Consider the following 54,650-nt stretch of genomic DNA (forward strand, 5'->3'; position numbering starts at 1 on the left):
CTGGCCGGTGACCGTGAAGACGCGACTCTCTGTCATCTCTTGGGTGGTCTCGCTGGAGCCGGCGTACAGATCTTCGGTGGTGCTCATCAGTTGTAGCTCCTCCGCTGGTCGGGCGGGGGAACCGTCCCGCCCTTGTACTCGACGGGGATGCCGCCCAGCGGGTAGTCCTTCCGCTGGGGGTGGCCCGGCCAGTCGTCGGGCATGAGGATGCGCGTCAGCGCGGGGTGGCCGTCGAAGACGATGCCGAACATGTCGAAGGTCTCGCGCTCGTGCCAGTCGTTGGTCGGGTAGACCGCGACGATCGACGGGATGTGCGGGTCGGCGTCGGGCGCGCTGACCTCGAGCCGGATGCGCCGGTTGTAGGTCATCGACAGCAGGTGGTAGACCGCGTGCAGCTCGGCGCCCCGGTCGTCGGGGTAGTGCACGCCGCTGACTCCGGAGCAGAGCTCGAAGCGCAGCCGCTCGTCGTCGCGCAGCACCTTCGCCACCGTCGGGAGGTCCTCCCGGCGCACGTGGAACGTGATCTCGCCGCGGTGGATGACGACGCGCGGGACCGCGGTCTCGAGGCCGGCCTGGCGCGTGGCGTGCTCGAGCGCGTCGGCGACCTCGTCGTACCAGCCGCCGTAGGGCCGCTGCGCCTCGCCGGGCAGGACGACCGGCTGGACGAGCCCGCCGTACCCGCTGGTGTCACCGGTGCCGCGGACGCCGAACATGCCGTGGCGTACGCCGACCTCGTGCACCTCGCCCGTGGGGGCGGGCACGTTCTCCGGCGACTGCTCGACGGCGGGCTGCTCGGGTCCCTTGTTCTCGGTCACCGGAGCATGCCCTTCATCTCGGAGGTCGGGAGGGCCTGCAGCGCCTGGGTCTCGAGCTCCACGACCTCCCGCTCGCGGTTGACGCCGAGCTTGGTGTGCTGGACCTGGTCGTGGAGCTTGAGGATGGCGTCGATGAGCATCTCGGGCCGCGGCGGGCAGCCGGGGAGGTACATGTCGACCGGCACGACGTGGTCGACGCCCTGGACGACGGCGTAGTTGTTGAACATGCCGCCGCTGCTGGCGCACACGCCCATCGCCAGCACCCACTTGGGGTTGGGCATCTGGTCGTAGATCTGGCGCAGGACCGGCGCCATCTTCTGGCTGACCCGCCCGGCGACGATCATCAGGTCGGCCTGGCGCGGGCTGGCCCGGAAGACCTCCATGCCGAAGCGCGCGAGGTCGTACTTCGGGCCACCGGACGTCATCATCTCGATGGCGCAGCAGGCAAGTCCGAAGGTCGCCGGCCAGAAGGACGCCTTGCGCATGTAGCCGGCGACGCCCTCGACGGTCGTCAGCAGGACGCCGCTGGGGAGCTTTTCCTCGATACCGGTCATCTCTCAGACCATCCAATCAGTTGAGCGTCGCGAGGCGCGTGCAGTGCCAAGGCGGAGGAGGGAAGGCGGCCTTCTGCGGAGCGCAGCGGAGCGGCCGTCGACCGACGACAACGAAGGCAATGTGCGTGCATCGCGGCGCTCAATCCCAGTCAAGGCCGCCGCGGCGCCATACATAGGCATAGGCGACGAAGACGGTGGCGATGAAGATGACCATCTCGACGAGCCCGAAGAGCAGCAGCTCGTCGAAGTGCACGGCCCACGGGTACAAGAAGATGATCTCGATGTCGAAGACGATGAAGAGCATCGCGGTGATGAAGTACTTCACCGGGAACCGGCCGCCGCCGAGAGGCTGCGGCGTGGGCTCGATGCCGCACTCGTAGGAGTCCAGCCGCGCCCGGTTGTACCGCTTGGGCCCGACCAGCGCGCTCATGATCACGGAGAAGACCGCGAACCCCGCCGCCAGGATGGCCAACGCGAGGACCGGCGTGTAGAGCTCCATGCTTCGCCTCTCTTCCGAGCCGTTTCCAGAGCCGCCTTTGTGACTTTGTGAACTGAATCACTAAGTGGTCTGAGCACATCTAACCACTCCTGAAACACCCCTGCACCCCGGGGTGGCCTCGCGCCGCGGATTGATGTCGAAGGTCCCGAGATTCCCGCTGACCTGCGCATTTACGAAACAACGAACTGCCCTAATTCGGGTATTCGCGTGAACCGCGAACCGTTTCGTGCGGCCGCCGCAACAGAGGGGTCATGTGGTCGGACCTGCCGACCCACCCATCTCCGAAAGGCCTCATCATGCGTCTGCGCAGTCGTCTCACCGTCGTCGCCACCGGCACCGCCCTCGTCGCCACCGCCGGGGTCGCCTTCGCGGCCTGGACCGTCGACGGCACCGGCACCGGCGCCGCCACGACGGGCACGGCCAAGGACCTCACGGTCGTCGCGTCCTCGATCGACGCCGACCTCTACCCCGGCGGCCCGGCCGGGGCCGTCGGCTTCGAGGTCACGAACCCGAACCCCTTCGACGTCCGGCTGACCTCGGTGTCGTACGGCGCCCTCGGCACCGGCGGCTCGGCCTGCGCCGCGGCGAACGTCACCATGGCCCCGGGCGCCCCGACCGCGGTGAGCATCGTCGTGCCCGCCGGCCAGACGGTCGCCGACTCGATCCCCGGCGTGCTCCGGCTCGCCGCGGCCGCCGACGACTCCTGCCAGGGCGTGCCGCTGACCGTCGGCCTGTCGTTCTCCGGCGCCCAGCAGTGAGCCGCGCGGTGCGGCCGGGCTGGCTCGTCACGGTCGTCGCGATCCCGGCGCTCCTGGCGTCGGGCGCGACCGCCACGCCCACTGCCGACGAGCGGCGCCCGGCTCGCCTCGTGGTGGACGGCGCGACCGTCGCGGGTCTCCACCCGGGTGAGCGCGACCGGCTCACCGTCACCGTGCGCAACCGCGCCGGCCGCACCGTCGAGGTCACCTCCGTCACCGCCGGCGTCCGCACCACCCCGCGCGGCTGCGCGGCATCACTGCTGCGGATCGGGTCCGCCACGCCGGGCACGAGGCTGCGCTCCGGCAGGACCCTCCGGGTGCGGCTGCCGATCCGGCTCGCCAAGTCCGCTCCGGACGCCTGCCAGGGCGTCAGGTTCCAGCTCACCCTGCGCGCCCGCGCCCGCCGCTGACCGATCTCCCGCCGACCGAACTCCCGTCGACCGAACTCCTGGAGCACCGATGCACCGCACGCTCGTCGTCGTCCTGACCCTCCTGCTCATCGGCGTCGCCACCGTCACGTGGGCGAGCTGGTCCGCGGCCGCCACCGGCACCGCGGGCGCCCACGCTGCGGTGGTGGCGACACCGGACCGGCCCGACGCGACGATCGCCAACGGGAGTGTGACGGTGGCGTGGTCGACGGTCACGGCGACCGGCTACGTCGTCCAGCGGACCCACCAGGCGACCGGCACCACCCAGCCTGCGTGCGGCGGCGCGGTCGTCACGACGACGCAGTGCGTCGACAGTGACGCCGACCCGGGCACCTGGACCTACCGCGTCCGCGCCCGGCTCGGCTCCTGGACCGGGCCGTGGTCGACCGCGAGCACCCCGGTCGAGGTGGAGGGCGCCAGCACCGCGACCCTGGACGTGTCGCCGCGGTCGGCGACGCCCGGCGACGCGATCGCCGTCACCGGCGCCGGGTGGCCTGCGAGCAGCGAGGTCACCGTCCTGGTCGGCGGATCGGTCATGTGCACGGTGCCCAGCGCTGCCGACGGGACCGTCGCGAGCGACGCCTCCTGCCCGATGCCCGAGCGCGCGCAGGGCACGTACGCCGTACGCGCCAGCTCGGGCACCACGGTCGTCGATGCCGGGAACGTCGCCGTCGTGCCGGGCCTGCGGTCGGTGAGCCCGACCACCAGCCCGGGCGGGCAGCTCTCGGTGCGGGGACGGGGCTTCGCGGCGAGCAGCCAGGTCGACGTCCGGCTGGGCGAGCGCCTGCTGACCCGGGTGACGACGACCCAGTCCGGCGAGACCAACACCGTGCAGCTGACCGTCCCTGCCGATGTCGCCCCCGGGTCGTACGCACTGCGCCTCGTCGACGCGGCCGGCAACGAGGCGCAGGCGCCGGTGGCGGTCGCCGCCGCCGGGCTCCAGGTGACCCCGGCGTCGGCGACACCCGGCGACACCGTCCGCGTCAGCGGCTCCGGCTGGCCGGCCGGCGCGGCCGTCGGCCTGAGGATCCGCTCGACGCCGATGTGCTCGCTCACCCCCGATGTGTCCGGTGCGATCTCCGGCGAGTGCACGCTGCCGGACACGGCGGGAGGCGACACCGAGATCGTCGCGAACAACGGCACCTCCACGGTCGCCACCGCGCTCCGCGTGCTCGCGTCGGTGGCGCCGACCTCGGCAGTGTCGACGAGCCCCGGCGGCTCCCTCCAGCTGAAGGTGCGCGGGCTCGGTGGCCACACCGCGATCGGGGTCCAGTTCGACGACGGACCCGTCACCCCGACCGGCCAGAGCACGCCGGAGTCCGGGACGCTCACGTTCAGCGTGACGGTGCCGCAGCTCGGCAGCGGCAGTCACGTCGTGCGGGTGAGCGACGCGTCCGGCAACGCCGCCACGACGACGATCACCGTGGTGGCGCCGGAGCTCACCCTGTCCCACAGCTCCGGCCCGACCCAGATGGCGATCCAGGTCAGCGGACGGAACTGGCCGGCGAACGTCGGCGTGGGGATCAGGTTCGACGGCAACACCTACAACTGCACGCCCGTCACCCGGGCCGACGGCACGTTCGGGCCGACGAGCTGCCTGGTCCCCCAGCTGCCGGGCGGCCCCCACGCCGTCACCGCGAGCAGCAACACCGCCGTCCTCGGCTCGTCGATCACGTTCACGATCACCCCGAAGGTCACGTCCACCTACTCCATGGCATCTCCGGGCCAGTCGCTGATCCTGTCCGCCACCGGACTCCCCGCGAGCAGCAGCGCCACCTTCCTGATCGGCGGACAGCAGGTCGCGACGGCCACCACGAGCTCGTCGGGACAGGCCAACCCGTCCGTGCCCGTGCCCGACCTACCGGCCGGACCCGCCGCCGTCCAGGTCGTCGGCGCGCTCGGCGCCAGCCCGGAGGCGACGCTCACGATCTACCGGCCGACCCTCCAGCTGAGCACCTCGACGATCGTGCCCAACCAGGCGGTCCGCGTCACCGGCACCGGCTGGCCGGCCGGCCAGTTCGTCGGCATCCGGGTCGGCAGCTCGCTCGTCTGCACCCTCACCGCGACCGGCGGCAACCTCGACGCCAGCTGCATCCCGCAGGCGGTCCCGGGAGGGTCCGGGCAGGTGGTGACCGGCACGACCAACAACGTGCCGACGGTGACCGCGACGGCGCCCGGCACGGTGACCGTCGTGGCCGCCGCGGCGCTCGACCTGGTCAGCGCCGCCCCCGGCCAGACCGTCCGGGCCACCGCCCGCGGCCTGCTCGCCGGCCGCACCGTGGAGCTGTACGTCGGGGGCGTGCTCGTCGAGTCCCGGTCCGCCGCCGGCGACGGCATCTGGACGCGCGCCTACGCGATCCCGGCCGGCACGCCTCCGGGCCCGCTGGAGTTCGAGTTCCGCCAGCAGGACGTCCCGCCGGCGCGGGTCACGCTGACCGTGACCGGGTGAGGCCGGTCAGCGGGTGGCGCGGTGGAGGGCGACGACGCCGCCGGACAGGTTGCGCCACTCCGGCGCCTGCCAGCCGGCGCCGGCGATGAGCGCGCCGAGGCCGGCCTGGTCGGGCCAGGCCCGGATCGACTCGGCGAGGTAGACGTAGGCGTCGGGCGACGACGACAGCGCGCGGGCGATCGGCGGCAGCGCGCGCATGAGGTACTCGACGTACACGGTGCGGAACGGCGCCCAGGTCGGGTGGCTGAACTCGCAGACGACGAGGCGGCCGCCCGGCTTCGTGACCCGCCGCATCTCGCGGAGGCCGGCCTCGGGGTCGACGATGTTGCGGAGCCCGAAGGAGATCGTCACCGCGTCGAAGCTCTCGTCGGCGAACGGCAGCTGCGTGCCGTCGCCGGCCGTGAACGGCAGGTGCGGCCGCCCCTGCTTGCCCACGCGGAGCATCCCGAGCGAGAAGTCGCACGGGACGACGGTCGCCCCCGCGTCGGCGAAGGGCTGGCTCGACGTACCGGTGCCGGCGGCCAGGTCGAGGACGCGCTCACCGGGCTGCGGGTCCACGGCGGCGATCACGGCCCGCCGCCAGCGGCGGTCCTGGCCCATCGACAGGACGTCGTTGGTGACGTCGTAGCGCCGGGCCACCGCGTCGAACATGCGACGGACGTCGGACGGCTGCTTGTCGAGCTCTGCGCGGACCACGGGCAGAGACTACGGGCAGCGACAGCAGGTCGGGCCCAGTGGCCTCGGCGCCGGTCACGAGTTGGTCACGACCCGCACGACGCGCCGCCCGAGATGCAACCGGACCCCGCCCGGACGCGTCACCCTTGCGTCCGTCTCCCCTTCTTCCCCAGGAGAGTCCATGTTCTTCCTGCGTCGCCTGCTGCTCGGCCTCTCGGTCGCGGCGCTGCTGTGCACGGCCGCCTTCATCGCGGGCGATGCTCTCAACGACGAGCCTGCCGGCCACCCGTCCGCCGCCGGCACCGGTGGCCCGGAGCCGGCACCGACGACGGCACCGACGACGGCACCGACCCCGACGATCGCGCCGGTGGCGACGTACCGGCCCACCCGCGCCCGGGAGCCGCGCCGCGAGGCCGGCCGCACGCTGCTCGGGCCCGGCGACACCGGACGCGCGGTCCGCGACCTCCAGGCCCGGCTGCAGCAGATCGACTGGTTCCAGTCCGACGTCACCGGCACCTACGGAAGCCTGACGACGGCGGCCGTGCGCGGCTTCCAGGCCAAGCGCGGCATCCCGGTCACCGGCCGGGTCGACCGGCGCACGTTCGACCGGCTGCACGCGATGACCGCGAAGCCGACGTACGCCGAGCTGCACAACCGCGGCAACGTCGCCGGCGCGCTCGACCCCCGCTGCCGGATCGGGCGGGTGCTGTGCGTGGACAAGACGAGCTCCACGGTGCGCTGGGTCGTGGGCGGCAAGGTCCTCCAGACCCTCGACGCACGCTTCGGCGCGAGCAGCACTCCGACCCGCGAGGGCGTCTTCCACGTCTACGTGAAGAGCGCCGACCACGTGTCCCGCCTGTACGGCTCGGAGATGCCGTTCGCGATGTTCTTCTCCGGCGGGCAGGCGGTCCACTACTCGTCGGACTTCGCCGCGGTGGGGTACGCCGGGGCGTCCCACGGCTGCGTCAACATCCGCGACTACGACGGGATCGCCCAGCTCTACGACCGGGTCCGGATCGGCGACACGGTGGTCGTCTACTGGTCCTGAGTAACGGTCTGCTCGTGTCAAGGGGCTGGGTGGGCAGGGGTGGCTGACCGCTCGTCGTCGGGCGGTTCGGTCGTGGTCGCTGTTGATCGGGGCTGGTGGCGTTCCGGCGGTGCTCACTGATGACTCAAGCTCGCGGGGCGGCTGATGCAACGGCGTGCGCGCTCGCGTGATGGGAGGGGCCCGGCGTCCTACTCAGCGCGCGGTCCCGAACTGGGTTCGGGCTGCAGAGTCAGGGCGACGTTGATCCGGGCCCCCGCCACCAGGCGGGTCAGCTGGCGACCGGGGTGTTGCGGCGGGCAGCCGTTGGGGTCACCGTTGGTGGTGGCGGGCAGGTCACGTCGTTTGCGCAAGATGCCGCTCGACGGCCGTTGACGGGCCTGTCCGCCGCTCTTCTCCTCTCGCCCTGAGTGCTGATCGCGATCGCGAACCGGTCGGGGTCGTAGGTCTGCTGGTTGCGGATCAGGGCGAAGGCCAGCCGGTGGGCGCGATGCCCGACGGCGACGTTGGCGACTTTGGGCCGCTTCCCGCGCCCGATCAGGGTGCGCTTGAAGGCCGCGAAGTGCGGGTCGTGCTGGGCCAGGCCGCGGCCCATCTCGATGATCGCGTGCCGGAGCGCCGCTGATCCCTCGCGGCCGATGCCACCCGGCGGTTGGTGCCGGCGGAGTCGTATTGGGACGGGACCAGTCCGCTGGCACGGTAGGCGTGCTCGGCGCTGGGGAACCGGGTGTGGTCACCCAGGGCAGCGGCATAGTCGGCAGCCCGGATGCTGCCGACGCCCGGCAGGCTGGTCAGCACCCGGGCCGGGGTCTGCGTGAGCAGGTCAGCGACGATCTGGTCGGTGTCGTCGAGCTCACGCAACAGGTCCTCGAGCATGGCAGCGTCGCGGCGGACGATCTCCAGCCGGGCTTGGCGTTCTGGCTCCGGCAGGCGCAGGGACTGGTGGGCAGCGGCGATGATCCTGATCGCCTTGGGCGTCTCGACACGCACGGCGTGCTCGCTGCCCAGCGCCCGAAGCATTCCGGGATCCAGAGCAGCGACTTGGTCGATGTCGGCGCCAAGTGCCTGCAGCACCAGCCAGAAGCTCTTGCGGGCCAGTGGGTCGCTGAAGCAGCCCTGCAGGCTCGGGAACGCCAGGTCGATGCTGGCCAGCAGCTGGTTGCCCAGGGCTACTCGGGCTGCCTGCTTGCGGTGGCGTGTGCGACCCAGGCCTGCAGCCGAGCCATCGCGCCGTCATCGGTGCCGCCGCGTCGACCGGCACCGCGCAGGAGTAGCTCGATCATGGCCGCGGCATCGCGCTGGTCGGACTTCAACCGGCGATAGCCCATCTGCGCGCGGGCGGCATGGACCTGCGCCGGCGAGAGGTCGACGGTGTCCCAGCCGACCGTGCGCAGTCGGTGGACCAGCAACCGGTGGTAGTGACCGCACGCTTCCACCCCGAACCGAACCAGCGTCGCCGATCGCACCGAGCAGGCCCGCGCGACAGCGGCCTCGAGTGCTTCGACCCCTGGTTCATCCAGTGCGAACCTCACCGGCTCCCCGATGAGCTCGCCACGACCATCAGCGATCAGCGCGAGCGCCTCGACCTTGCCGACATCGACACCAACGAGCACTGTCCGGACCGAGCCGGCCAGATCCATCAGACGCAGGAACTCGGCCTGCTCCTCACCACCAACGAACCCCATCCGGGCACCTCCTCGACGAGACGACGAAGCACCACAATCGGTGCTGCCGCCCCTCCCGAGGAGGTATCAGTCAGTCCTGCTGGAGGTCGTCGAGCAGCTGGTCGGCGACGTCGACGAGCTCCTCGGCGGAGATCGCGCCGGAGCCGACCTGCGCGGTCAGCTCGCCGCGGGTGACCTGGCACTGGCTGAAGGCGGGCGCGGGCGCCGCGCCGGTCGTGCCCTGGCCGTAGTTGATGATGCAGGCGCCGTCGCCGACGCTGGTCATCTCGGTGGGCGCCTGGCCGCCGGACGCCTCGGGGTCCGGGAGGCTGTTCGGGGCGAACGCGCCGCCCTCGGACTGGAACACCTGGACGAAGACCGCCTGGGTGCCCTCGGCGACGTAGGTGCGGGTGACGGCCGACCGGCCGAGCACCTCGGGCAGGACCTGATTGCCGTGCTCGGCGGCGGCCCGCTCCTGCTCGACGATCGCGTCGGCCTGCTCCGCGAGCTGGCCACCTTCGAAGGCCCGCGGGTCGTCGGAGGCGATGTAGCCGCCCGGCAGGGTCGCCGGGAGCTCCAGCTCGATCGCTTCTGCCTCGCCGGACTCCTCACCGTGCGCCTTCGGCAGCGCGATGGCGAACGCGGCGATCAGGCCGAGGAAGACGACGCCGAGGAGGATGCCGATCCAGGTCGACGTACGGCTCGCGGAGGTGGGGGTGCTCACGTCCTGCGACGCTACCCGCCCGCCCGAGGCGGGGATCTGCCGGGTCCGTCGGTAGTCTCAGCGCGTGACGTTCACCGTCCGCACGGTTCGCCTCGACCTCGCCGAGGCCACGCGGCTCCTCGACCTGGTCCCGGCTGACCGGCCCGTGACCTGGCTGCGCCGTGGCGACGGCCTCGTCGGCTGGGGCGTCGCCGCCGAGGTCCGCACCAGCGGCGCGACCCGATTCGCCGACGCGGACAAGTGGTGGCGCGAGACGACGGCCCGCGCCGTGGTGCACGACGACGTGGTCGAGCCAGGCACCGGGCCGGTCGCGTTCGGCACGTTCGCGTTCGCCGACGAGCCGGGCGAGTCCGTGCTCGTCGTGCCCCGCGTCATCGTCGGGCGCCGCGGCGACGTGGCGTGGCTGACGACCGTCGGCACGGACCCCGCCCCCGACCTGGCCCCGGCCGACCCGCCCGCGGGGCCGACCGGCGTGAGCTTCGCCGACGGCGCGCTCAACGGCGAGCAGTGGATGTCCGCGGTCGCCGACGCGGTCGCGCGGATCAGCCGCGGCGACCTCGAGAAGGTCGTGCTCGCGCGCGACCTGGTCGCCACCGCCGACGAGGCGATCGACGTGCGCTGGCCGCTGCGGCGGCTCACCGAGATCTACCCGATGTGCTGGACCTTCCACGTCGACGGCATGTTCGGCGCCACCCCCGAGATGCTGGTGCGCCGCGAGCGCGGCCTCGTCACGTCGCGGGTGCTGGCCGGCACCATCCGCCGCACCGGCGACGACGAGCGCGACCTCGCCCTCGCCGCTACCCTCGCCCGGTCGTCGAAGGACCTCGAGGAGCACGAGTACGCCGTACGCTCGGTCGCCGACGCCCTCGACCCGCACTGCTCGTCGATGAACGTGCCCGAGGCGCCGTTCGTGCTGCACCTGCCCAACGTCATGCACCTCGCGACGGACGTCGCGGGCGTCGTGCACGACGCGGCCACGGTGTCGTCGCTCCAGCTCGCCGAGGCGCTGCACCCGTCCGCCGCCGTCGGCGGCACGCCGACCCCCGTGGCCACCGACCTGATCGCGGAGATCGAGGGCATGGACCGCGGCCGCTACGCCGGCCCGGTGGGCTGGATGGACGCCAGCGGCGACGGTGAGTGGGGCATCGCGCTGCGCTCCGCACGGATCTCCGGCTCGACCGTCCAGCTGTTCGCCGGGTGCGGCATCGTCGCCGAGTCCGACCCCGAGGCGGAGCTGGCCGAGGCCCAGGCCAAGTTCGTGCCGGTGCGGGACGCGCTCATCGCCGGCTGACGCGCACCGCCGCACCCGCTATGTTCGAGCCCTCGGGTCTCTCGCGGGAGGACATTCGCATGACCGGTCGGATCGTCGTCGGCATCGACGGCTCGGAGCAGAGCCGCAACGCGCTCGAGTGGGCGGTCGCCCGGGCCCGGCTCGGGGGTGAGGAGCTCGCGCTCGTGAGCGCCTACACGCTCACGCCCGTCTTCGACTTCTACGGCTACCACGGCCTCGCGGACACCCAGCCGATCGACTGGTACGCCGAGTACTCCCAGAAGCTGGTCGACACCGCCGCGGCTCGCGTCCGCGACCTCGCTCCCGACCTGGCCTGCACCGCCACCGTGGAGCGGGGCCACCCCGGCACCGTGCTCGCGGCGGCCTCGGAGTCGGCGTCTGCACTCGTCGTCGGTCGCCGCGGTCTCGGCGGCGCCGCGAGCGCCGTGCTGGGCTCGGTCAGCAACCGGCTGACCGTGGAGGCGAAGTGCCCGGTCGTCGTCGTCGGAGCCGACGAGCTCCCGACGACGGGGCCGGTCGTCGTCGGCCTCGACGGGTCGGACTTCGCCGTCCACGCACTCCGCTACGCCATCGCCGAGGCGGCGGCACGCCGTACCTCCGTGCGGGCGATCGCCGCCTTCGACTACGTGCACCCGGCCTTCTCGCTGGACGACGAGCTGGCCGCGCGCATGAAGGCGGGGGCCGAGGACGAGGCCGCGTCCGTCGTCCCGCGGGCGCTCGCGCAGCTGGGCGCGGACGCCGCGTCGGTGGACATCGAGCACGTGGCCGTGGCCGGTCCCGCAGCCGAGGCGATCCTGGACAACTCCGACGACGCGCAGCTGATCGTGGTCGGGTCGCACGGCAAGGGGCTGGTCCGGCGGGTGCTGCTCGGCTCGGTGAGCCGCCAGGTCCTCAACGACGCCGAGCGGCCGGTCGCCGTCGTCGACCTCCCCGAGCACTGACGTCCTAGCTGACCTCCTAGAGGTCCGCGCCGTCCGCGCGCCGAACGTACTCCAGGCCCTCGGCGGGCAGGAACCGGTTCATGTGGCCGTCGACGATGCCGAGTCCCGCCTCGCTGTAGACCCGGTCGTGGATGGCGAGGTTCTTCGGCGCCTTGACCACGCGGGCGAACTCGATCGCCTCCGAAGCCTTCATCCACGGCGCCGAGACCGGGACGCACAGCACGTCGACTGCCTCGCCGGGCTCGGTCAGCGCGTCTCCGGGGTGGTAGACCTTGGTGCCGCCGGCGTCGATCACGTAGCCGCTGTTGGCGATCCGCGGGATCTCCGGGTGGATCACGGCGTGCATCTCACCCACCGCGCGCACGGGCAGCCCGACGTCGAACGTCTCCCCCGGCGCGACCACGGTGAGCCGCTCGGCGAGAGCCGGGGCGTCCTGGCGGATCTTCGCGGCGACGGCCTCGATGGTGAAGACCGGCGCCTCCGCGGCGACCAGGTTGTCGGCCAGGTAGTGGTCCGGGTGCTCGTGGGTGACCAGCACCGCGTCCGCGCCCGCCACCGCGGCCGGATCGGTGAAGACGCCCGGGTCGAGGACGACCGTCGTCCCGACGTGCTGGATCCGCACGCAGGCATGTCCGAACTTGGTGATCCGCATGTCTCTACGATGCCACCGTGACCCGCTTCGACCTCTCCGACCCGGCCTTCGACGTCACCTCTCCGGCGGTACACGCCGCGCGCGAGGAGAGCTGGTACGTCGAGACCAACTGGGGCTGGGCCGTGCTCCGGCACGCGGAGGTCAGCGCGCTGCTGCGCGACCGGAGGTTCCGCCAGGGCAACGCCCGCTGGCCGGAGCAGAACGGCATCCACTCCGGACTCTTCTCCGACTGGTGGCAGGAGACCCTGCTCAGCCTCGAGGGCGACGACCACGCCCGGATCCGCCGCCTGCTGATGCCGGCCTTCCGCAACAAGACCATCGCCGCGATGCGCCCGCGCTTCCAGGCGCTGGCCAACGAGCTGATCGACGGCTTCGCCTCGCGAGGCGAGGTGGAGTTCGTGCGCGAGTTCGCGGAGCCGTACGCCGCCCGCATCATCTGCGTGCTGCTCGGCCTGCCCGAGGACAACTGGCACCAGGTCGCGCAGTGGGCCGACGACCTCGGCGCGTCGTTCTCGATCGACGTCGGCAACCAGGTGCCGCGCATCGAGGCCGCGCTCGGCGGCCTCTACGCGTACGTCGAGGAGGTGGTCGCCGACCGGCGCACCCACCCGCGCGACGACCTCGTGACGACGCTGGTGCAGGCCACCGACGACGGCGACCGGCTGACCGAGCACGAGCTCGGGGTGGCGCTGGTGTTCCTCGCCTTCGCCGGCATGGAGACCACCCGCAACCAGCTCGGCCTCGCGCTCCAGACGCTGCTGAAGCACCCCGACCAGTGGCGGCTCCTCGCCGAGCGGCCCGACCTCGGCGAGACGTGCGTCGAGGAGGTGATGCGGGTCAACCCGACCGTCACCTGGGTGACCCGCGAGGCCCTCGAGGACGTGGAGTTCCAGGGACTGCACATCCCGAAGGGCGGCATCGTGCAGATGCTGTCCCACAGCGCCGGCACCGACCCGGACGCGATGCCGGACCCGGCGTTCGACATCACCGCGCAGCGCCCGCCGCACCACGGCTTCGGCGCCGGGGTGCACCACTGCCTCGGGCACTTCGTGGCCCGCACCGACATGGCCGTCGCGCTGCCGCTGCTCGCGCGGCGGATGCCGGACGCCGTACCGGACGGGCCGGGTGAGTGGCTGCCCGTGTCGGGCAACACCGGGCCGGTGCGCTTCCCGATCCGCTTCCGGCCGGCCTGATCAACCCTCGTCGCCGGGCAGCTGCGGGTAGCCCTCGATCGGGTAGATGCCCACGGCGAACCCGTAGGTCGTCTCGCCACCGCGCGGCAGGTGGTCGAACTCCGCCACCAGCTCCTTGAGGCGCAGCCAGAACTCCCGGTGCTGCGCCGGCCCGAGCCGGGCGTGCCGGATGAACGCCCACAGCTGGCCGGCCTCGTAGGCCGGCGCCGACTCCCGTGCCGCCACCTCGAAGTCGTTGAAGTCCGGCGGCAGGTCCTGGCCGCCCGGACCGACCCCGGCGTAGAACATCCGCGCCGTACGGCCGTAGAACGCCTCCTCGACTGCCCGCACCCGACGGGTGCGGACCACGCGCACCAGGCCCGCGTCGGCCAGCACCTTCACGTGGTGCGCGACCGTGCTCTTCGGCCGCGAGACCGTGCGGCTCAGCTCGGTGACGCTGGCGGCCCGCTCGTGGAGCAGCCCGAGGATCGTGGTGCGCAGCGGATGGGCGAGCGCGCGCACCTGGGCAGGCTCGCTGAGGACCAGGACATCGTCGAGGTCGTAGTCCGGGACGTCGGGATTGCTCTCCACCGACGAACATACTAGCCTGCTCGAACGTACGAGTTTTCCGGATCGTTTGAAGGAGGCCGCGATGGCCGAGGTACTGCTCTTCCACCACGCCCAGGGCCTGACCGAGGGCGTGCGACGGTTCGCCGACGGGCTGTCCCGCGCCGGGCACACCGTGCACACGCCGGACCTCTACGACGGCGCCACGTTCGAGACCATCGAGGACGGCGTGGGCCACGCCCGCGAGCTCGGGTTCGGCAACGTGCGGGAGAGTGGCGTCGCGGCCGCCGACGGGCTGCCTGCGGGCCTCGTCTACGCCGGGTTCTCGCTGGGCGCCATGCCCGCGCAGCAGCTCGCCCAGACCCGCCCGGGCGCGCTCGGTGCGCTCCTCCTCGAGGCGTTCGTGCCTCCCGAGGAGTTCGGTGCCTGGCCGGAGGGCGTGCCCGTGCAGGTCCACGGCATGGCCGACGACGAGTTCTTCTCCGAGGATCGCCCGGCCGCGGAGGCGTTCGTCGCCGACCGGCCCGAGGCCGAGCTGTTCCTCTACCCGGGCAAGCAGCACCTCTTCGCCGACGACTCGCTGGCCGGCTACGACAAGGTGGCCGCGGACCTGCTCACCGAGCGCGTCCTGGCGTTCCTCGCTGCCCTGAGCTGACTACGCCGTCAGGTGGTGCAGGAAGCACCACCGCCAGTCCTCGCCGGGCTCGGCGGACTGCATGACCGGGTGCTGGGAGTCCTGGAAGTGCCGGGTCGCGTGCTGCCGCGGTGAGGAGTCGCAGCAGGCGACGTTCCCGCACGCGAGGCAGCGCCGCAGCGACACCCACTGGGTGCCCTCCGCCACGCACGCCTCGCAGTAGGTCTCGGGGTGCTCGTCGACGACGGCGTACTTCTCCAGGTCCTCGCAGATCTCCCCGATCTTCCAGTGCCGACCGGCGTACGCCGCAGCCTCGTCACGCTCCTGCTCGGCGCTGTCGAGCATCGACTCCTCGACGTCGAGCATCGCCAGCACGTCGGCGACCACGTCGGACGGCACGTTGCCGGAGTCGCGGATCTCGAGGATGCGGCGTCGCTCGGCGTCGAGCAGCTGCGTGCGGACCCGGTAGTAGAGGGCGGCCGGGGACTCCTGGTCCGGCTGGGTGCTGAGGCGCTCCCAGGCGGCGAAGTTGCGCTGGTCGAGACGCTGGCGCACCAGGTCCACGACGCCGGCGGTGTCGTCGTACTCCATCCCGTCGAGCTCGTCCAGCGCGGCCTTGGAGGCCTGCTGGAGCAGGGTCGCGCGGGCCAGCGCGTCGTCGAGCGGGTCGGGCGACGGCACCTTCAGCCAGCGGGCGACCATCGGCAGCGTCAGCCCCTGGATCAGCAGGGTGCCGGCGACCACCGTGAAAGCCGCCATCAGCAGCACCTCGCGGTGCTCGGTGTCCTCCGGGATCAGGAACGCGGCGGCCAGCGTGACGACGCCGCGCATGCCGGCCCACCCGACCAGGAACGTCTGGGTCGCCGGAGGCCGGCTGCCGGTGATCGGGTCGGGCCCCATCCGGACCAGCCACCAGCGGGAGATGTAGACCCAAACGATGCGCAGCACGATGCACGCCAGCAGCACGGCCGCGCAGATCGCGACGATGCGGCCACCGGACAGCTCGCTGTCAGCGAGGTCCTGGAAGAGCCACTGGGCCTGGAGGCCGATGAGCGCGAAGACGGTGTTCTCGAGCAGGAACGCGATCGTCCGCCAGTTGGTGTGCTCGGCGATGCGCGACTGCGCCGTCTGGAGCAGCGGCGCCTTGTGGCCGAGCAGCAGGCCGGCGACGACGACGGCCACCACGCCCGACGCGTGGATCTCCTCGGCCGCGATGAAGCAGGCGAACGGGATGATGAAGGAGAGGCCGACGTCGAGCACCGGGTCGGTGATGCGCTTGCGCATCCAGCCGACGACGACGAACCCGACCAGGCCGATCAGCACACCACCGCCGGCGGCGATCACGAAGTCGAGTCCGACCGCCCAGCCGATGCCCGTCGCGGCGAGCGCCGTGCGCAGCGCGACCAGGGCCGTCGCGTCGTTGAACAGCGACTCGCCCTCGAGGATCGTCACGACCTTCCGGGGCAGGCCGATGTGGCGTCCGATCGCGGTGGCCGCGACGGCGTCCGGAGGCGCGACGACCGCACCGAGGGCGAAGGCGATCGGCCAGGAGATCCCCGGCAGGAGCTCGTGGACCAGGACGCCGACCCCGGCCGTGGTGAAGAGCACCGCACCCACCGACAACGCCAGGATCGCCCGCCGGTGGGCGTTGAAGTCCACCAGCGACGACGTGATCGCCGCGGAGTAGAGCAGCGGTGGCAGCAGCCCGAGCAGCACCACCTCGGGCTCGAGGTGGACCTGGGGCACGAACGGCAGGAACGACGCCGCCACGCCGGCCACCACCAGCAGGAGTGGGGCCGGCAGGCCGATCCGGCTGGCGGCGACGACGCCGACCAGCACGCACACGGCCAGGGCGACGAGGAAGAGGGCGACGTCCACGGCGCCATCCTCCCCGACTCGGGGCTGCCGCGGGAGCGGTGCACGTCAGGCGGGCTAGGCGACCCAGAGCATCGGGTCGCCCCACCCGAGCTCATCGACCCCGTGCCGGCCGAGTGCCAGCGCCACGAGCGTCCGGCGATGAGCGGCGAACGTCAGCACGTGGGCGATCATCCCGCCGTACGTGAAGACCTCGGCCGGCTCGCACAGCGCGTCGACGAACGTGTCGTCGAGGCGGCCCTGCTCGATGACCTCGCGCACGTTGGCGACGTACGTCGGGGCCTCGCGCGCGAGCCGGTCGCGCATCGAGCCGAGCGACTCGTGCTCCTCGACCGACCAGTCGTAGTCGCGGGTCGCGAGCGCGGCGTTCCACATGCCCATCTGGCCGACGAGCCGGGAGAGCAGCGAGCGGATCGTCTGGCGGTCGTCGTCGACGTCGAGCTCGATCACCTGGTCGAGCTGCTCGTCGGTGAGCCGCTCCGCGACGCGGATCATCTCGCCGGTCAGCCACACGTGGTGCTCCACCATCTTCAGCAGCAGGTCCATGTCGGTCACCCGATCTCTCGAGGGCAGCCGCAGGCTGCCCGGTGGTTGGAAGTGGACGCCGTTCGGGGCGTCGATCTGGAGGTGTCCCGGCCGGCGTCGCCAGGTCGCCGGCGGCACGCCGTACGCCTTCGCGAACGCCCGCGTGAACGCCTCGTGGGACGAGTAGCCGGCCTCGACCGCGATGTCGATCAGCGGCGCGCAGGTCGTGACCATGCGGTACGCCGCCCGCTCCAGCAGCACCCGTCTCCGCAGCGCCTGCGGCGGCTCGCCCGCCACTCCGCGGATCATCCGGTCGAAGTGGTAGCGCGAGAAGTGCAGCCGCGCGGCCCGCTCGTCGGCCGTCAGGTCGTGGTCGTCCAGCGCCTCGGCGAGGTGGGCCACGAAGTCCGCGAACGTGTCGGCCGGTGTCATGCACCGATCATGCTGCGCGACGCGCCCTCGCGCTTGATCGTCCTTGCGTAGCGTCTGCTCCGTGGTCGCACTGCTGCTCCTGCCGAGCCCGCTTCTCGGGCCTGCGTCCTGGGCCCCGGTGACCTCGCGGCTCGACGCGACCGTCGCCGACCCGGCCGGCGCGACGTCGCCCGATGAGGTGCTCGCGGCGTACGAGCAGGCGGCCGTCGGGCTGTCCGACGTCGTGCTCGTGCCGCACAGCAACGCCGGGCTCTACGCGCCGCTGCTGGCCGACCGGATCGGGGCCGTGGCGACCGTGTACGTCGACGCCGCCCTGCCCGGCACCACCGGTCGCACGGGACTGGCGCCGCCGGGCCTCGTCGACCACCTGCGCGAGCTCGCCGACGCTGACGGGCTGCTGCCGCCGTGGACCCAGTGGTGGGACCCCTCGGAGGTCGACGGCCTCTTCCTCGATGCAGCGACGCGTGCCGCCGTCGAGGCCGGGCAGCCACGGCTGCCGCTGTCGTACTTCACGTCCTCGGTCGAGGTGCCCGCCGGCTGGGCGCACCGACCGAGCGCCTACCTCGCCTTCGGCGACACCTACGCCGACGAGATCGCCGTGGCCCACCTGCGCGACTGGCCCCTCGTCGCGCTTCCCGGCCGCCACCTCCACCAGCTCGTAGCCCCGGACGAGGTCGCCGCCACCATCGCGGCGCTCGTCGAGCGGGTCTCGGACTGAGCGTCATTGCGGTGCTGATGCCGGTCGCACGGCGGTCCGGGCGGTGGGGTATCCACCGTTCCACGGCCCGAAAAGGGTGGATGAGGCACCGCCACCCGGCACGCCGAGGGCAGCGACGAGGTCACGGCCGCAGCGCCCGGATCCGCTCGTCGAGGTCGCGCCGGTTGTCGCGGCGTACGACGACCTCCACGACCTCGATGCCGCCGTTGGGCGACGCCAGCGCCTGCTCGAGCTCGGGCAGCGACCCGACGCGCCAGTGCGGCGTGCGGGTGGCCGCGCAGAGGGCGGCGAGGTCGACGCCGTGGGGCGTGCCGAAGAGGCGGTCGTACTGCTCGGCGTACTCCACAGCGCCTTGCTCGAGCATCGTGAAGATCGAGCCGCCGTCGTCGTTGACCACGACGAGCATCAGGTCGGGCACCGGCTCCCCCGGGCCGATGACGAGGCCGTTGGCGTCGTGGAGGAACGTCACGTCGCCGACGAGCGCGAAGGCGCGAGGGCTCTCCGGGCGGGCGAGCGCGGCGCCGATCGCGGTCGAGACGACGCCGTCGATGCCGGAGAGGCCGCGGTTCGCGATCACCTTGCGGCGCGCGCCGACCTCGTAGCGCGGCACCATCAGGTCGAGGTCGCGGATCGGGCTCGACGCGCCGACGACGAGCAGGCCGCCGGCGGGGAGGGCGCGGGCGACCGCGCCGGCCACCTCGTACGGCGTGAGGTCGGGCTCGGCCGCGAGCAGCGCGTCGAGCTGCCGGGTGACCGAGCGGTCGGCAGCGCGCCACTCCTCCAGCCAGCCCGAGGTGTCGGCGCCCCCAGCGGACGGGATGACCGGCAGCCGCTCGGAGACCGGGAACGGCCGCGACGACCAGGCGCCGCGCGTCGGGGTGTCGATCACCTGCACGTCGGGCCGGGAGAGCAGCCGGGTCACCGGCCGCGACAGGGTCGGGTGCCCGCAGACGACCACCCGCTCGATCCGCTCCCCCAGCGGGGAGCCGAGCAGCAGGCGGTAGGTGCGGATGGCGTTGTCGCCGGTGCGCGAACCGCTGGTGGGCTCGGCGAACAGCGGCCAGCCGCCGTCCTGCGCGAGCACGCGCGCGGGCGGGCCGGCGTCGTCGCCGGCCACGACGACCGTGCGCGGCCCGGGCTCGACGGTGACGTGCACGGCCGGGCGGACGCGCTGCACCGGGGTGCCCGGGGTGACCGACGGCTGCCAGCGGTCGGCGGGCACCAGCGGCTCGTCGAGCGGCACGTTGAGGTGCACCGGACCGGTGGTGCCGAGGTCGATCGACACCGACGCGTCCTGGGTCGCCACCAGCGGACCGAAGACGCCCACCTGGTCGGTGGTCTGGTTGGCGTTGGTGCCGCGCAGCCGGGCCGGCCGGTCGGCGGTGACGACGACGAGGTCGACGTCGGCGTGCGCGGCCTCGAGGACGGCCGGGTGCAGGTTGGCCACGCCGGTGCCGGAGGTGCACACGACCGCGGCGCGGCGACCGTTCTTCGACAGCCCGAGCGCCAGGAACCCGGCGCTGCGCTCGTCGATGCGGGTGTGCAGCCGCACCAGCCCCGCGGCGGCCGCGTCGTACGCCGCGAACGAGAGCGGCGCGTTGCGCGACCCCGGCGCGACCACGACCTCGGTGACGCCACCCTCGATGAGCGCGGTCAGCACCGCACGGGCGAGGTCGGTGGCGCTCACGAGGACCGATCCTGCCGCAGCGCGCGCACCTCGGCGACCCGGGCCTCCCAGTGCGCGACCCGGTCGGGGGCGGCCGAGTACGTCGCGAGCAGCGACTCGTCGACGGTGGGCACCCGCACCGGCAGCTCACCGTCCACCGGCAGCAGTGGGTCGGTCACGACGTCGGCGCCCAGGAGCTGCACGGTCGCGAGCCCGCACGCGAAGGGCAGCTCGGGCAGCGCGGCCGCCAGCGCGACCCCGGCCGCGATGCCGACGCTGGTCTCGAGCGCGGAGGAGACGACGACCGGCAGGCCGATGTCCTCGGCGATGCGCAGGCAGGCGCGCACGCCGCCCAGCGGCTGCACCTTGAGCACCGCGACGTCGGCGGCCTCGAGGTCGCGCACCCGGTAGGGGTCGGCGGCCCGGCGGATCGACTCGTCGGCCGCGACCGGCACCGCCACGCGGCGGCGTACGACGGCCAGGTCCTCGACCGTGGCGACCGGCTGCTCGACGTACTCCAGGCCACCGGCCGCCCGGTCGAGCACCCCGATCGAGGCGACGGCGGTGTCGACGTCCCACAGCCCGTTGACGTCGATGCGCACCCGGCCCCCGGGACCGAGCGCGTCGCGCACCGCCTCGAGCCGGGCCTGGTCGTCCGCGAGCGTCTGGCCGGGCTCGGCGACCTTGACCTTGGCGGTGCGGCAGCCGCCGCGGGCCACGATCGCGTGGGCGTCCTCGGGACCGACGGCGGGCACCGTCACGTTGACCGGCACCGAGTCGCGCACCGCCGCCGGCCAGTCCCCCGCGGCCGCCTCCTCGGCGCAGCGCAGCCACGGCTGGGCGACGGCGGCGTCGTACTCGAGGAACGGGCTCCACTCACCCCAGGCCTCGCCGCGCAGCAGGACTCCCTCGCGGACCGTGATGCCGCGGAACCTCGTGCGCATCGGCAGCGACCACACGATCATGCGAGCTCCCGCAGCGCGAGGCGGTCGGGCTTGCCGTTGGCCAGCAGCGGGATCGCGTCGAGCGCGACCACCTGCCGCGGCGCCCACGACCGCGGATGCACCTCCGCGACCCAGTCCCGCGCGTCCTGGAGCGTCAGCCCGCCCACGACGTAGGCGACGAGGCGGTTGCCCCACTCCTCGTCCGGTACGCCGAGCACCTCGGCCGCGGCCACCTCCGGGTGCTCGCGGAGCCGGGCGGCGACGGCCGGGGCGGGCACGTTGACGCCGCCGCTGACCACGACGTCGTCGATCCGGCCGAGCACCTGGAGCCGCCCGTCGTCGTCGAGCCGTCCGGCGTCGGAGGTCAGGAACCAGCCGTCGACGAGCGCCTCGGCCGTCAACGCCGGGTCGCCGTCGTACCCCTCGAAGAGCGTCGGCCCGGCGATCCGGATCCGCCCACCGGGGCCGAGCGCGACCGCGACGCCGTCGAGGGCGCAGCCGTCGTAGACGCAGCCGCCCGCGGTCTCCGCGGAGCCGTACGTCGCGACCACGCGCACCTCGGCGTCGGCCGCGCGGGCGCGCAGGGCCGGGTCGATCGGGCCGCCACCGAGCAGCACGGTGTGGAAGGTGCGCAGCGCCTCCGCGTCAGTCTCCAGCAGCCGGTGCAGCTGGGTCGGCACCAGCGAGACGAACCTCGGCCCGACCCCGAGGGCCTCCGTGGCCGCCGCGAACGACGGGTGCTCGTCGAGCAGCACCGGCGCCGCGCCGGCGACGTACGACCGGCACGCGACCTGCAGCCCGGCGACGTACGACGCGGGCAGGGCGAGCAGCCAGCGGCCGGAGGCGCCGACGCGTCGCGCGCTGGCGTGCACCGACGCGAGCACGGCCTCCCGGGAGAGCACGACCCGCTTGGGGCGGCCGGTCGAGCCGGAGGTCTCGACGACCCACGGCGCCGGGTCATCGGCCTCGAGCCACGCGCCGATCCGCTCCACCACCTCCACCCGCCCGAGGCTAGTGCCCGCCCGTGGTGCTTGAATCTCCGGTCGTGGCACCCTCACATCCTCGGCCAGCTCAATGGCTGGCCGGCGCTCGGCCCCGCACGCTGCCCGCAGCCGTCTCCCCCGTCCTGGCCGGCACGGGCGTCGCGGCGTACGTCGACAGCGTCGTGTGGTGGAAGGCGCTGCTCGCGCTCGTTGTGGCGCTCGCGCTCCAGGTGGCGGTCAACTACGCCAACGACTACTCCGACGGCATCCGCGGCACCGACGCCGAGCGGGTGGGCCCGCTGCGGCTGGTCGGCTCCGGCGTGGCCGCGCCCGCGGCCGTGAAGCGGGCTGCGTTCCTGGCGTTCGGCGTCGCGGCGGTCGCCGGGCTGGTGCTCGCGGCGACGACGGCCTGGTGGCTGGTCGCGGTCGGCCTGGTGTCGGTGCTGGCCGCGTGGTTCTACACGGGCGGGTCGAAGCCCTACGGCTACCTCGGCCTCGGCGAGGTCATGGTGTTCGTGTTCTTCGGGCTGGTCGCGGTCGCCGGCACGACGTACGTGCAGACCGAGACCTGGGAGTGGGCCGCGCTCTGGGCGGCCGTCGGCGTCGGCGCGCTGGCCTGCGCGATCCTGGTCGCCAACAACCTGCGCGACATCCCGACCGACACCGTCGCCGGCAAGCGCACCCTCGCGGTGGTGCTCGGCGACCGGCGCACCCGGCTGCTGTACGCCGCGCTCGTGGTCGCCGCCGCTGCGGCGGTGGTCGCCGTCGCCGTGGTGACGTCGTGGTGCGCCCTGGCCGGGCTCGGGTTCCTGGTGCTCGCCGTCCGGGCGACGCGCACGGTCCTCGGCGGCGCCACCGGGCCGGGGCTGATCCCCGTGCTCCAGCAGACCGGCCTGGCCGAGCTGGCCTGGGCGGCCCTGGTCGCGGCCGCGCTGGTGGTCTGCGGCTAGCGCCGACTGCTCAGTCCGTGTCTTCCTTGGTCCGGCTCTGCTCGACCCGGGCCGACATCCGCTCGGCGCGCTCCTGCACCCGGCGGGCCAGGGCCTCCCGGGGCCGGTCGAGGAGGAAGTAGGAGCCCAGGCCGCTCATCAGGAAGGCGATCACGACCGCCCACAGGATCGGCACCTCGTCGTCGACCAGGAACCACACGCCGACCACGATCCCGAACGAGCCGATGAACAGGGCGAGCCGCATCAGCGTGTAGATCCAGAACTCCTTCACGCCAACAGGGTAGAGATCACCACGGGGGTCCTACGCTGGAGGGGTGCTGAAGTTCCTGCTCGTGGTGATCCTCGTCGCGATCGCGGTCTACCTGACGACCCGTGCGATCCAGCGCCGCGGTGTCGCGCCGCTGCCGCGGCCCCGCCTGCGTCGGCCGGAACCCCCGCGTGTCGTGGGGCCCGACGACGACCCGGACTTCCTGCGCGACCTCGACCGGAAGCGCAAACACCCCGAGCATCCCGAGGATCCCGAGGCGAGCTAGCGCCTCCGGCTACCGCTCGGCGCTGACCTGGATCTCCGCGGCCGAGCCGGCGTACGAGTGCTGCGACGTGCTCGAGAAGTAGTTGATCCCGATGAAGTTGAACCACAGCGTCGCCATGCCCACCAGGGCCAGGATCGCGGCGTTGCGGCCCTTCCAGCCGGCGGTGGTGCGGGCGTGGAGGTACGCCGCGTAGACGACCCAGGTGATGAAGGCCCACACCTCCTTCGGGTCCCAGTTCCAGTACGAGGACCAGGCCTGGTGCGCCCAGATCGGCCCGGTGATGAGCACCGCGAAGGTCCATACGGGGAAGCCGAACGCGTGCATCCGGTAGGACACCCGGTCCAGCACCTCGGGCTTCGGCAGCCGCGCGACGTAGCCGGTGGTCTTCTCCGAGCCGCGCACCTTCACCAGGTAGAGCGCCGACGTGATGCCGCCGAGGGTGAACGCGCCGGTCGCGACGATCGCCGAGATCACGTGGATCACCAGCCAGTACGACGACAGCGCCTCCGTCAGCGGGGCGACCGGGGCGTAGAGCCAGATCACCGCGACCATCAGCACGGACAGCACGAACGCCAGCACGATCGGCGCCATCCAGGCCAGCCGCAGCCGGTGGTAGAGGGCGAGGTAGAGCGCGGTCACCACGAACGTGCCGGCCAGCGTGAACTCGTACATGTTGCCCCACGGCACCCGGTTGGGGTCGGCGGCCATCCCGCGCGCGACCAGCGCCACCAGGTGGGCGGCGGCCGCGAGCCAGGTGATCAGGTAGCCGAGCCGGCCGAACATCGCCGTACGCCGGGCGCGGGCCTCGTCGCCGTCCCCCTCGGGACCGCTCGCGACGGCCACGCCGCCGGGCACGTCGACGGACGCCCGGGCCGCTTTCCCGGTGGCGACCGGGACGTTGCGCAGGGACGCCCACTCGACGAGATGGGCGAGGAGCGCCAGGAAGTAGAGCAGCCCCGCGGCGGCGACCGCCTGGTTGCTGAGACTCTCCCACGCTGCGTCGGTCACGACTCGTCCTCTCGCTCGTCGGGCCGTCGGCCCTGCAGGGCCGCGACCAGGTCGTCCACGACGGCGGCTACATCGCCGCCACCGGACCGGTCGAGGGCGGCCACCTCGACCAGTGTGCCGTCACCGTCCCGCCGGGCGCGAACCCACACCCGCCGCGGGCGGATGAAGAGCGACCCGAGCAGGCCGATGAGGGCGAGCACGACCCCGGCGAGCGCGGTCCACTTGCCGGGGGTCTGGCTGATCTGGATCTTGTTCCAGCGCTCGAGGCTCTCGAAGGTGACGGTGCCCAGCCCGTCGGGCAGCTTCACAGTGTCGCCCTCGCGCAGGTCGACGCGGTACGGCGTGCCGTCCTTCTTCGTCAGCATCGTCGTCCGCGACTTGTCGAGGGAGTAGACCGACTGCGGGACGCCGTCGTCCATGCCCAGGTCGCCGGTGTAGACGAGCATCGAGACCATCGGGTCGAGCGGCTTGCCGAGCAGCGAGTAGTAGCTGCCGGTCTGCTTCGAGAAGGCCACGGTCGGGTAGAACTCGCCCTCGAGGCCGACCTGGGTCGGCTCGGCGTCCGGCGCCTTGACCACGCCGATCGACTGGAAGCTCTGGTTGGTGGGCAGGAAGATCGTCGGCCCGCTCTGCACGACGTCGCCGTTGCCGTCGCGGATCGTGATGACGGGCGCGTAGCCGTGGCCGATGAGGAAGACGTCCGTGCTCCCGATCGACAGCGGGTGGTTGACCTTCAGGTCGTAGGTCTGCTCGGGCCCGTCGAGTGTCTCCTGGTAGCTCAGGTGCGACTCGAAGCCGCGCGCCATGCCGGCCCGGCGACCCGTGGTGAGCCAGTCGACGGAGAAGTCGTCGATCGAGAACGAGAAGGGCTCCATCCCGTCGGCGTCGAAGAGGCTGCCGGGGTTGAACTCGTCGTACTGGTCGGGGGTGTTGGCGAACCCGTAGTCCTCACCGATCAGCAGGATCACGCCACCCTTGTAGCCGAACAGCCCGCCCAGCGCGAAGCCGACCAGCACGACCACGACCGACAGGTGGAAGACCAGGTTGCCGGCCTCGCGCAGGTAGCCGCGCTCGGCGGAGATCGCGTCCCCGGAGTCGACGAGTCGGTAGCGGCGCCGCTTCAGCGTCACCCGCGCGCGCTCGAGGACCGTTTCGTGCGCGTCGGTGGTCGTGTACGACGCGTGGTCGGGCAGCCGGGTCAGGTTGCGCGGGGCCGCGGGCGGCTGGGCGCGCAGGCCGCGCCAGTAGTGGAACGTGCGCGGGACGATGCAGCCGACCAGCGAGATCATCAGCAGGATGTAGATCGCCGAGAACCACGTGGAGTCGTAGACCGAGAAGAGCCCGAGCCTCTCGTAGATCGGCGTGAGCTTCGGGTGGTCGTCCTGCCAGTTGGAGGTCTTGAGGGAGTCCACGCCCTCCTGCGGGATCACCGAGCCCGGGATCGCGGCCAGGGCGAGCAGGAGCAGCAGGATCAGTGCGGTGCGCATCGAGGTGACCTGGCGCCACACCCAGCGCAGCAGCTCGCGCAGCGTCAGCTCGCCCGGGCGGCGGTCGTCCTCGGGAGGTCGGGTGGAGAGGGCGGTGTTCACAGGAAGGTCTCCGTGCTGCCGACGAGGTTGAGCTGCAGCCAGGTGACGGCGTCGGTCCACCAGCCGGTGAGGAGCAGGACGCCGACGGCGATCAGCATCAGTCCGCCGGCCCGCATCACCCACTGCTGGTGGCGGCGTACCCAGCCGACGGCGGCGAGCGTCTTCTCGTAGGCGAGGCCGGCGACGATGAACGGGATGCCCAGGCCGAGCGCGTAGACGCCGGCGAGGACCGCGCCCCGGGTGGCGGTGGACTCGTAGAACGACAGGGAGAGGATCGCGCCGAGGGTCGGCCCGGTGCACGGCAGCCAGCCGAGCCCGAAGAGGAAGCCGATGACCGGCGCCGCCGCGAGGCCGACGCTCGGGATCGAGTGGATCCGCCACTCACGCTGGAGCAGCGGCAGCCAGCCCGCGAAGACCAGCCCGAGCACGATCATCAGCACGCCGAGGCCGATGGTGAGCTGGTCCTGGAACTCGACCAGCCAGCGACCGAGTGCCCCGGACGCGGTGCCGAGGATGACGAAGACGGTCGCGAAGCCGAGCACGAAGAGCACCGAGCCCAGCAGCATCCGGCCCCGGCGGGTGCCGGCGACGCCGTTGGCCAGGTCGGCCCCGGACAGGCCGGTGGCGTACGAGACGTAGCCCGGCAGCAGCGGGATCACGCAGGGCGAGAAGAACGAGACGAGGCCGGCGGCCAGGGCGACCGGCACCGCGAGGAGCAGCGACCCGGAGGACGCCGTCTCCCGGAGCCACTCATCCATCGGCGGTCCCGCCGGCGGCGATCTCGTCGACGACGTCGAGCACGGTCTGCTTGCTCGGCACCTCTCCGCCGATGACGGCGGCGATCCGGCCCTCATCGTCGAGGAAGACCGTGGTCGGGATGGCGGACATCGGGGCCTTGCCTGCGAACGCGAGGACCGCCTTGCCCTGCACGTCGTACAGCGACGGGTAGTCGGCGCCGACCGTCTCCATGAACGCCAGGCCGTTGGCGGCGCTCGAGTCGCGGATGTTGATGCCGAGGAACCCGGCGTTCGGCCCCAGCTCATCGGCGGCCTCCGCGAGCATCGGCATCTCCGCGCGGCACGGGGCGCAGCCGGACCACCACTTGTTCACGACGAGCACCTTGCCGAGGTAGTCCTCGGACGAGATCGGCTCGCCGGTGAGCGACTCCCCCTCGAACGACACGGGGTCGTCGCGGTCCGCCTCGTCGATGATGCGCACCGAGCCGTCGCCGCTGATGTAGCCCTTGTCGCCGGTCGAACCGAGCGAGGTGCAGGCGCTCAGCCCGGGAAGGACCAGGGCGAGCAGCAGCGGCGCGGCCACGCCGGCCAGGGGACGTCTCACGGGCGGCGCTCCTCCGGTGCTCCGCCGGCCGAGAACGGCGCCTTCCGGTCCTTGACCGGGATCAGGTCGCCGGCCGGCTCGGAGTAGCTCACCTGCGTGATCCGGTCGCCGACGAAGTGCAGGGACGTCAGCGAGCACAGCGTGCACTGCCGGCTGCGCGGGTCGTGCATGAAGGAGCGCTTCTCGACGTGCAGGCGGGTGACCCAGATCGGGAGCTGGTGGGAGACGATCACGGCCTCGTGGCCGACCGCCGCGGCGCGGGCGTCCTCGACGGCGGCCATCATCCGCGCCACGACCGTCTTGTAGGGCTCGCCCCACGACGGCTTGAGGGGGTTCCACATGTAGCGCCACAGCCGCGGGCGCTTGAGGATCGTCATCGCGCCCTCGCCGAAGCTGATGCCCTCGAACTTGTTCGTCGACTCGAGCACCCGGTCGTCGCGGACGATCTCGAGACCGCGCGCGTCGGCGAGCGGCCGGGCCGTCTCCTGCGCCCGCTCCAGCGGCGAGGCGCGCACGTGCACGATGTCGCGGTCGCCGACGGCCTCCGCCACGCGCTTGGCCATCTGGCCGCCGAGGTCGGAGAGGTGGAAGCCGTCGCGGCGTCCGTAGAGGACACCCTCGGGGTTGTGCACCTCGCCGTGGCGGAGCAGGTGGACGATCGTGTCAGGGGTCTGGCTCATCGCGAACTCCTACGCGCGGGCGGCCGCGGCCGCCCGGGCCGCGCCCGGCAGGGCGTCGAGCACCGTCGAGACGGCGCGGTCGTCGTGGGCGGAGGACAGGAACCACGCCTCGTACGCCGAGGGCGGGAGGTAGACGCCCGCGTCCAGCATCGCGTGGAAGAAGGCGGCGTACGCCGCGACGTCGGTCGTCGACGCGTCCGCGAAGTCGCGGACCCGCCCGTCGACGCCCTCGGTCAGGAAGACCGAGAACATCGTGCCGGTCGACTGCACGACGTGCGGGACGCCGGCGCGGGTGAGGGCGTCGGACGCGGCGACCTTGATGGTGTCGGCCGCGGCGCCGATGTGGGCGTAGACCTCGTCGGTCGCGAGCCGCAGCGTGGTGAGGCCGGCCGTGGTGGCGATCGGGTTCCCGGAGAGCGTGCCGGCCTGGTACACGGGGCCCTCGGGCGCGAGCCGCGACATCACGTCGGCGCGGCCGCCGAACGCGGCGGCGGGGAAGCCGCCGCCCATCACCTTGCCGAACGTCACCAGGTCGGGCCGCCAGCCCTCGACCTTGCCGTCGAGGCCCCACTGCCCGTGCCTGCTGGCCCGGAAGCCCGTCATCACCTCGTCGCTGACGAAGAGCGCGCCGTGGGCGCGGCAGGTCTCCGCGAGGAACTCGTTGAAGCCTCCCCCGGATTCATAGGAGTCGGGCGGGACGACGCCCATGTTGCCGGGGGCTGCCTCCGTGATCAGGCAGGCGATCCGGTCGGGGTGCTCGGCGAACACCTTCTCCACCGCGGCCCGGTCGTTGTAGGGCAGCACGACGGTCAGCTCGGTCGAGGAGGCCGGGACGCCGGGGGTGCCGGGCACGGCGAACGTCGCGAGGCCGGAGCCGGCCGACGCGAGCAGCGAGTCCACGTGGCCGTGGTAGCAGCCGGCGAACTTCACGACGACGTCGCGGCCGGTGAACCCGCGGGCCAGCCGGATCGCCGACATCGTCGCCTCGGTGCCCGACGAGACGAAGCGGACCCGCTCGACCGGCGCGCGCGCGGCGATCTCCTCCGCGAGGTCGACCTCCGGCTCCGTCGGCGCGCCGTACGACGTGCCGCGCGCGACCGCCTCGGCGACGCGGGCCTGCACCTCCGGGTGGGCGTGCCCGAGCAGCATCGGCCCCCAGGAGCAGATGAGGTCGACGTACTCGTTGCCGTCGACGTCGGTGAGCCAGGCGCCGGCGGCGGACCGGATGAACCGGGGCGTGCCGCCGACCGCGTTGAAGGCCCGGACCGGGGAGTTCACGCCGCCCGGCGTCACCGCGCGGGCGCGCTCGAACAGCTGCGTGCTGGCCTGGGTGGGTCGGGTCACCGGCCCATTGTCCCCGAGGCGCCCAACCGGTCCCAGCCGAGGCCCGCGGGCGGCACCCGGAGGGTGGGCCAGGCCACGCCCGGGCGGCCGATGAGAACGTGTTTCACCGCTCCGACCTGCGGGAATGGTCGGTGCACCATGTTCGGCCGCACGTCCGCAGCGGGCGGCATACCGTAACGAGATCGGGGCATGGTCGTTGGTAGACCGTCACCCCCCGCGCCGAGGGAGCACGGGTGGGGCCGAGGGAGCAGGAGCACCAGGAGATGTCGAGAACAGGGACGCGTGACCCCCGGCGGGGCCGCTTCGGTCGTGGCCAGAAGGCCATGGCCCTGGTCCCGCTCGCGGTGCTGTCCGCAGCCTGGACCGCCAGCATCGCGACCACGGGTGCCGGCACCGCGCTCGCCGACGCTACGACCGACGCGACGCTGCCCGACGGCACCAGCCTGCCGGCCCAGCCGATCGAGGAGCCTGCGAGCGTCACGTCGGCCTCCGGCGGCGCCGCCGAGGGAGTCGTCGGCAACGCGGAGCAGGCCGTTGCGACCGCCTCGACCTCCGGCATCCCCGCCGCCGCGCTCGCGGCGTACCAGCGGGCCGAGACCGTCATCAACTCCGCCGACCCCGCGTGCAACCTCACCTGGCAGCTCGTGGCAGCGATCGGCCGAGTCGAGTCCAACCACGGCAGCTTCGGCGGCAACACGCTCGACGACCAGGGCGTCGCGACGCCGGGCATCTTCGGCAAGCCGCTCAACGGCGGCGACGGCACCAGCCGGATCTCCGACACGGACGCCGGGCAGTACGACTCCGACGACGCCTGGGACCGCGCCGTCGGCCCGATGCAGTTCATTCCCTCCACCTGGTCGGTGGTCGGCGTCGACGCCGACGGTGACGGCCAGCGCAACCCCCAGGACGTCGACGACGCGGCCCTCGCGAGCGCCGTCTACCTCTGCTCGGGCAACGACGACCTGGGCACCACCGCCGGCCAGCGCGCCGCCGTGTTCCGCTACAACCACAGCGAGTCGTACGTCGACCTGGTGCTGTCGATCATGCAGGCCTACCTCGACGGCGAGTTCACCTCGGTCCCCAACGGCGTCACGTCGGCCGGCTACGTCGTGCCCGACCTGCCCGGCAAGACCGACCAGGGCAAGAAGCCGACCAAGGGCACCAAGGGCGGCGGCAACGGCGGCCAGGACGGCTCCGACGATGGCGGATCCACCGACACCGGGTCCGGCGACGGTGGCACCCAGCCGACCCAGGACCCGACCCAGCAGCCGCCGACGCAGCCGACCCAGGAGCCCACGCAGCAGCCGAGCCCCTCGCCGACCACCAAGGTGAGCGACCCCCCGAAGCTGCCGCTCCCGACTGTCACGCTCCCGGCGCTGCCGTCGACGTCGGTCACCCCGGTCGACACGCTCCTCACCGACGTCCAGGCGCGCGCCCAGTGCCTGCTCGACGGCTACATCGACAACATCCTGCGCACCGACGACCCGTTCGACCAGTGCGTCTACGCCTACACGCACTGACCTAGCGTCAGGCCCGGCTGAGCTCAGCCCCGGATGAACTGAGTGTTCGGCGCGACGCTCGGGAGCGCGACGACGGCGGTGTCGACCGAGGTCAGCCGCATCTCCCCGTCGGGGCCCGTGTCGCTGAGCAGCAGCAGGCTCGATCCGCTCTGGACGACGGCGCCGGAGTCGACGAGCTCGCCGTCCCTGGTGGCCTCGAAGGACTGCCCGGCCGTGACGGTCACCACGGCGCCCGCCTCCCCGACCCAGACGCCGACGAAGTCGCCGACGCTCGGTTCGGCGGTCGGTGTGGCGCTCGGTTCGACGGTCGGTGTGGCGCTCGGCTCGTCGCCCGGCGTCGGCTCGCCGGTGCCCTGCGAGGTCGTGCTGGGCGGCGGGGCCGTCCCGGACGTCGGATTGTTCCCGCTCCCGGTGTTGAGCACTCCGACGGCGACGGCGCCGAAGAGGACGATGAGCAGGACGAAGCCGGCGGCAAGAACCCATTTGACCGATCCCCCTGCCGGCTGGGCGCTAGTAGAGTCACTGGCCATGACCGCTCCCGGCCGGTCGAGCGGCATGCAGTGGCCCCCGGCGGTGTTGGCGGCGCTCGCGACAGCAGCGCTCATCGCGGCACGTCTGCTCGCGATCTCGCGGTTCGACGTCAACACGGCGGCGATGATCCTGCAGGTCTCGGGGACCGGCACGGCGCTGGCAGGAACGGCGCTGACACTGCTCCCGCCGGCCCTGTTCGGTGCGACCTTGTTCCTCGCGGTGGTCGCGTTCCTCGACGACTCCCTGCTCAGCACCGGCGTGCCGAACGCGTGGCTGCTGACCTTCGCCCTCGCGGCGACGGTGTGCCTGACGCCGCTGCCGTTCGCCGTGGCCACCCTCGCGCTGGTCGGGACGATCTGGCTGGCGGGGTGGGGCCTGCGGCGATCTCGCGGCGCGATCTCCATCAGGGCCGAGTTGCGGGGGAGCCGGATGCTGCGCGTCCTCCTGATGGTCCTGGTCGTGCTCCTGGCGCTGGCACCGCTGGTGCTGCAGCGGCCCTGGTTGCCCCTGCAGGCACTGACCCTGGAGGACGACACGGTGGTCGTGGGATACGTCCTGGGCAAGGCCGAGGGGAGGGTCGTCGTCATGAGCGATCGGGACCGCACCATCACGCTGATCGACCCGAAGGACATCAGCGCGCGGGAGATCTGCCAGGGCGGCGCCCAGCCCGGCGGCGTGCTCTCCGACGTCCCCCAGGTCACGGTCTCCGGCTCCGCGCTCGGGCTGCTGCTGTGGGGGGACGAGACCCCGAGCTACCCCGTCTGCCCCGACCCCGACTGAGGCCGTGGTCGTGGAGCCATCGGGCACGACAACCACCTCCTGCCTCGCGAACCAGCAGACGGCCCCAAGAGGACTCCACACTGTCTCCGCTGCCGGACGCGTCGCAATGGCACGTCCGAGCCATGTGCCCGGCGGGAGGGTCGGGCGTCAGCGAGCCAGCAGGCGGCCGACCTCGCTGGCCCAATAGGTGAGCACCACGTCGGCGCCGGCGCGCCGGATCGAGGTCAGCGTCTCGAGGATGGCTGCCTCACGGTCGATCCAGCCGTTCGCGGCGGCGGCCTCGACCATGGCGTACTCGCCCGAGATGTTGTACGCCGCGACCGGCACGTCGACGGCGTCGCGAACCTGGCGCAGCACGTCGAGGTAGGCCAGGGCCGGCTTCACCATGACGATGTCGGCGCCCTCCTGCACGTCGAGCAGCACCTCGCGGACGCCCTCGCGGGCGTTGCCGGGGTCCTGCTGGTAGGTGCGCCGGTCACCCTGGAGCGAGGAGTCGACGGCCTCACGGAAGGGGCCGAAGAAGGCGGAGGCGTACTTCGCCGAGTAGGCCAGGATCGACACGTCGGTGTGCGCGGCCGCGTCGAGCGCGGCCCGGACCACCGCCACCTGGCCGTCCATCATGCCGCTGGGGCCGACCATGTCGACGCCGGCGTGGGCCTGGGCGCGGGCCATCTCGGCGTACGCCGCGAGCGTGCGGTCGTTGTCGACCTTGCCGTCGGGCGTCAGCACGCCGCAGTGGCCGTGGTCGGTGAACTCGTCGAGGCAGAGGTCGCTCATCACGGTGAGCGCGTCGCCGACCTCGGCGACCACGTCGGTGATCGCGAGGTTGAGGATGCCGGCCGGGTCGATCGCGCCGGACCCCTCGGCGTCCTTGTGCTCCGGGATGCCGAAGAGCATCACGCCGCCGAGGCCGAGCTCGGCCGCCTCGGCGACCGCCTTCAGCAGCGTCGAGCGCGTGTGCTGGACGACGCCGGGCATCGACGAGATCGGACGCGGCTCGTCGAGGCCCTCGCGCACGAAGAGCGGCAGCACGAGCTGCCGCGCCTCGAGGGACGTCTCCCCCACCATCCGGCGCAGCGCCGGCGTGGTGCGCAGGCGCCGCGGCCGGATCGTCGGCCCGACGACGGGAGGGACGTCCCCGTGGCTCATTCGGCCTTGGCCTTCCGACGCGCGGAGGTCTTGCGCTCGGACGGCTTGGTGACCGGCTGGCCCGCCTCGAGCAGCGAGATCCGGCGGGCGGCGCCGAAGTCGGCGAGCGCGTCGACCAGCTCCTCGACGTCGGGCTTGCTGGCCAGCACGTCGACCCGGAGCCCGTGCTCCTCGGCGGTCTTCGCCGTGGCGGGACCGATCACCGCGATCACCGTGGAGGCGTGCGGCTTGCCGGCGATGCCGACGAGGTTCCGCACGGTCGAGGACGACGTGAAGACGACCGCGTCGAAACGGCCGGTCTTGATGGCGTCACGCGTCTCGGGCGGCGGCGGAGCGGCCCGCACCGTGCGGTACGCCGTGACGTCGTCGCACTCCCAGCCGAGGTCGATGAGGCCGGCGACGAGGTTCTCGGTAGCGATGTCGGCGCGGGGCAGGAAGACCCGGTTGATGGGGTCGAGCAGCTCGTCGTACTCCGGCCAGTCGGCCAGCAGGCCGGCCGCCGACTGCTCGCCCGACGGCACCAGGTCGGCGCGCAGGCCCCAGTCGGCGATCGCCTGGGCGGTCTTGTCGCCGACCGCCGCGATCTTCAGGCCGGAGAAGGCACGGGCGTCGAGGCCGTACTCCTCGAACTTCTCGCGCACCGCCTTGACGGCGTTGACCGAGGTGAACGCGATCCACTCGTAGCGACCCTCGACGAGGCCGCGGACGGCCTTGTCCATCTGCTGCGGGTTGCGCGGCGGCTCGACGGAGATCGTGGGCACCTCGTCCGGCACGGCGCCGTAGCCGCGGAGCCGCTCGGACAGCGAGCCCGCCTGCTCCTTGGTGCGCGGCACCAGCACGCGCCAGCCGAAGAGCGGCTTGGTCTCGAACCACGACAGCGTCTGGCGCAGGTCGACGACGTCACCGACGACGGTGACGGCCGGCGGGGCCATCCGGGCGGCGCGCGCGTCGGCGGCGATCCGCTCCAGGGTGGAGGCGACCGTGGCCTGCTCGGTGGTGGTGCCGACGCGGGTCATCGCGACCGACGTCTCCGGCGCCCGGCCGGCGGCGACGAGCGCCTTGGCGATGTCGCCGATCTGGCCGACGGCCGAGAGCAGCACGAGGGTGCGCTTGTCGGCGTACTGGCTCCAGTCCACCTTGTCGCCGCAGGTCACGACCGCCACCTCGCGGTGGTCCTTGGTGGTGAGCGGGATGCCGGCGTACGCCGGGACCGCGTTGACCGACGACACACCCGGCACGATCTCGAAGGCGAGGCCGGCCTTCACGCAGGCCTGGGCCTCCTCGGGGCCGGAGGCGTAGAGGAACGGGTCGCCGGCCATCAGGCGGACGACGCGCTGGCCCTTCTTGGCGTGCCTGACGACGACCTTGCCGCGGGCGGCGTGCGTCAGGGGCTGTCCGTCCTCACCGAAGCCGCCGTCGACGATCTCGGGGCCGACCGGCTCGGAGTCCTCGGTGGCGACCGGCAGGCACAGGACCTTGCGGATCAGGTCGGTGTGCTCCGGAGCCTCGGTGATGACGACGTCCGCGCGCTGCAGCAGCTCGACGGCACGCACCGTGAGCAGGCCCGGGTCGCCGGGGCCACTGCCGACGAACGAGACCCAACCGCGCGGCTGGTCCTTCGGGGTGGTCTTGCCTCGGGTCATGCGTTCTGCACCTTGTCTAGCGAGTGGTCGTTCTCCGGCCGGTCCAGGTCGCCCGCGCCGTCGGCGAGCATCTCCTTGGCGAGCCGGTCGCCGACGCCGGCGGCGTCGGCGGGGTCACCGGTGGCGGACATCCGCACCGAGAGGCCCCCGTCGGGCGAGAGGGCGATCGCCCGCACCCACAGCTCCTCGCCGTCCTCGCCCTCGACCATCTCGGCCAGGGCTCCGATCGGCGCGGAGCAGCCTCCTTCCAGCGTCGCGAGCACGGCCCGCTCCGCCTCGACCGCCGCGCGGGCGCGGGGGTCGTCGAGCACCTCGCGGAGCTGCGCCGCGAGGTCGTCGTCCTGACGGCACTCGACCGCCAGCGCACCCTGCCCGGGAGCGGGGAGCATCTGCAGCGGGTCGAGCACCTCGGTCGCCTCGTCGAGCCGGCCGATCCGGGCCAGCCCGGCGCGCGCGAGCACGACGGCGTCGTACTCCCCCGAGCGCACCTTGCCGATCCGGGTGTCGACGTTGCCGCGGACGCCGGCGACCTCGACCCCGAGCCCGAGGGCGAGCAGCTGCGCGGCCCGCCGCGGCGAGCCGGTGCCGACGCGGCTGCCCACGGGCAGCTCGCCGAGGGTCAGGCCGTCGCGCGCGACGACGACGTCGCGCGGGTCCTCACGGCCCGGGATCGCGACCAGCGCGATGCCCTCGGCGGGGTACGTCGGGAGGTCCTTGAGCGAGTGCACGGCGACGTCCACGCGCCCGTCGAGCAACGCGTCGCGCAGGGCGCTGACGAAGACGCCGGTCGTGGCCGAGCCGGCCAGCGGGGTGCCGGCCGCCTGGGTGCGGTCGCCCTCGGTGGAGATCTCGACCAGCTCGATCTCGCGGCCGAGCAGCTCGGCGATCCGGTCGCCGACGAGCCGGGACTGGGTGGTCGCGAGCACCGACGCACGGGTGCCGACGCGGACGGGGGCGCTCATGACAGGGCCTCCGGCCGGGTCACGGCGTCGACCGCCTCCGGGTCGAGCGCGAAGAGCTCGGCGAGGGCTGCCGCGTAGGAGACGGCGCCGGTCTCGTTGGCCAGCTCCTTCACCCGCACGGTCGGCTCGTGGAGCAGCTTGTCGGCGACGCGGCGGACGGTGTGGAGCACCTCGGCGCGGGTCGCGTCGTCGAGCTCGGGCAGGCGGCCGGCGAGGCGCTCCATCTCGGCGTCGACGACCGCGGTCGCCATCGAGCGCAGCGCGACGACGGTCGGCGTGACGCTCGCCTGTCGACGGGCGGAGAGGAACGCCGCGACCTCCTGGGTGACGATCCGGCGGACCGCGGCGACCTCCTGGCCGGCGTCGGAGTCGCGCAGCTCCTCGGCGAGCTCGGTGAGGTTGACGAGGGTGACGCCCGGGAGGTCCCGGACCTCGGGGTCGACGTCGTGCGGGAGGGCGAGGTCGATGATCGAGAGCTCGCGGCCGTCGGCCGTGGCGGCCTCGACCATCGCCCGGGTGACGACGACGCCGGTCGAGCCGGTGCACGACACGACGACGTCGGCGAGCGCCAGCTCGCTCCCGAGGTCCGCGAGGTCGGCGGAGCGCGCGGCGTACTCGCTGGCGAGGCGCGCGGCCTTCCCGGCGGTGCGGTTGGCGACGGTGATGCTGGCCGCGCCGCGCCGCGAGACGGTCGCGGTCGCGAGGCCGGCCATCGCGCCGGCACCGAGCACCAGGACCCGCTTGCCGGACAGGTCGCCGACGGCCGCGTGGCTGCGGTCGAGCGCCGCCGAGACCAGTGACGGGGCCGCCCGGTCGATGTCGGTCTCGGCGCGGGCCCGCTTGCCGACCCGGAGCGCCTGCTGGAAGAGCACGTTGAGGGCAGGGCCGACCGTGCCGATCTCCTGGCCGGCGCTGAGCGCGTCGCGGGTCTGGCCGAGGATCTGGGCCTCGCCGAGGGCCATCGAGTCGAGGCCGGCGACCACCTGGAAGAGGTGGGACACCGCGCCGTCGTCGTAGTGGACGTAGAGGTGCGGGATCATCGACTCGGTAGAGGTGCCGGCGCGCTCGAGGAGCAGGCGGGAGACCTCCTCGACGCTGCCGTGGAAGCGGTCGACGTCGGCATAGATCTCGACGCGGTTGCAGGTCGCGATCACGGTCGCCTCGGTGACGTGCTCGCACGCGGCGACGTCGTCGATCAGCTTGCGGACGCCGTCGCCGTCGAGCGCGACCCGCTCCAGCAGGGCGACCGGCGCGGACTTGTGGGACACACCCACGACCAGGACGCTCATGACGCGGCTCCCTGGGTCTTGCGCTGCTCGTGGTAGGCGAGGATCTGCAGCTCGATGGAGAGGTCGACCTTGCGTACGTCGACCCGCTCGGGCACGGAGAGCACGATCGGCGCGAAGTTGAGGATGCTGGTGATGCCGCACGCGACCATCCGGTCGGCGACGTCCTGGGCCGCGACCGCCGGGGTGGCGATCACGCCGATGGCGACGTCGTGGTCGTGCACGATCTGCTCGAGGTCGGCGAACGGCCGGACCACCAGGCCCGCCACGACCTCCTCGTGGCGCGCCGGGTCGGCGTCGAGGAGGGCGACGGTGCGGAAGCCGCGGCTGCGGAAGCCGGAGTAGTTCGCGAGGGCCTGGCCGAGGTTGCCGATGCCGACGATGACGACCGGCCAGTCCTGGGTCACGCCGATCTCGCGGGCGATCTGGTAGCGGAGGTACTCGACGTCGTACCCGACCCCGCGGGTGCCGTAGCTGCCCAGGTAGGAGAGGTCCTTGCGGAGCTTGGCGCTGTTGACGCCTGCCGCGACCGCGAGCTCCTCGCTGGAGCAGGTGCTCGTGCCCTGCTCGGACAGCGTCGTGAGCGCTCGCAGGTAGACGGGCAGCCGTGCGACGGTCGCTTCGGGGATGTCCCGAGCGGTCTCGGATGAGGTCCGTGCGGTCACTGCTCTTGTCTTTCCATAGCCAGGGGCTGCTGGGCCGTCGCCGGGCGCGGGGGCGGGGGCCTCCGAACCTGACGGCCCGTTCACTGTAGGAGTTTGTGAACGGGAGAACAAAACGGAGCGATCGGGCTGCCCGGGAGCGGCTAGCACATGTGAGATGACCCACCCGGAGCGGGGGTCCGCGAGGTCGCGGCCGCCGACCCCTCCGGTCCCGCGGCCGGCGGCCGATAGTGCCCAGAGTCGCGTCCCCTGACGACGCCCGTCAGCCACTTCGAGGAGCCTTCATGGACAGCGTGTCGAACACGCCCCCCGCACCCGCCACCGGACTCGCCGGATGGTGGTCCGCCCGGCGGATCCGGACCAAGGTCCTGGTCCCGGCCGTCGTCGGCGTCACCGCCGCCCTGGCCGTGGGGGTCCTCGGGATGGTGCAGCTGTCGCGGACGGCCGAGACCAGCCAGGAGATCTACGACAACAACCTGAGCGCGGTGAAGGTGCTCGGCGAGATCGCCGTGACGCGCAAGAGCATCTCGCTCAGCGCCCGCGACATCCTGCTCGTCGGTGACGGCGCCGACCGGCAGGCGGTCCTCGACGAGTACGCCGGGCTCCAGGACACCTTCCTGCAACAGCTCGACGAGTACGTCGCCACCGGCGTCACCACGGCCAACATGGCGCACGTCGACAAGATCCGCGCGCTGCTGACGAAGTACATCGACGCGGTCGACACCGAGCTCGGCCCGATCGCTCAGCAGCAGGACCTCGGTCGCTGGCTGGAGGTCAACAACTCCGCGGTCTCCCCGATCGCCGAGGAGATCAGCGCCGAGCTCGGTGCGGTCTCCGACTCCGAGGCGGCCCAGGCCAAGGACGCGGCGGCCGACGCCCGCTCGGCGTACACGAGCGCCCGTACGACCTCGATCCTCGTGCTCGCGCTCGGCATCGTCGCCGTCCTGGCGATCGGGCTGCTCGTCGCCCGCGGCATCGCCGGCAGCGTCGCCCGGCTGCGCCGCGTGACCGACGCCCTGGCCGAGGGCGACCTGACCCGCACCAGCGGTGTCGCCAGCCGCGACGAGATCGGCGAGATGAGCGCCAGCCTCGACGCCGCGACCGGCAACCTGCGCGGCCTGATCGGCACGATGGGCGAGTCGTCGGAGGCCCTGGCCGCCGCGTCGGAGGAGCTGTCGGCGTCCTCGCAGCAGATCGCCGCGGGCGCCGAGGAGACCTCGGTGCAGGCGGGTGTGGTCTCGGGTGCGGCCGAGGAGGTCTCGCGCAACGTGCAGACCGTGGCGGCCGGCTCGGAGCAGATGGGTGCCTCGATCCGGGAGATCGCGACCTCCGCCAACGACGCGGCCCGGGTGGCCTCGCAGGCGGTGTCGATGGCCGAGACCACCAACGAGTCGGTCTCGCGGCTCGGTGTCTCGAGCCAGGAGATCGGCAACGTGGTCAAGACGATCACCTCGATCGCCGAGCAGACCAACCTCCTCGCCCTCAACGCGACCATCGAGGCCGCCCGCGCCGGCGAGGCCGGCAAGGGCTTCGCCGTCGTCGCCAACGAGGTCAAGGAGCTCGCACAGGAGACCGCCCGCGCGACCGAGGACATCGCCCGCCGCGTCGAGGCCATCCAGGCCGACACCACCGGCGCCGTCGACGCCATCGGCGAGATCTCGACGATCATCGCCTCCATCAACGACTACCAGCTCACCATCGCCTCCGCGGTGGAGGAGCAGACCGCCACGACCAACGAGATGTCCCGCAACGTCGCCGAGGCCTCCACCGGCTCGAACGAGATCGCCACGAACATCAACGGCGTCTCCAGCGCGGCGGCCGCGACGACGCAGGCGCTGGCGCAGAGCCACAGCGCCGTCGACGAGGTCTCGCGGATGGCGGCCGAGCTGCGCGGGTCCGTGGCCCGCTTCACGTTCTGACCCGGAAGGGTCAGTGCGGGGCGAGCGCCGCCCGGAGGCGGCGCTCGTCCACCCTCCAGAAGTCGTGCTGGCGGCCGTCGACGAACGTCACGGGGATCTCCTCGGCGAAGCGCTCGCCCAGCTCCGGGTCGTCGTCGATCGAGACCTCGACGTACTCCTCCCCGAGGTCGGCGCAGACGCGCTCGATGACGGCCCGGGCTTCGTCGCACAGGTGGCAGCCCGGCCGCGAGTAGAGCGTGATCCTCGGGTCGGCCACGGTCACTCCAGGAGGCCGAGGGTCCGACGTCGCTCGATGCCGCGCAGCCGGCCCTTCTGCACCTTGCCGGTGATCGTCCGGGGCAGCTCGTCGACGACCTCGATGCGCGACGGCTGCTTGAACCGCGCGAGCCGGGACACGCAGTGCGCGCGCACCGCCTCCTCGAGCGCGTCGGGATCGGCGCCCGGAGCGCGGACGTAGGCGACGACGGCCTCGCCGGTCTGCTCGTCGTCGACCCCGATCACCGCGGCCTCGACGACCCCGGGGACCTCCTCGATGACATCCTCGACCTCGACCGGGTAGACGTTGAAGCCCGACACGATGACCAGCTCCTTGAGCCGGTCGACGAGGAAGAGGTCGCCGCTCTCGTCGAGGAAGCCGACGTCGCCGGTCGGCCACCAGCCGTCGCCGTCCGGGCCCTCCGCGCCGTCGGGCCAGTAGCCGCTGAAGAGGTTGGCACCGCGGATCGAGATCTCGCCGGGATCGCCGCCCTCCGGCGGGCGACCGTCGTCGTCGACCAGCCGGATCTCGACGCCGGGCAGCGCCGCACCGACCGATCCGGACTGCAGGATCGCGCTGCACAGCGTGCTGGTCACGACGGGCGACGCCTCGGTGAGGCCGTAGCCCTGGTGCACCTGGACGCCGCTGCGCTCGGTGAAGTCCTCCATGACCTCGGCACTCAGGGGCGCGGACCCGGAGAGGATCAGCCGGACCGGGCCGAGCCGCTCGCGCAGGTCGGGCTCCGAGCGCCAGTACGCCAGGACCGGCGGCGCGATCGGCACGACGCTGCACGCCTCGTCGTCGATGATCGCGAGCGTCTCCTGCGGGTCGAACCGCTCGACGAGCACGAGCTTCGCGCGGCGCCGCAGCACGCTGCCGAGCACGGCGTTCAGGCCGTAGACGTGGAAGAGCGGCAGCACGCCGAGCACGACGTCGTCGCCGTGGATCATCGGCGGCTCGACCTGCGCACACTGCTCGATGTTGGCCAGCAGCGCGCGGTGGCTGAGCATCGCCGCGCGCGGACGGCCGGACGTGCCGCTGGTGTAGAGCAGCGCGGCCAGCTTGTCGGGGTCCTGCAGGGGCGGGACCGGCCGGGCCGGCCCGGCGCGCAGGTCGTCGTACGACGACTCGCCGACCACGACGAGGTGGGGCGACGGGTCGAGCGTGTCGAGGGCCGCGCGGACGGCGTCGACGGTCGACGCGTCGGCGACCGCCATCCGCGAGCCGGAGTCGTCGAGCATCCGGGCCAGCTCTCCGACCGCCGAGCCGGGGTTGACCGGCACGGCCACGGCCTGGGCCCGGAGCACGCCGAGGTAGGTGGTCACGAACTCGATCCGGTTGCCCAAGGCGATCAGCACCCGGTGGCCGCCGAGGACGCCCGCCCCGGTGAGGCCGGTGGCGATCCGGCCGACCTCGTCGTCCAGCTCCGCCCAGGTCAGGCTGCGCCCGCCGGCCTCGACGACCGCCAGTCGGTCAGGGCTCTCGACGGCCGCACTGGTCACCAGGTCGGCCACGTCGGGGATGGCGGACATGAGGGGATACTTCCACATCCCGCAGTGACTCAAGCTGGGTCTACCCTGCCGATGTGACGCCACCGGACCGCAGACCGCGACCGCTGAACCTGCAGCTGCGGTCGACCCTTGCCGGCGAGGCCGCGGCCTCCGCGGCCGAGGTCGAGTCGGCGCTGACTCCACCGCTCGATGCGCAGGCCGCGGCGTTCTTCGACGTCGACAACACCGTGATGCAGGGCGCGAGCATCTTCCACCTCGCCCGCGGGCTGCACCGGCGCAAGTTCTTCACGACGCGCGAGATCCTGGGCGCGGCCTGGAAGCAGACCTACTTCCGGGTGGTCGGCGTCGAGGACCCCGAGCACGTCGCGGACGCACGGTCCTCGGCCCTGGGCTTCATCGCCGGGCACACCGTCGCCGAGCTCCAGTCGCTGGGCGAGGAGATCTTCGAGGAGGGCATGGCGCACCGGATCTGGCCGGGCACCCGGGCGCTCGCCCAGCTGCACCTCGACGAGGGCCAGCGCGTGTGGCTGGTGACCGCCGCCCCGATCGAGATCGCCCAGATCATCGCCCGCCGGCTCGGCCTGACCGGCGCCCTCGGCACGGTCGCCGAGCACGTCGACGGCGTCTACACCGGCCGGCTCGTCGGCGACCTCCTGCACGGGCCGGCGAAGGGCGAGGCGGTCAAGGCGCTGGCCACCCGCGAGGGGCTCGACCTAAGGCGCTGCTCGGCGTACTCCGACTCCTACAACGACCTCCCGATGCTCTCGCTCGTCGGTGACCCGTGCGCGATCAACCCGGACGCCAGGTTGCGGCACCACGCCCGCGAGCAGGGCTGGCGGATCCGCGACTACCGCACCGGCCGCAAGGCGCTGCGCGTCGGGATCGCCGCCGGCGCAGTCGCGGGCGCCGCGACCGGCACCGTCGCGGCCGGCCTCGCGCTGCGCAGCAAGCGCCGCTGAAACCTCGGAGCGGGGTGACATCGCCCACACCAAGCCTTTGCCCCGCAGCCGGTTCACAGAGCCGTAACTCCTGTTTACGATGACGGAGGCTTCCACCGGAGCCAGTCTTGGGAGGGCTGTTCGGCGATGGCAGGAGACGCGCACGACCCGGCGGGCGGACTCGACGTCCTCCGCCGACTCGTCGCCGAGGTCCTGTGCGCCCAGCGCCCCGTTCTCGCCGGTCTTCCCGCCGGTCTCCCGTCCGGCTTCCTCGCGAGCGAGGCCGCGACCGACAGGTCCGCGAGCGCCGCAGGAGGCTCCGGGGGGTACGGCGACGCCGGCCTCGCCGCCTCCTCCGAGGAGGACGAGGGCGAGCGCACCCGCCTGATCGCGCTGGTCGAGCTCGCCCGCCAGGGCGACACCGAGGCGTTCGGCCTGCTCTACGACCACTACCACGGGTCGGTCTACCGCTTCCTCTTCTACCGGACCCGGTCGGGCACGCTGGCCGAGGACCTCACCTCGGAGACCTTCTTCCGCGCGCTGCGGAGCATGAACAACTTCCGGTGGCAGGGCAAGGACTTCGGCGCCTGGCTGATGACGATCGCGCGCAACCTCGCGACCGACCACTTCAAGGCCGGGCGCACCCGCCTCGAGCTGACCACCGAGGACATGAGCCTCCACGACGACGCGACCGACGGCCCCGAGGGCACCGTGATCGCGGGCATCACCAACGAGATCCTGATGCAGGCCCTCACCGAGCTGCCGGCCGAGCAGCGCGACTGCCTGGTGATGCGCTTCCTGCAGGGCATGAGCATCGCCGAGACGGCCGCCGTCCTGGGCCGCAGCGACGGTGCCGTGAAGCAGCTGCAGCTGCGCGGGGTGCGCAACCTCGCCAAGCTGATGCCGGAAGGACTCCGGGACTGATGGCAGTCTGCTTCGAAATCGTTCACGTCATCGGCGGCGCTCCCGTAACTCCGCCGGTTCTCCCGTCGTTGGAGTCGACATGACATGGGGGAACAGGGCGCGGCAGCGCGCCGACGAGTTCGAGAGCCTGGTCGAGCGATCCTCGACGGGCGAGCGGGCTCACGTGGAGACGCGGGATGCGGAGCTCCTGGAGCTCGTCGGGGCCCTGCGGTCGGTCCCCGACCCGCAGCCGCGCCCGGAGTTCGTGGCCGACCTGCGCGCGCAGCTGATGGCCGAGGCCGAGACCGCGCTCGTGCCCGACGACCTGTCCAAGCTGCGGCTGCCGCCGCGCCGGACGGCCCGGGAGCGCCGGCTCGCCGCGATCGTCGGCGGCCTGGCGATCGCCGGCGCGACCACCTCGGTCGCCGTCGCGTCGCAGTCCGCGCTGCCCGGCGAGTCCCTCTACCCGATCAAGCGCGTCATCGAGTCCGCCCAGGCGACCCTGTCGCCGAGCGAGGCCCGCCGGGGCAGCATCGAGCTGTCCGCCGCCACCGACCGGCTCGAGGAGGCCGCGGCGCTCGCCGCGTCCGACGACTTCGGCGCGCAGGAGCGCGTCGCCCCGACGCTCGCCACGTTCAGCGACCAGGCGACCACGGGCGCCGACCTGCTCTTCGCCGACTACGCCGACAACGGCCGGGAGGCGTCGATCGCGAAGCTGCGCGACTTCGCCTCGAGCAGCCTGACCAGGCTGGAGGACCTCGAGCAGATCGTGCCCAACGACGCCCGTGACGAGCTCATCGCCGCCGCCAACGTCGTCGCCCAGATCGACGCCGAGGCCGCCCAGCAGTGTCCCGACTGCGGGGGCACGCCCATCGAGGCGTTCCCGCCGTCCCTGTTGGCCTCGCAGCCGATCGAGCTGCCGACGGTCGCACCGACCGGCGCCAAGGCCGGCGACGGCAAGGGCAAGGGCGACAAGCAGGACGGCGGCAAGAACGGCAAGGACGACCAGTCGCAGGGCGGCCAGGACTCCGGTGCCGACGGCACCCCCACCCTGCCGGACGTCGACGACGCGGTCGGCCCGGGCAGCGTGCTCGACCCGACCACCGTGCCGAAGCCGTCGCCCTCGCCCTCCGGTGGCACCAACCCCGTCAAGGACCTCACCGACGGCCTCACCGGCGTGCTCACCGGTGGCACGAAGCCGACGAGCAGCACGTCGTCCGGCACCGGCGGCAGCACCCCGGCGACCGAGCCGGTGACCGGCGCCGTCACCGGCACGGTCGAGGGCGTCACCGAGATCCTCCAGGGCGTGCTCGACCCGATCACGGGCACGCTGCTCCCGCCCCAGTAGCCGACGGGCGGGGCGTCAGCGGAAGACCGACTGGCGCTGCATCAGCAGCGAGTAGAGCGTCTGCTGGATCGTCTCGCGCACCTGGTCGGTGACGTTGAAGACCAGCATCGGGTCGTCGGCCGCGCCGGCGTCGAACTCGTCGGTGCGGATCGGCTCGCCGAACTCCAGCAGCCACTTCGAGGGCAGCGGCACGAGCCCGAGCGGGCCGAGGAGGGGGAAGAACGGCGTGATCGGGATGTACGGCACGCCGAGGAGCCGGGCGAGCGAGGGCAGGTTGCCGACCAGCGGGTAGATCTCCTCGGCGCCCACGACCGACAGCGGGACGATCGGGACGCCGGTGCGGACCGCGGCCGCGACGAACCCGCCGCGGCCGAACCGCTGGAGCTTGTAGCGCTCGGCGTACGGCTTCCCGATGCCCTTGAAGCCCTCGGGCCAGACCCCGACCAGCTCGCCGTTGCGGAGCATCCGCTCGGCGTCCTCGTTGCACGCGAGGGTGGCGCCGCTGCGTCGGGCGATCGAGCTGACGAACGGGAGCTTGAAGACCAGGTCGGCACCCAGGGGGCGCAGGAAGCGACCGGCGTGGTCGTGGATGGACACCATCGTCATCAGCCCGTCGACCGGGATGGTGCCCGAGTGGTTGGAGACCACGAGCGCGCCGCCGTCGGACGGGATGTTCTCGACGCCGCGCACCTCGATGCGGAACCACTTCTCGGCGATCGGGCGCAGCGCCGACATCAGGAACCGCTCGGTGACCTCCTGGTCGAAGCCGTACTCGTCGACGGCGTAGTCGCCGGTGATCCGGCGGCGCAGGAACGCCAGGAACCGGGCGAGCTGGAGCTCCCAGTCGTCGCCGAACACCTCCACGGCGGCGTGCTGGAAGGCCGCCAGCCAGTCGGCGGCGGGGATCCCGCCCTTCGGCGTCGGCTCCTCGGTGGTGACCGGGCCGCGCGCGACGGTCTCCTCGACGGACTCGACGACGGGCTCAGCGACGGGCTCAGCGACGGGCTCTGCGACGGGCTCGGGCCGAGGCTCCGCCTTCGGCGCCTGCTTCTTCGGGGCGAGGCCGCGGGCCGCCGAGGACGGCTGGGTGCCGGTGCCGCGCCCCGGGCGGCCGCGGGTGCCGATGGGGATGATCTCCGCGTCACCCATGGTCGCTCCCGACCGGCGCGGCGTCGGGCAGCCGCGCTCCGAGGCCGTCCAGCACGCGCTCCGCGCGTCCTCTCGCGCCGGCGAGCGGCGCTGCGAAGTCCGCGAAGGCGCTCGCGGTGGTGAACGTCGGCTCGAAGCCGAGGTCGGTGCGCATCCGGGTCGTGTCGACGCCCCGGCCGTAGGTGAGGAAGGAGGTCTGCTCCGGCGAGAAGTCGGCGAGCCTGGCCGAGCGGAGCAGCGAGCCGACGTTGCCGACCGCGAACGACGGCAGCACGGCCGTCGGGCGGCGCAGCCGGCGCAGCGCCTGGGACAGCATCAGGATGCCGTCCCCGGCGACGTTGAAGGTGCCCGGGACCTCCGCACGCGACGCGTGCAGCAGCACGTCGAGCAGGTCCTGCTCGTGCAGGAACTGCAGCCGCGCGTCGTGACCGAGGACGGTCGGGATGACCGGCAGCCGGAAGTACGACGTGATCGGGCTGGTGACGTGCGGACCGATGACGTTGGCGGCGCGCAGCAGCGTCACGCGGACGTCGGGGCGCCGGCGGGCGAAGCCGCGGACGTACCCCTCGATCTCGGCGATGTCCTTCGCGTAGCCGGACCGCGGCGCCCGCCGCGGCTCCATGTCCTCGGTGAACATCGCCGGGTCGCGGCTGCTCGCGCCGTACATCGTCGTCGTCGACTTCACGACGAGCGTGCGCAGCCCCGGCGCCTTCTGGCACGCGGCCAGGAGCTGCATCGTCCCGATGACGTTGAGCTCCTTCATCGTGTTGCGACCCCCGGCGCTGCCGGGGGTCGAGATCACGCTCATGTGGACGACGGTGTCGACGTCCTCCTTGACGATGACCTTCGCGATGACGGGGTTGCGGATGTCGGCGCGGACGAACGAGACGTCGCCGATGTCGCCGCGCGGTGGCACGGCGTCGACGCCGACGACCCGGGCGACCCCGGGGTCGGCAGCGGCAGCGCGCGCGAACCTCCGGCCGAGGTCACGTGAGACCCCGGTGACGAGGACGACCCTGCCGGCGCTGCCCATACGGCGACGAGCGCGAGGCCTACTTGCCGAGCTTGCGACGCTGGACGCGCGTCTTCTTCAGCAGCTTGCGGTGCTTCTTCTTGGCCATGCGCTTGCGCCGCTTCTTGATGACAGAACCCACGGGGAAACCTTTCAACAGCCGTACAGCCGCCTCCGGACGGACCCGGAGGACCGGGTCAGCCTATCGGGGTGCGCTCGCCCGGCAGAATCGGCCGGTCAGCCCGCGCTGTAGAAGCTCTTGCGGAGGTACTCGTCGACGTCCGACTCGAGGACGCGGAACGAGCGTCCGACCCGGACCGCCGGCAGCTCGCCGCCGTGGACGAGCCGGTAGACGGTCATCTTGGAGACGCGCATCATCGCCGCCACCTCGGCGACGGTGAGGAACTTCGAGTCGTTGATGTCCCCGGAACTGGTAGCCATCGTGCACCGATTCTTTCTGTCGGACGCGCCACCGGCTTCCCCACCGGTGCTGACACGCGCCATGCCTCCGTGAGAATAGAGCCTGATGTGACTCGTGGGGAAGAGGTTCATCAAAGATGCACCACGGACGCGGCGTGTCCGCTTGCATCCGGTGATCGAACTTCTCCCCTGTAGTTCGAGCCCGCGGCGCCTCAGGGCAACGGGTCGAGTCCGTGCAGCGGGAACACCTCCGTGCGGGTCGCGTGGATGGCCCGGTCGAGCCAGGCCTCGGGGTCGTAGCCGTCCCTCCAGTCACGGTACGCCGGGGTCCGGCCGTCCGTGAGCCGCAGGGGCGCGGACCGGCCCAGGTGCTCCCGGACGTGCTCGCGCCAGGCGCCCGGCGTGGCCACCCCCGGCTCGAGCGGCCGCCCGCCGACGATCGCCAGCAGGTGGCTCCACGCGCGCGGCACCACGTCGACCAGGGCGTAGCCGCCTCCGCCGGTCGCCACCCACCGGCCGTCGCAGAGCTCGTGGGCGAGCTCGTGGAGCGCGAGGTACGCCGCACGCTGGCCGTCCACCGTCAGCATCAGGTGGGCGAGCGGGTCGTCGGCGTGGGAGTCGCAGCCGTGCTGCGTCACGAGCACCTGTGGCCGGAACTCCCGCAGCAGCGGCGGCACCACCGCGTGGAAGGCGCGCAGCCAGCCGGCGTCGCCGGTGCCCGGCGGCAGCGCGACGTTGACCGCCGACCCCTGCGCCTCGGGGCCGCCGACGTCGGCGGGGAACCCGGTGCCCGGGAAGAGGATCTGCCCGGTCTCGTGCAGCGAGATCGTGAGCACCCGCGGGTCGTCCCAGAAGATCCGCTCGACGCCGTCGCCGTGGTGGACGTCGACGTCGACGTACGCGACCCGCTCCGCGCCCTGGTCGAGCAGGTGCCGGATGCCGACCGCGACGTCGTTGTAGATGCAGAAGCCGCTCACCCGGTCGGGCATCGCGTGGTGCAGGCCGCCGGTGATGTTGACGGCGTGCGCCGACTCCCCGCTCCACACCTGGCGGAACGCCTCCACGCTCGCGCCGACGATGTGCGCGGCGGCGTGGTGCATCTCGCGGAAGACCGGGTTGTCGTCGGAGCCGAGCCCGTGGACGTCGTCGACCGTCCCCGGGTTGCTGCCGGCCCGCATGACGGCCTCGATCAGCTCCGGGCGGTGCACGGTGGCGATCACGTCGTCGCCGGCGATCGGCGCGGGTACGACGCGCAGCCGGTCGCCCACGATCCCGAGCTCGGTCGCGAGCCGCATCGTCAGGTCGACGCGGAGCGGGGCCATCGGGTGCTCGGGCCCGAAGTCGTACTCCGTCAGGCTCTGGTCGAAGACGACCGTCGCCGGTCCCGAGCACTCCACCGACGACTGGGCCATGTGACGGACGCTACCGCTACAGTGGGCGCGTGCCGACGACCCGTTCCATCCTCCGCACCACCGCGTGGTGGCCCGCCTGACGGCGGCCCACCCTCTCAGCACACCTCACACGGCCGCCCACGGGCGGCCGTTCTCGCGTTCCACCCGTGGGCTCTCACACCCAGGAGATCCCATGCACCGCACCCTTTCGCTGCTCACCCCGAGCGGCCACCTCACGCTCGGCAACCTGCTGGGCGCGCTCCGCCCGATGGCGGCCGGCCAGCACGACGCCGACTCGTTCTACGGCATCGCCGACCTGCACGCCCTGACGACCCCGCACGACCCGGCCCGGCTGCGCGAGCTCGCCCGCGAGACGGCCACGCTGCTGCTCGCGGCCGGCCTCGACGACTCGACGCTCTTCGTGCAGAGCCGGGTGCCGGCGCACGCCCAGCTCGCCTACCTGCTCGAGTGCACGGCGTACACCGGTGAACTGAACCGGATGATCCAGTTCAAGGAGAAGGGGCGCGGCGTGGACGCCACGCGCGTCTCGCTCTACACGTATCCGGCGCTGATGGCGGCCGACATCCTGCTCTACCGGCCGCAGCAGGTGCCGGTCGGCGCCGACCAGCGCCAGCACGTCGAGCTGACCCGGGACCTCGCGATCCGCTTCAACAACGCCTACGGCCCGGTGTTCACGGTGCCCGAGGTGACGGTGCCGCCCGTCGGCGCGCGGGTCATGCGGCTCGACGACCCGACCCGCAAGATGGGCAAGTCCGACGCCTCCGCGGCAGGCGTGATCGCGCTGCTCGACCCGCCCGACGTCGTACGCCGCAAGGTCGCCCGCGCGGTGACCGACTCCGACACGGGCGCCGACGCCGTGCGCCGCGACCCCGCCAAGCCCGGCGTGACCAACCTGCTGGAGATCCTCGCGGCCTGCGGCGGCAGCGCCGAGGGCGTCACGACGTACGGCGCCCTGAAGCGCGCCGTCACCGACGCGGTCGTGGCCGAGCTGGAGCCGCTGCAGAAGAGGTACGCCGAGCTCGCGGACGACCCCCTCCACGTCGACGCCGTGTTCCGCGCCGGCGCCGAGCGCTGCCGTGAGGTCACCGCGCCCGTGCTGGCGGCCGCGGAGGCCGCGATCGGGCTGTAGGGGTCAGAGCAGCCGGCGCAGGGCCCGCTCGGACTCGGTGGGGAGCTTGACGGGCACCGGCTCCGCGAGGGCGCGCAGGCGCCAGCCGTCGCCCTCGCGGGCGATCCGCGCCAGCACGACCCCGGTCTCGGGGATGCCGAGGGTGAGCGTCACCCGGGCGAGCTCGGTGTCGGTCTCGTCGACGACCCGGCAGTAGGCGTTGGCGACCCACTCCAGCGACTGGCCCTGGTAGCTGGTGACGAGCAGGAAGATCGTGTCGATCTGGGGGTGGACGCCGCTCAGGTCGATGCTGATGATCTCGTCGTCGCCCGAGCCCGTGCCGGTGGTGTTGTCGCCGAGGTGCACGACCGAGCCGTCGCGGGTCCGGGTGTTGTTGTAGAAGGCGATGTCGAAGAGCCGGCCACCGCCGAACTGGATCGCCGACGCGTCGAGGTCGACCTGACGGCCGGCGGTGCTCAGCGCGTTCGCGTTCGGCTGCTGGTCCCAGCCCAGCCCCATCAGGAGCTTGCCGGACAGCTCGATCTCCTGGCCGATCTGCAGCTCGATCACGCTGACGAATCTAGCGCGTCGTCTCGGCGAGCTCCTTCAGCGTGAGCAGCTGCTTGCGCATCATCACCAGGTCGCCCCAGGCCAGCAGCCGCGAGCACGCCCACGCGACCGGCCCGCGCTGACCGGTCGTGATGCGGCAGACCAGCCGGCTCCCCTCGCCGTCCGGCTCCACGGCGTACGTCACCGCGGTGCGCCCGAAGGCCTTCGGGATCGTGTAGCCGCTCCACTGGCGCCCGGGCTCGACGTCGGTCACCCGGAAGACCTGCACCCGCTGACCGACCTCGGGGTCGCCCACTCCCGGCGTGAGCCCGCGCGGGCTGCGACGGCCCCGATTGTCGATCCAGTCGTAGGAGTACGGCGCGACCTCCATCTGGCAGAGCCAGCGCCAGGCGACGGCGGGGTCGGCGTCCACGTGGACCGCGCGGGTCATCCGGAGGACGGGCCCCTCGACCATCGAGTCGGCCGGGTAGGCGCGGCGCAGGTCGGCCCGCGTGCAGCCCCACGCCAGTGGGATCACGCCGGCCATCGGCTCAGCTGCCCGCGGCCAGGGCGCTGGAGCGGTCGCGTGCCGCCTCCATCGCGGCGAGGAACGCCGCGCGCACCTTGTGGATCTCGAGCTCGCGGAGCGCCGCGGCCGTGGTGCCCCCGGGCGAGGTGACCTGCTCGCGCAGCACGACGGGGTGGGTCCCGGTCTCGCGCAGCATCTTGGCCGAGCCGACCACGGTCTGGACGACGAGGTCGGTGGCGGTCGAGCGCGGCAGCCCCAGGTGGACGCCGGCCTCGATCATCGACTCGACGACGAAGAAGATGTAGGCGGGGCCGGAGCCGGAGATCGCCGTGACCGCGTCCTGCTGGCGCTCGGGGATCCGCAGCACCCGGCCGACCGACGCCATCAGCGCCTCGGCCTCGGCGAGGTGCCCGTCGTCGCAGTGGGAGCCGGGCGAGATCGCGGCCATGCCCTCGTCGACCAGCGCCGGCGTGTTGGGCATGACCCGGACGACGGCGACGCCCTCGGGCACACGCGCCTCGATGAAGGTCGTGGTGATGCCCGCGGCCAGCGAGACGACGAGCTGGCCGGGGCGCAGCTCGGGGGCGATCTCGTCGAGCAGGTCGCCCATGTCCTGGGGCTTGACGACCAGCGCGAGGGTGTCGGCCTTGCGAGCCGCCTCGCGGTTGGTGACCACGGCGACGCCGTACCGCTCCTCGAGCTCGCGGGCCCGCTCGGCGCGCTTCTCGCCGACGAGCAGGTTGTCGACCCGGCGGCCCGCGCGGACCAGGCCGGAGAGGAGGGTCTCCCCCATCACGCCGGCTCCGAGGATCGCGGTCTGCGCCATCTCTCCCACCTACTTCTTCGAGATCAGGGACCGCAGGAAGAATGTCAGGTTCTGCGGACGCTCGGCCATCCTTCTCATCAGGTAGCCGTACCACTCGGTGCCGTAGGGCACGTAGACGCGCATCCGCTCGCCGCGCTCGGCCAGGCGGCGCTGCTCGTCGGTGCGGATGCCGTAGAGCATCTGGAACTCGTAGGTGCCCGGGGCGCGGCCGTAGCGGCTGGCGAGCGACGAGGCGATCTCGACCATCCGCGGGTCGTGGGTCGCGATCATCGGGTAGCCCTCGCCGGCGAGCAGCACCTTCAGGCAGCGCACGTAGGACTTGTCGACCTCGATGCGGTCCTGGAAGGCGACCGTCTCGGGCTCGAGGTAGGCGCCCTTGCAGAGCCGCACGCGGGAGCCCTCGTGGGCCAGCGCGCGGCAGTCGGCCTCGGTGCGGTGCAGCATCGCCTGCAGCACGGCGCCGGTCTCGGGGAAGTCCTTCCGCAGCTCGCGCAGGATCGTCAGCGTCGAGTCGGTGGTGGTGTGGTCCTCCATGTCGAGCGTGACCGTGGTGCCGGCGTTGCGGGCGGCGCGGCAGATCGTGCGGGCGTTCTCGAGCGCGATCTTGTGGCCGTTGTCCGGGAGGAACTGCCCGATGGCGCTCAGCTTCACCGACACCTCGGCGTTGCGCGTCAGGCCGCGCGCGGCGAGCTCCTGGAGCAGGTCGAGGTACGCCGCCACGGTGGCGTCGGCCTGGGCGGCGTCCAGCGTGTCCTCGCCGAGGAAGTCCAGCGTGGCGCGGAGGCCGTCGTCGACCAGCCCGGCCGTCGCATCGACCGCGGACTGCGTGGACTCGCCCGGGACGTAGCTGTGCACGATGCCGGACGAGACCGGCATGGTGCTGACGAGGGTCTTCACCATCCCGCTGCGAGCGAGCAGGAGGAGCGGCTGACGGAGCAGTGGCATGGGTCTCAGGCTACGACCGCCCTAGTCGGTACGGCGGCGGAGGGTGGCTGCGCCGAGGCCGAGACCCGCGAGCGCGAAGCCGGCCACCACGGCCAGGTCCTGCCAGACCTCGCTCGTGCTGCTGGTGAGCGTGAGGGTCTGCATGGCGTCGACGGCGTAGCTGAGCGGGAGCACGTCGCTGACCGCGGAGAGCACGTCGGGCAGCTGGTCGCGCGGCACGAACAGGCCGCAGAGGAGGATCTGCGGGATCACCAGCGCCGGCATGAACTGCACGGCCTGGAACTCCGTGCGGGCGAACGCGCTGACGAAGAGTCCCAGCGCCGAGCCGAGCACCGCGTCGACGACCGCGACCACGGTCAGCAGCCACACCGGCCCCAGCACCTCCAGGTCGAGCAGGCCGACGCTCAACGCCACCGCGAGCACCGACTGCACGGCCGCGACGACGCCGAACGCCACGCCGTACCCGAGCAGGAAGTCGAGCTTGCCCATCGGCATCGCGAGCAGCCGCTCGAGCGTGCCGCTGGAGCGCTCGCGCAGGGTGGTGACGCTGGTGACGAGGAACATCACGATGAACGGGAACATCGCCAGCAGCGCCGGCCCCACCTGGCCGAAGACCGGGGTGTCCTCGAACATCCACCACAGCAGGGTGATCAGCAGGCACGGCACCAGGAGCAGCATCGCGAGCGTGCGGTGGTCGCGCCGGAGCTGGGTGAGGACGCGGCCGGTGATCGCCAGCGTGATGCGGGGGTTCATGCCGCCGCTCGTTCCACGATCGCGAGGAACGCCGACTCGACGTCGTCGGCACCGGCCTTCTGCCGGATCTCGTCGGGGCTGCCGTCGGCGATGATCCGGCCCTCCCGCATCAGCAGCAGCCGGTCGCAGCGGTCGGCCTCGTCCATCACGTGGCTGGACACGAAGACCGCGGCGCCGCCGTCGGCGATCCGGTGGAACAGCGCCCACAGGTCGCGGCGCAGCACCGGGTCGAGGCCGACCGTCGGCTCGTCGAGCACCAGCATCTCGGGCTTCCCGAGCAGGGCTACCGCGAGGCTGGCCCGGGAGCGCTGGCCGCCGCTGAGCCGGCCGACGACCTGGTCGCGGTGGCTCGCCAGGTCGACCGCGTCGATGGCGCGGTCGACGTCGTCGCGGCCGGTCCCGAGCACCCGCGCGAAGAACCGGAGGTTCTCGACGACCGTCAGGTCGTCGTACACGCTCGCCGCCTGGGTGACGTAACCGACCCGCGACCGCAGCGGCGCGCTGCCGGCGGGCTCGCCGAAGACGCTGACGCTGCCCGACCGCACCCGCTGGACGCCGACCAGGCAGCGCATCAGCGTCGACTTGCCGCACCCACTCGGGCCGAGCAGGCCGGTGACGCCGCCGCCGATCGTGATGTCGAGGTGCTCCAGCACCGTGCGCCCGCCCCGGACCACGTGCAGGTCCCGGATCTCCACCGCGTTTTTCACCATGTGATGAATTGTGCGCCCTGGAGTGGGCGGTCGACAAGGGCGGCAGCCCTACGGCAGGGGCATCTCGAAGTAGCGCTGGATGGTGGGGGCGACCGCGGCGACGACGTCCTCGGCGGGCATGGAGGCGAGCGGCTCGAGCTCGAGGACGTAGCGGCCGACGATCAGCCCGAAGACCTGGCTCGCGACGAACGGCAGCCGGCGCTCCGGCTGGTCCAGGCCGAGGGCGGTGGCGACCGGCATGATGATCGCCGGGAGGAAGCCCTCGCGGATCAGCACGGCCCCCTCGGGCTCGAGGATGCCGCGGACCACACCGAGCAGGGAGGGTTGCAGCTCGGGATCGTCCCAGACGCCGAGGAACGTCGTCAGCAGCCGC

59 protein-coding genes (1 of these 59 running past the window's edge) are annotated in these 54,650 nt (G+C 72.7%); 18 read left to right on the plus strand and 41 right to left on the minus strand.

Annotation, left to right across the window (positions count from 1 at the left end):
- Positions 1-86: 86 nt before the first annotated feature.
- From ACFQQI_RS20525 to ACFQQI_RS20535, 3 genes are all read right to left on the minus strand, one after another.
- Positions 87-713 (minus strand): NADH-quinone oxidoreductase subunit C, encoded by a 627-nt coding sequence (locus tag ACFQQI_RS20525; RefSeq protein WP_378569046.1) that lies wholly within the window; start codon positions 711-713, stop codon positions 87-89.
- Positions 714-811: 98 nt separating this feature from the next.
- The gene (locus ACFQQI_RS20530) at positions 812-1,369 is read right to left on the minus strand and encodes a NuoB/complex I 20 kDa subunit family protein (RefSeq protein WP_378568039.1); all 558 of its coding nucleotides are present in this window, start codon (positions 1,367-1,369) and stop codon (positions 812-814) included.
- A gap of 139 nt (positions 1,370-1,508) precedes the next feature.
- Positions 1,509-1,868, minus strand: a complete 360-nt coding sequence (locus ACFQQI_RS20535) for an NADH-quinone oxidoreductase subunit A (RefSeq protein WP_378568041.1) — start codon at positions 1,866-1,868, stop codon at positions 1,509-1,511.
- Between the two features lie 296 nt (positions 1,869-2,164).
- Between ACFQQI_RS20535 and ACFQQI_RS20540 the strand changes: the two genes are divergently transcribed.
- From ACFQQI_RS20540 to ACFQQI_RS20550, 3 genes are read left to right on the plus strand one after another with little or no spacing between them, the layout of a single operon-like run.
- Complete coding sequence (locus ACFQQI_RS20540; RefSeq protein WP_378568043.1) at positions 2,165-2,626, plus strand: hypothetical protein; 462 nt, start codon at positions 2,165-2,167, stop codon at positions 2,624-2,626.
- Positions 2,623-3,036, plus strand: a complete 414-nt coding sequence (locus ACFQQI_RS20545) for a hypothetical protein (protein ID WP_378568045.1) — start codon at positions 2,623-2,625, stop codon at positions 3,034-3,036. The genes ACFQQI_RS20540 and ACFQQI_RS20545 overlap by 4 nt, the downstream gene beginning before the upstream one ends.
- Positions 3,037-3,085: 49 nt before the next feature.
- The gene (locus tag ACFQQI_RS20550; protein ID WP_378568047.1) at positions 3,086-5,503 is read left to right on the plus strand and encodes a hypothetical protein; all 2,418 of its coding nucleotides are present in this window, start codon (positions 3,086-3,088) and stop codon (positions 5,501-5,503) included.
- Positions 5,504-5,509: 6 nt separating this feature from the next.
- On the opposite strand, the gene ACFQQI_RS20555 is transcribed toward ACFQQI_RS20550, so the two are convergent.
- Positions 5,510-6,205: a demethylmenaquinone methyltransferase gene (locus ACFQQI_RS20555; protein WP_378569047.1), complete on the minus strand. Its 696-nt coding sequence runs from the start codon at positions 6,203-6,205 to the stop codon at positions 5,510-5,512.
- 154 nt (positions 6,206-6,359) lie between these two features.
- On the opposite strand from ACFQQI_RS20555, the gene ACFQQI_RS20560 reads away from it, so the two are divergent.
- Positions 6,360-7,226 carry a peptidoglycan-binding protein gene (locus ACFQQI_RS20560; protein ID WP_378568049.1) on the plus strand — a complete coding sequence of 289 codons (867 nt, stop codon included), beginning with the start codon at positions 6,360-6,362 and terminating at the stop codon, positions 7,224-7,226.
- Between the two features lie 534 nt (positions 7,227-7,760).
- On the opposite strand, the gene ACFQQI_RS20565 is transcribed toward ACFQQI_RS20560, so the two are convergent.
- The 3 genes from ACFQQI_RS20565 to ACFQQI_RS20575 form a co-directional block, all read right to left on the minus strand.
- On the minus strand, positions 7,761-8,297 hold the full coding sequence (locus tag ACFQQI_RS20565) for a transposase (RefSeq protein WP_378568051.1): 537 nt from the start codon (positions 8,295-8,297) through the stop codon (positions 7,761-7,763).
- Positions 8,298-8,392: 95 nt separating this feature from the next.
- Complete coding sequence (locus tag ACFQQI_RS20570; RefSeq protein ID WP_378568053.1) at positions 8,393-8,908, minus strand: transposase; 516 nt, start codon at positions 8,906-8,908, stop codon at positions 8,393-8,395.
- 70 nt (positions 8,909-8,978) lie between these two features.
- Entirely contained in the window at positions 8,979-9,611 is a 633-nt protein-coding gene (locus ACFQQI_RS20575) for a hypothetical protein (protein WP_378568055.1), read from the minus strand.
- A gap of 64 nt (positions 9,612-9,675) precedes the next feature.
- Here ACFQQI_RS20575 and ACFQQI_RS20580 point away from each other — a divergent pair, with 64 nt between their 5' ends.
- Together ACFQQI_RS20580 and ACFQQI_RS20585 are read left to right on the plus strand one after the other, a co-directional pair.
- Positions 9,676-10,902 carry an isochorismate synthase MenF gene (locus ACFQQI_RS20580; RefSeq protein ID WP_378568057.1) on the plus strand — a complete coding sequence of 409 codons (1,227 nt, stop codon included), beginning with the start codon at positions 9,676-9,678 and terminating at the stop codon, positions 10,900-10,902.
- A 59-nt stretch (positions 10,903-10,961) separates the two neighbouring features.
- Positions 10,962-11,843 (plus strand): universal stress protein, encoded by an 882-nt coding sequence (locus tag ACFQQI_RS20585; protein ID WP_378568058.1) that lies wholly within the window; start codon positions 10,962-10,964, stop codon positions 11,841-11,843.
- 16 nt (positions 11,844-11,859) lie between these two features.
- Here ACFQQI_RS20585 and ACFQQI_RS20590 read toward each other — a convergent pair whose 3' ends face one another.
- Complete coding sequence (locus ACFQQI_RS20590) at positions 11,860-12,495, minus strand: MBL fold metallo-hydrolase (RefSeq protein ID WP_378568060.1); 636 nt, start codon at positions 12,493-12,495, stop codon at positions 11,860-11,862.
- A gap of 17 nt (positions 12,496-12,512) precedes the next feature.
- Between ACFQQI_RS20590 and ACFQQI_RS20595 the strand changes: the two genes are divergently transcribed.
- The gene (locus tag ACFQQI_RS20595; RefSeq protein WP_378568062.1) at positions 12,513-13,688 is read left to right on the plus strand and encodes a cytochrome P450; all 1,176 of its coding nucleotides are present in this window, start codon (positions 12,513-12,515) and stop codon (positions 13,686-13,688) included.
- Here ACFQQI_RS20595 and ACFQQI_RS20600 read toward each other — a convergent pair whose 3' ends face one another.
- Positions 13,689-14,258, minus strand: coding sequence for an ArsR/SmtB family transcription factor (locus tag ACFQQI_RS20600; protein WP_378568064.1), 570 nt, complete (start codon positions 14,256-14,258; stop codon positions 13,689-13,691).
- 61 nt (positions 14,259-14,319) lie between these two features.
- Between ACFQQI_RS20600 and ACFQQI_RS20605 the strand changes: the two genes are divergently transcribed.
- On the plus strand, positions 14,320-14,889 hold the full coding sequence (locus tag ACFQQI_RS20605; protein ID WP_378568066.1) for a dienelactone hydrolase family protein: 570 nt from the start codon (positions 14,320-14,322) through the stop codon (positions 14,887-14,889).
- On the opposite strand, the gene ACFQQI_RS20610 is transcribed toward ACFQQI_RS20605, so the two are convergent.
- Both ACFQQI_RS20610 and ACFQQI_RS20615 read right to left on the minus strand, forming a co-directional pair.
- Entirely contained in the window at positions 14,890-16,746 is a 1,857-nt protein-coding gene (locus ACFQQI_RS20610; RefSeq protein WP_378568068.1) for a Na+/H+ antiporter, read from the minus strand.
- 54 nt (positions 16,747-16,800) lie between these two features.
- Positions 16,801-17,700: a helix-turn-helix domain-containing protein gene (locus ACFQQI_RS20615; protein ID WP_378568070.1), complete on the minus strand. Its 900-nt coding sequence runs from the start codon at positions 17,698-17,700 to the stop codon at positions 16,801-16,803.
- A 61-nt stretch (positions 17,701-17,761) separates the two neighbouring features.
- On the opposite strand from ACFQQI_RS20615, the gene ACFQQI_RS20620 reads away from it, so the two are divergent.
- Positions 17,762-18,418 (plus strand): hypothetical protein, encoded by a 657-nt coding sequence (locus ACFQQI_RS20620; protein ID WP_378568072.1) that lies wholly within the window; start codon positions 17,762-17,764, stop codon positions 18,416-18,418.
- A gap of 121 nt (positions 18,419-18,539) precedes the next feature.
- Here ACFQQI_RS20620 and menD read toward each other — a convergent pair whose 3' ends face one another.
- From menD to ACFQQI_RS20635, 3 genes are read right to left on the minus strand one after another with little or no spacing between them, the layout of a single operon-like run.
- Positions 18,540-20,105, minus strand: coding sequence for a 2-succinyl-5-enolpyruvyl-6-hydroxy-3-cyclohexene-1-carboxylic-acid synthase (gene menD / locus ACFQQI_RS20625; RefSeq protein ID WP_378568074.1), 1,566 nt, complete (start codon positions 20,103-20,105; stop codon positions 18,540-18,542).
- Positions 20,102-21,049, minus strand: a complete 948-nt coding sequence (locus ACFQQI_RS20630) for an o-succinylbenzoate synthase (protein ID WP_378568076.1) — start codon at positions 21,047-21,049, stop codon at positions 20,102-20,104. Before ACFQQI_RS20630 ends, menD begins: the two co-directional genes overlap by 4 nt.
- Positions 21,046-22,029, minus strand: a complete 984-nt coding sequence (locus ACFQQI_RS20635; RefSeq protein WP_378568078.1) for an AMP-binding protein — start codon at positions 22,027-22,029, stop codon at positions 21,046-21,048. Before ACFQQI_RS20635 ends, ACFQQI_RS20630 begins: the two co-directional genes overlap by 4 nt.
- A 44-nt stretch (positions 22,030-22,073) precedes the next feature.
- Here ACFQQI_RS20635 and ACFQQI_RS20640 point away from each other — a divergent pair, with 44 nt between their 5' ends.
- Positions 22,074-22,961 carry a 1,4-dihydroxy-2-naphthoate polyprenyltransferase gene (locus tag ACFQQI_RS20640; RefSeq protein ID WP_378568080.1) on the plus strand — a complete coding sequence of 296 codons (888 nt, stop codon included), beginning with the start codon at positions 22,074-22,076 and terminating at the stop codon, positions 22,959-22,961.
- A 10-nt stretch (positions 22,962-22,971) separates the two neighbouring features.
- Here ACFQQI_RS20640 and ACFQQI_RS20645 read toward each other — a convergent pair whose 3' ends face one another.
- Positions 22,972-23,232 (minus strand): DUF4229 domain-containing protein, encoded by a 261-nt coding sequence (locus tag ACFQQI_RS20645; RefSeq protein ID WP_378568082.1) that lies wholly within the window; start codon positions 23,230-23,232, stop codon positions 22,972-22,974.
- A gap of 43 nt (positions 23,233-23,275) precedes the next feature.
- Here ACFQQI_RS20645 and ACFQQI_RS20650 point away from each other — a divergent pair, with 43 nt between their 5' ends.
- Positions 23,276-23,494 carry a hypothetical protein gene (locus ACFQQI_RS20650; protein ID WP_378568084.1) on the plus strand — a complete coding sequence of 73 codons (219 nt, stop codon included), beginning with the start codon at positions 23,276-23,278 and terminating at the stop codon, positions 23,492-23,494.
- 9 nt (positions 23,495-23,503) lie between these two features.
- Here ACFQQI_RS20650 and ccsB read toward each other — a convergent pair whose 3' ends face one another.
- From ccsB to hemL, 6 genes are read right to left on the minus strand one after another with little or no spacing between them, the layout of a single operon-like run.
- Complete coding sequence (gene ccsB, locus ACFQQI_RS20655) at positions 23,504-24,502, minus strand: c-type cytochrome biogenesis protein CcsB (RefSeq protein ID WP_378568086.1); 999 nt, start codon at positions 24,500-24,502, stop codon at positions 23,504-23,506.
- The gene (locus tag ACFQQI_RS20660; RefSeq protein WP_378568088.1) at positions 24,499-26,091 is read right to left on the minus strand and encodes a cytochrome c biogenesis protein ResB; all 1,593 of its coding nucleotides are present in this window, start codon (positions 26,089-26,091) and stop codon (positions 24,499-24,501) included. The genes ccsB and ACFQQI_RS20660 overlap by 4 nt, the downstream gene beginning before the upstream one ends.
- Positions 26,088-26,849, minus strand: a complete 762-nt coding sequence (locus tag ACFQQI_RS20665; protein ID WP_378568090.1) for a cytochrome c biogenesis CcdA family protein — start codon at positions 26,847-26,849, stop codon at positions 26,088-26,090. The genes ACFQQI_RS20660 and ACFQQI_RS20665 overlap by 4 nt, the downstream gene beginning before the upstream one ends.
- On the minus strand, positions 26,842-27,432 hold the full coding sequence (locus ACFQQI_RS20670) for a TlpA disulfide reductase family protein (protein ID WP_378568092.1): 591 nt from the start codon (positions 27,430-27,432) through the stop codon (positions 26,842-26,844). Before ACFQQI_RS20670 ends, ACFQQI_RS20665 begins: the two co-directional genes overlap by 8 nt.
- Positions 27,429-28,112 carry a histidine phosphatase family protein gene (locus tag ACFQQI_RS20675; protein ID WP_378568094.1) on the minus strand — a complete coding sequence of 228 codons (684 nt, stop codon included), beginning with the start codon at positions 28,110-28,112 and terminating at the stop codon, positions 27,429-27,431. Before ACFQQI_RS20675 ends, ACFQQI_RS20670 begins: the two co-directional genes overlap by 4 nt.
- A gap of 9 nt (positions 28,113-28,121) precedes the next feature.
- Positions 28,122-29,456: a glutamate-1-semialdehyde 2,1-aminomutase gene (gene hemL, locus ACFQQI_RS20680; protein WP_378568096.1), complete on the minus strand. Its 1,335-nt coding sequence runs from the start codon at positions 29,454-29,456 to the stop codon at positions 28,122-28,124.
- 323 nt (positions 29,457-29,779) lie between these two features.
- On the opposite strand from hemL, the gene ACFQQI_RS20685 reads away from it, so the two are divergent.
- Entirely contained in the window at positions 29,780-30,976 is a 1,197-nt protein-coding gene (locus ACFQQI_RS20685; protein ID WP_378568098.1) for a lytic transglycosylase domain-containing protein, read from the plus strand.
- A 23-nt stretch (positions 30,977-30,999) separates the two neighbouring features.
- On the opposite strand, the gene ACFQQI_RS20690 is transcribed toward ACFQQI_RS20685, so the two are convergent.
- Positions 31,000-31,506, minus strand: a complete 507-nt coding sequence (locus ACFQQI_RS20690; RefSeq protein ID WP_378568100.1) for a hypothetical protein — start codon at positions 31,504-31,506, stop codon at positions 31,000-31,002.
- Here ACFQQI_RS20690 and ACFQQI_RS20695 point away from each other — a divergent pair.
- Positions 31,505-32,287 (plus strand): hypothetical protein, encoded by a 783-nt coding sequence (locus ACFQQI_RS20695; RefSeq protein ID WP_378568102.1) that lies wholly within the window; start codon positions 31,505-31,507, stop codon positions 32,285-32,287. The genes ACFQQI_RS20690 and ACFQQI_RS20695 overlap by 2 nt on opposite strands.
- 147 nt (positions 32,288-32,434) lie before the next feature.
- Here ACFQQI_RS20695 and hemB read toward each other — a convergent pair whose 3' ends face one another.
- Genes hemB through ACFQQI_RS20720 form a run of 5 tightly spaced genes read right to left on the minus strand, consistent with a single transcriptional unit; the run spans position 32,435 to position 37,992 of the window.
- Complete coding sequence (hemB, locus tag ACFQQI_RS20700) at positions 32,435-33,436, minus strand: porphobilinogen synthase (protein WP_378568104.1); 1,002 nt, start codon at positions 33,434-33,436, stop codon at positions 32,435-32,437.
- Positions 33,433-35,079 (minus strand): uroporphyrinogen-III synthase, encoded by a 1,647-nt coding sequence (locus ACFQQI_RS20705; RefSeq protein ID WP_378568106.1) that lies wholly within the window; start codon positions 35,077-35,079, stop codon positions 33,433-33,435. Before ACFQQI_RS20705 ends, hemB begins: the two co-directional genes overlap by 4 nt.
- Positions 35,076-36,041 carry a hydroxymethylbilane synthase gene (gene hemC, locus ACFQQI_RS20710; RefSeq protein WP_378568108.1) on the minus strand — a complete coding sequence of 322 codons (966 nt, stop codon included), beginning with the start codon at positions 36,039-36,041 and terminating at the stop codon, positions 35,076-35,078. Before hemC ends, ACFQQI_RS20705 begins: the two co-directional genes overlap by 4 nt.
- Positions 36,038-37,330 carry a glutamyl-tRNA reductase gene (locus ACFQQI_RS20715; protein ID WP_378568110.1) on the minus strand — a complete coding sequence of 431 codons (1,293 nt, stop codon included), beginning with the start codon at positions 37,328-37,330 and terminating at the stop codon, positions 36,038-36,040. The genes hemC and ACFQQI_RS20715 overlap by 4 nt, the downstream gene beginning before the upstream one ends.
- Entirely contained in the window at positions 37,327-37,992 is a 666-nt protein-coding gene (locus ACFQQI_RS20720) for a redox-sensing transcriptional repressor Rex (protein WP_378568112.1), read from the minus strand. The genes ACFQQI_RS20715 and ACFQQI_RS20720 overlap by 4 nt, the downstream gene beginning before the upstream one ends.
- Positions 37,993-38,273: 281 nt before the next feature.
- On the opposite strand from ACFQQI_RS20720, the gene ACFQQI_RS20725 reads away from it, so the two are divergent.
- Complete coding sequence (locus tag ACFQQI_RS20725) at positions 38,274-39,908, plus strand: methyl-accepting chemotaxis protein (protein ID WP_378568114.1); 1,635 nt, start codon at positions 38,274-38,276, stop codon at positions 39,906-39,908.
- Between the two features lie 10 nt (positions 39,909-39,918).
- Here the strand turns inward: ACFQQI_RS20725 and ACFQQI_RS20730 are convergent, their stop codons facing one another.
- Both ACFQQI_RS20730 and ACFQQI_RS20735 read right to left on the minus strand, forming a co-directional pair.
- Positions 39,919-40,164, minus strand: coding sequence for a glutaredoxin family protein (locus tag ACFQQI_RS20730; RefSeq protein ID WP_378568116.1), 246 nt, complete (start codon positions 40,162-40,164; stop codon positions 39,919-39,921).
- A 2-nt stretch (positions 40,165-40,166) separates the two neighbouring features.
- A complete protein-coding gene (locus tag ACFQQI_RS20735; protein WP_378568118.1) occupies positions 40,167-41,696 on the minus strand; it encodes a class I adenylate-forming enzyme family protein in 1,530 nt (509 codons plus the stop codon).
- Positions 41,697-41,749: 53 nt separating this feature from the next.
- Between ACFQQI_RS20735 and ACFQQI_RS20740 the strand changes: the two genes are divergently transcribed.
- From ACFQQI_RS20740 to ACFQQI_RS20750, 3 genes are all read left to right on the plus strand, one after another.
- On the plus strand, positions 41,750-42,634 hold the full coding sequence (locus ACFQQI_RS20740) for an HAD family hydrolase (protein WP_378568120.1): 885 nt from the start codon (positions 41,750-41,752) through the stop codon (positions 42,632-42,634).
- A 126-nt stretch (positions 42,635-42,760) separates the two neighbouring features.
- On the plus strand, positions 42,761-43,537 hold the full coding sequence (locus ACFQQI_RS20745) for a sigma-70 family RNA polymerase sigma factor (RefSeq protein ID WP_378568122.1): 777 nt from the start codon (positions 42,761-42,763) through the stop codon (positions 43,535-43,537).
- Positions 43,538-43,616: 79 nt separating this feature from the next.
- A complete protein-coding gene (locus tag ACFQQI_RS20750) occupies positions 43,617-44,864 on the plus strand; it encodes a DUF5667 domain-containing protein (protein WP_378568124.1) in 1,248 nt (415 codons plus the stop codon).
- Positions 44,865-44,879: 15 nt separating this feature from the next.
- On the opposite strand, the gene ACFQQI_RS20755 is transcribed toward ACFQQI_RS20750, so the two are convergent.
- From ACFQQI_RS20755 to ACFQQI_RS20775, 5 genes are all read right to left on the minus strand, one after another.
- Positions 44,880-46,013, minus strand: a complete 1,134-nt coding sequence (locus ACFQQI_RS20755) for a 1-acyl-sn-glycerol-3-phosphate acyltransferase (RefSeq protein ID WP_378568126.1) — start codon at positions 46,011-46,013, stop codon at positions 44,880-44,882.
- Positions 46,006-47,046 (minus strand): NAD-dependent epimerase/dehydratase family protein, encoded by a 1,041-nt coding sequence (locus ACFQQI_RS20760; RefSeq protein WP_378568128.1) that lies wholly within the window; start codon positions 47,044-47,046, stop codon positions 46,006-46,008. The genes ACFQQI_RS20755 and ACFQQI_RS20760 overlap by 8 nt, the downstream gene beginning before the upstream one ends.
- Positions 47,047-47,065: 19 nt before the next feature.
- A complete protein-coding gene (locus ACFQQI_RS20765; protein ID WP_008356322.1) occupies positions 47,066-47,167 on the minus strand; it encodes a 30S ribosomal protein bS22 in 102 nt (33 codons plus the stop codon).
- Between the two features lie 95 nt (positions 47,168-47,262).
- Entirely contained in the window at positions 47,263-47,466 is a 204-nt protein-coding gene (locus ACFQQI_RS20770) for a helix-turn-helix domain-containing protein (RefSeq protein ID WP_183592710.1), read from the minus strand.
- 191 nt (positions 47,467-47,657) lie between these two features.
- Positions 47,658-48,857: an acetoin utilization protein AcuC gene (locus ACFQQI_RS20775; protein ID WP_378568130.1), complete on the minus strand. Its 1,200-nt coding sequence runs from the start codon at positions 48,855-48,857 to the stop codon at positions 47,658-47,660.
- 172 nt (positions 48,858-49,029) lie between these two features.
- On the opposite strand from ACFQQI_RS20775, the gene trpS reads away from it, so the two are divergent.
- Complete coding sequence (gene trpS / locus ACFQQI_RS20780; RefSeq protein ID WP_378568132.1) at positions 49,030-49,986, plus strand: tryptophan--tRNA ligase; 957 nt, start codon at positions 49,030-49,032, stop codon at positions 49,984-49,986.
- Positions 49,987-49,989: 3 nt separating this feature from the next.
- Here trpS and ACFQQI_RS20785 read toward each other — a convergent pair whose 3' ends face one another.
- The 7 genes in view from ACFQQI_RS20785 to ACFQQI_RS20815 are tightly spaced (at most 48 nt apart) and all read right to left on the minus strand, a layout consistent with a single transcriptional unit that may run on beyond the window.
- Positions 49,990-50,535 (minus strand): TerD family protein, encoded by a 546-nt coding sequence (locus tag ACFQQI_RS20785; protein WP_378568134.1) that lies wholly within the window; start codon positions 50,533-50,535, stop codon positions 49,990-49,992.
- 10 nt (positions 50,536-50,545) lie between these two features.
- Complete coding sequence (locus tag ACFQQI_RS20790) at positions 50,546-51,061, minus strand: hypothetical protein (RefSeq protein ID WP_378568135.1); 516 nt, start codon at positions 51,059-51,061, stop codon at positions 50,546-50,548.
- A gap of 4 nt (positions 51,062-51,065) precedes the next feature.
- Positions 51,066-51,869 carry a pyrroline-5-carboxylate reductase gene (gene proC, locus ACFQQI_RS20795; RefSeq protein ID WP_378568137.1) on the minus strand — a complete coding sequence of 268 codons (804 nt, stop codon included), beginning with the start codon at positions 51,867-51,869 and terminating at the stop codon, positions 51,066-51,068.
- 9 nt (positions 51,870-51,878) lie between these two features.
- Positions 51,879-52,808: a proline dehydrogenase family protein gene (locus tag ACFQQI_RS20800; protein WP_378569048.1), complete on the minus strand. Its 930-nt coding sequence runs from the start codon at positions 52,806-52,808 to the stop codon at positions 51,879-51,881.
- Between the two features lie 27 nt (positions 52,809-52,835).
- Positions 52,836-53,567, minus strand: coding sequence for an ABC transporter permease (locus ACFQQI_RS20805; RefSeq protein ID WP_378568139.1), 732 nt, complete (start codon positions 53,565-53,567; stop codon positions 52,836-52,838).
- Positions 53,564-54,277, minus strand: a complete 714-nt coding sequence (locus ACFQQI_RS20810) for an ABC transporter ATP-binding protein (protein WP_378568141.1) — start codon at positions 54,275-54,277, stop codon at positions 53,564-53,566. Before ACFQQI_RS20810 ends, ACFQQI_RS20805 begins: the two co-directional genes overlap by 4 nt.
- Positions 54,278-54,325: 48 nt before the next feature.
- Positions 54,326-54,650, minus strand: the 3' portion of a protein-coding gene (locus ACFQQI_RS20815; RefSeq protein ID WP_378568143.1) for a TetR family transcriptional regulator. The gene runs 272 nt beyond the window's last position; 325 of the gene's 597 nt are visible here — the last part of the coding sequence; its start codon lies off the right edge, out of view; the stop codon is at positions 54,326-54,328.

This window comes from Nocardioides sp. GCM10030259, from assembly GCF_042666375.1.
Taxonomy (GTDB): Bacteria; Actinomycetota; Actinomycetes; order Propionibacteriales; family Nocardioidaceae; genus Nocardioides.

Bases quoted from the DNA above. Each gene is read 5' to 3' on its own strand.
- ACFQQI_RS20810 (WP_378568141.1), bottom strand. From the start codon at position 54,277: ATGGTGAAAAACGCGGTGGAGATCCGGGACCTGCACGTGGTCCGGGGC.
- ACFQQI_RS20725 (WP_378568114.1), top strand. From the start codon at position 38,274: ATGGACAGCGTGTCGAACACGCCCCCCGCACCCGCCACCGGACTCGCC.
- ACFQQI_RS20775 (WP_378568130.1), bottom strand. From the start codon at position 48,857: ATGGCCCAGTCGTCGGTGGAGTGCTCGGGACCGGCGACGGTCGTCTTC.
- ACFQQI_RS20760 (WP_378568128.1), bottom strand. From the start codon at position 47,046: ATGGGCAGCGCCGGCAGGGTCGTCCTCGTCACCGGGGTCTCACGTGAC.
- ACFQQI_RS20530 (WP_378568039.1), bottom strand. From the start codon at position 1,369: ATGACCGGTATCGAGGAAAAGCTCCCCAGCGGCGTCCTGCTGACGACC.
- ACFQQI_RS20690 (WP_378568100.1), bottom strand. From the start codon at position 31,506: ATGGCCAGTGACTCTACTAGCGCCCAGCCGGCAGGGGGATCGGTCAAA.
- hemC (WP_378568108.1), bottom strand. From the start codon at position 36,041: ATGAGCGCCCCCGTCCGCGTCGGCACCCGTGCGTCGGTGCTCGCGACC.
- ACFQQI_RS20750 (WP_378568124.1), top strand. From the start codon at position 43,617: ATGACATGGGGGAACAGGGCGCGGCAGCGCGCCGACGAGTTCGAGAGC.
- ACFQQI_RS20630 (WP_378568076.1), bottom strand. From the start codon at position 21,049: ATGATCGTGTGGTCGCTGCCGATGCGCACGAGGTTCCGCGGCATCACG.
- ACFQQI_RS20790 (WP_378568135.1), bottom strand. From the start codon at position 51,061: ATGGCCGGCGTGATCCCACTGGCGTGGGGCTGCACGCGGGCCGACCTG.
- ACFQQI_RS20535 (WP_378568041.1), bottom strand. From the start codon at position 1,868: ATGGAGCTCTACACGCCGGTCCTCGCGTTGGCCATCCTGGCGGCGGGG.
- ACFQQI_RS20770 (WP_183592710.1), bottom strand. From the start codon at position 47,466: ATGGCTACCAGTTCCGGGGACATCAACGACTCGAAGTTCCTCACCGTC.
- trpS (WP_378568132.1), top strand. From the start codon at position 49,030: ATGCACCGCACCCTTTCGCTGCTCACCCCGAGCGGCCACCTCACGCTC.
- ACFQQI_RS20705 (WP_378568106.1), bottom strand. From the start codon at position 35,079: ATGACCCGAGGCAAGACCACCCCGAAGGACCAGCCGCGCGGTTGGGTC.
- ACFQQI_RS20695 (WP_378568102.1), top strand. From the start codon at position 31,505: ATGACCGCTCCCGGCCGGTCGAGCGGCATGCAGTGGCCCCCGGCGGTG.
- ACFQQI_RS20715 (WP_378568110.1), bottom strand. From the start codon at position 37,330: ATGAGCGTCCTGGTCGTGGGTGTGTCCCACAAGTCCGCGCCGGTCGCC.
- ACFQQI_RS20615 (WP_378568070.1), bottom strand. From the start codon at position 17,700: ATGACACCGGCCGACACGTTCGCGGACTTCGTGGCCCACCTCGCCGAG.
- ACFQQI_RS20585 (WP_378568058.1), top strand. From the start codon at position 10,962: ATGACCGGTCGGATCGTCGTCGGCATCGACGGCTCGGAGCAGAGCCGC.
- ACFQQI_RS20525 (WP_378569046.1), bottom strand. From the start codon at position 713: ATGTTCGGCGTCCGCGGCACCGGTGACACCAGCGGGTACGGCGGGCTC.
- ACFQQI_RS20755 (WP_378568126.1), bottom strand. From the start codon at position 46,013: ATGGGTGACGCGGAGATCATCCCCATCGGCACCCGCGGCCGCCCGGGG.
- ACFQQI_RS20675 (WP_378568094.1), bottom strand. From the start codon at position 28,112: ATGAGCCAGACCCCTGACACGATCGTCCACCTGCTCCGCCACGGCGAG.
- hemB (WP_378568104.1), bottom strand. From the start codon at position 33,436: ATGAGCCACGGGGACGTCCCTCCCGTCGTCGGGCCGACGATCCGGCCG.
- ACFQQI_RS20685 (WP_378568098.1), top strand. From the start codon at position 29,780: ATGGCCCTGGTCCCGCTCGCGGTGCTGTCCGCAGCCTGGACCGCCAGC.
- ACFQQI_RS20805 (WP_378568139.1), bottom strand. From the start codon at position 53,567: ATGAACCCCCGCATCACGCTGGCGATCACCGGCCGCGTCCTCACCCAG.
- ACFQQI_RS20560 (WP_378568049.1), top strand. From the start codon at position 6,360: ATGTTCTTCCTGCGTCGCCTGCTGCTCGGCCTCTCGGTCGCGGCGCTG.
- ACFQQI_RS20540 (WP_378568043.1), top strand. From the start codon at position 2,165: ATGCGTCTGCGCAGTCGTCTCACCGTCGTCGCCACCGGCACCGCCCTC.
- ACFQQI_RS20735 (WP_378568118.1), bottom strand. From the start codon at position 41,696: ATGTCCGCCATCCCCGACGTGGCCGACCTGGTGACCAGTGCGGCCGTC.
- ACFQQI_RS20665 (WP_378568090.1), bottom strand. From the start codon at position 26,849: ATGGATGAGTGGCTCCGGGAGACGGCGTCCTCCGGGTCGCTGCTCCTC.
- ACFQQI_RS20550 (WP_378568047.1), top strand. From the start codon at position 3,086: ATGCACCGCACGCTCGTCGTCGTCCTGACCCTCCTGCTCATCGGCGTC.
- ACFQQI_RS20590 (WP_378568060.1), bottom strand. From the start codon at position 12,495: ATGCGGATCACCAAGTTCGGACATGCCTGCGTGCGGATCCAGCACGTC.
- ACFQQI_RS20745 (WP_378568122.1), top strand. From the start codon at position 42,761: ATGGCAGGAGACGCGCACGACCCGGCGGGCGGACTCGACGTCCTCCGC.
- ACFQQI_RS20605 (WP_378568066.1), top strand. From the start codon at position 14,320: ATGGCCGAGGTACTGCTCTTCCACCACGCCCAGGGCCTGACCGAGGGC.
- proC (WP_378568137.1), bottom strand. From the start codon at position 51,869: ATGGCGCAGACCGCGATCCTCGGAGCCGGCGTGATGGGGGAGACCCTC.
- ACFQQI_RS20570 (WP_378568053.1), bottom strand. From the start codon at position 8,908: ATGGGGTTCGTTGGTGGTGAGGAGCAGGCCGAGTTCCTGCGTCTGATG.